We start from the raw sequence: 56,753 nt of genomic DNA, 5'->3' as shown, positions 1-56,753 counted from the left end.
CACCACCGACGCGATCGTCGTCGGCGACGCCTTGCAGGCGCTGGCGCTGCGGCTGCTGGCCGAGGACCGCCATCCGGTCGCGTCGCGGGCCGCCGTGCGGCTCACCGGCTGTGTCATCGAGCTGTGCGCCGGACAGCAGACGGACTGCGCGCTGGAGCTGCGCGGGCCGAACGATGTCTCGCTGGACGAGTGCTTGACGATGGCGATGGCCAAGACCGGTGCGCTGCTGGGTACTTCATGTGCTCTCGGCGCGCTCTACGCGGACGCGGGCGACGAGGCGGTGGTGGCGCTGGACGCTTTCGGGCGGGAGGCGGGGCTGGCCTTCCAGCTGATCGACGATCTCATCGGGATCTGGGGCGACCCGGACCGTACGGGCAAGCCGGCCGGCGCCGATCTGGCCGCCCACAAGAAGTCGCTGCCGGTCGTCGCCGCCCTGGTGTCGGGGCACCCGGCCGCCGAGGAACTGGCCGATCTCTACCGGCGGCCGATGGACGAGGCCGCCGTCGCGCGGGCGGCGTCGGCGGTCGAGCGGGCCGGCGGGCGCGCCTGGGCGCAGGCCCAGGCGGCGGACCGGATGTCCCGCGCGGTTCACCAACTCTCCCTGGCGGTACCGGATCTGGCGAAGGCGGGTGATCTGCTGGCCCTGGCCGAATACGTCACACGCCGCACTCGCTAGAGCGGGTCCGGCGGTCAGGGCGTGGGTGGGAAAGACGCTTGCGTAACCACTACGTGTGAAGCACTATGGGTGAAGTGGTCATGTGCCGCGCCCCTGGACGGGTTCCGGGTTCCGGGGTGCGCGGTCGTCGTAACGTGACACCTTCTGTCGCCCATCGCAAAAGAGGACCGGCTTGCGCAAGCTCAGCTATTTCATCGCCGTATCGATCGACGGTTACATTGGCGATCCCAGCGGTGAGGCGGAGTTCTTCACCCGCTTCGTCGACGAGGAGTTCTTCGGATTCCTGAAGGAGGAGTATCCGGAGACGCTGCCGACCCCCGGCCGCCGGCCGCTCGGCATCGACCACCTGGAGAACAAGCAGTTCGACACCATCATCCAGGGCAGGCGCTCCTACGGGGTGGCCCTGGACGCGGGTATCACCAGTCCGTACGCGCATATGCGCCAGCTCGTGGCGTCGCGCACGCTCACGAGCACCGACCCGGCCGTGGAGATCGTCTCGGGGGACGTCGCCGCGAAGATCAGGGAGCTGAAGCGGGAGGACGGTCTCGGGATCTACCTCTGCGGCGGCGCGAATCTCGCCTCCGAGCTGGTCGACGAGGTGGACGAGCTGGTCATCAAGACCTATCCGCTCATCCTCGGCTCCGGAATGCCCATGTTCGGGTCGGCTTACGCCCAGACCGAGTTCGCGCTGGAGTCCCACCGCGTCTTCGGCAACGGAGTGGTCGTCAGGACGTACAGCCGCAAGCGGTGAAGCCGTGAAGTGGTGAAGCGGTGACCCACGCGGCGGTGGAGCGTCCCGTACCGCTACAGTCCGCGCCATGACAGCGGAGTCGACGGAGTCATGGGCGGGTTGGTATCGGGACCGCCGCGGTGCGGAACCCATCGCGATCATCGCGGACGGGCGGCAAGTCCGCACCCATATCAGGGGAGTTGCTTACGAGGGGGCCGATTTCTCCGGGCTCGAGCCCACGGACGCGGGCGGGGTGCTGTCCTCCTGCGTACTGGAGTGGGACATACCCGTGCCCGTCACCGCGGCCGGTACGGTCCAACAGGCCACTCTCAGCTGCCTGTTGACGCTCGGTGAGCGCCCCTCGGGCGCGCCGTCCGGGCGCGCGGAGCTGAGCCTCACTCTGCGCTGCGGCGGCGCGGCCTACGAGTCGGGGATCGTCGGGGCGGGGTTCCGGGACGCCCTCGACCGCATCAAGCGGCAGTTGCCGGACGACACGGAACTCGAAGGCAGGATCCCGGTCAGCGCCTGACCCTCTCGCGAAGGCTCGAACCGCCCCGGCAGGTGCACGACGCCTGCCGGGGCGGTTGCTTTCTGCCTCCATCATTGTTCTAGTAGTATGCGAACAAGGGAGGTTTTATGAACCAGGCTCGTATCCGTCTCGCGTCCGTCACCGTCGCGCCGTTCGTGCTGGCGCTCGCTGTCCAGCTGGCCGTTCTTCTTGCCGTCGGGGACCGGCTGCCCGACTCGCTCGCCACCCACTTCGACCTCTCCGGTGACGCCGACCGCGACCCCATGTCCCGCACGGCGGCCCTCATCGGCACCGTCCTGCTCTTCGCCGGAATCGGCGCCCTGTGGGCCGTGTCGGCATTCGGCAGCCCCCTCACCGCGCGCGGCATGCGCTGGCTGACGGCGGGCGGCTGGGCGCTCAACGGGTTCCTGGGCTACGGGCTCACCGCGACACTCCTCGCCAACCTCGACGCGACCGACAGCTCCGCCGTCCACTTCCCGCCGTGGCAGCTCGGCGTCGCCACGGCCGTCGCCCTGGCGGCGGGCGGCGTGGGCCTGCTGCTCACCCGCTTCGTACCGGACCCCCGCACCGAACCCACCGGGGACGACGGCGTGAGCCGGATCGACCTGGCCGACGGTGAACTGGCCGGCTGGTCCCGGCGTACGGGCTCGGGCGCGCTGCTCGCGGTGGGTCTGCTGACGCTGCTCGCCGGGGTGTTCGTCGCGGTCACCGTCAGCTGGCGGTACGGTCCTTTCGTGTTCGTCATCGGCCTGCTGGCCCTGGTCTTCGCCTCCGCGCGCGTGTCGGTCGACCGGCACGGACTCACCGTCGACATGGGCGCGCTGTCCTGGCCGCGGGTCCGCGTGCCGCTGGACGGCGTCGATACGGCGAGCAGCCGCCGGATCAACGCGGTGGCCGACTTCGGCGGCTGGGGCTACCGGATCCGGCACAACCGCACCGGATTCATCATGCGCTCGGGGGAGGCGATCGTGGTGCGCCGGACCGACGGCCGCGAGTTCGCCGTCACGGTCGGCGATTCCGCGACGGCCGCCGCGCTGCTCAACACCCTCGTCGACCGGCGGAAGAGGAGCTGACGTGCTCTTCCGGGTGGACCCGGCGTCCTCGGTGCCGCTCGGCGACCAGATCGCGGGATCCGTGCGCGGCGCCATCGCCGACGGCACGGTGAATCCGGGCGATCGTCTCCCGGCGGCGCGGGCCCTCGCCGACTCCCTCGGCGTCAACGTCCATACGGTGCTCCGCGGTTACCAGCGGCTGCGCGAGGAGGGCCTGATCGAACTCCGCAGGGGCCGGGGCGCTGTGGTCGTACCCGGTCCGGTCTCGCCCGGCCGGGCCAGGATGCTGGAGCGGGTACGCGAACTGTGCGCCGAGGCACGCGAGTTGGGGATGTCCGATGAGGAGCTGCTGTCCATGGTGCGGCTGAGCCTGACGAACTGACGAACTGACGCAGGACGGCGAGGCGAAAGCACTCCGGGCGTGCCAGTACTCGACAGCGAGTACCGGCACGCCCGGTAGGTGCCTGATCCGGTGGGGGGTGGGTGCGATCCGCTGAGCAGCGGCGGATCAGCGACGGATCAGGAAGCCTTGGCGAGCGCGGCGGCGAAGCCGTTCGCCCACAGGGAGTTGACCTGGTTGCGCTCGGCCTGGTCGGGCTGCGAGTTGGTGCAGGACGGGCCGGGGCCGCCGCCCGACATCAGCTTGCTGCACGGGGCCGTGTAGTTGTCCGGCAGGCCGAGCACGTGCCCGGTCTCGTGGGCGGTCACGCGGAGGGAGTCGTACACCTGGTTCTGCGCGTAGTCCAGGAAGATGTAGCCGCGGCCGTGCCCGTCGGTGCTCGCGTAAGAGCCGCGCGGGTCGTTGCCCTCGTGGTAGGTGAAGTCGGCGTTGCCGCCCTGCTGGAGCTTCACGTTGGCGACCGCGTTGTTCCAGATCGAGGTGCTGCTGGCTATCTGGCCCGCGAACGACGGGGCGCCGGAGGCGTCGTACACGACCGTGACGGCGCGGGCGCCGGGGTTCGCGGCACGCTTCTCGGCCACCGACTTCATGACCGCCTCGTAGAAGGCCTTGGTCGCGGCGGCGTCTTCCGGCGAACCCTCGTACGCGGCGTACGAGTTGGTGGCGGGCGCGGCGCTGGTGGGGTCAGCGGCGGCGGCCGGGGCGGCGGTGAGGGCGGTCGCGAAGGCGAGAGAGATTCCGGCGATCGCGGAAACGGCCGTCTTGGGGTATCTCATGTGGGGGGCTCCTACTCGTCCGTCGAACGGATTCGGTAGGGAGAGTGTCGTGCCTCACAGCGCCGTCGCGGATGATGCCGAAGGGCGATAACACCAGAGCATCACCCCCCGCGTCGGCGCGCCCAATTTTCAACGAAGGAAAGCCAATTACCGCCTTTTGGGTCCCTGGCGTGACGCAAAGGGCAGGCCTACTCTTCGGTACATGGAGCTGGAGGTCAGGCATTTGCGCGCGCTGTGCGCCATAGCCGACGCGGGGAGCCTGCACAAAGCGGCCCGGCAACTCGGCATGAGCCAGCCGTCCCTGACGACGCAGCTGCGGCGGATCGAGAACTCCCTCGGCGCCGAGCTGTTCTTCCGTGAACGCACCGGCTGCCGCCCGACGTTGCTCGGACACTCCGTACTCAGCCGCGCGCGTCCGCTCGTCGCCGGGATGGCCGTCCTCGTCAGCGAGGCGCGAGCGGCGGCCGACCGGTCGGCAGGGCCCCGGCTGCGTATCGGCTCCACGGCCAGCCGCGCACTGGCGGGCTGGCTGCGCCGGCTGCGCGAGCGGCTGCCGGGCACGGACATCTCGCTCCAGATGGACGTCTCGGCGAACGCGCTGCTGCACCAGGTCGCCGGCGGCGGGCTCGACGTGGCGTTCGTGCATGAAGTGGAGGGCTGTCCGCTGCGGGTGCCGCCGGGGCTCGACCGGCGCGTACTGGTCGAGCGGGAGCCGCAGTTCATCTCGCTGGCGCGGGACCACCCGGCGGCGGGCAGCCAGATCGTCGAGCTGGCCGACCTGGCGGCCGACCGGTGGATGATCGACCCGACCGTGGACGGTGAATGGGACGGTCTGCGGCGCGTGCTGGGCGCGGCCGGGCTCAACCCGCCTGTCCTGCACGGGGATTACCTGACCGCCTCGTCGCTGATCGCGGTCGGCGAGGCGATAGCGCCCTGCCAGCCGACCTCGGTCCCGCGCGAGGACATGGTCGTACGGCCGCTGCGGGACGACCCGTTGGCGGTGCGGCTGCTGCTGTTCTCGCGGCCGGGGGCGTACGAGGGCGCGGGCGTCGCGGGTGCGGGTGCTGTCCCCGGCGCGGACGGTCCCGGCGGCGCCGAGGTGTACGCGGACCTGGAGGCGGCCTACCGCGAGGCGGCGTTGCAGGCCGTCGTCTACCGCCAGTGGCTCATGCGCAACAAGAGCCCCCTGCTGCACGCGCCCGCGGCCTGAGCCGCCAACTGTCGCGCGACGTCCGCCTCTTGGCCATGGGGTTAGTAATCCGCGCAGGCACCTGCTAACTTTTCTTTGCATGTGCAGGAGGCCGCTATGAGCTCACCCGTGCCCACTGGCGACGACCTGGTGCGCGTACTGGCGACGCTGTCCAATCCCCACCGGCTGCGCGTCGTCGCGGCACTCGCCGGGGGACGCAACTACGTCAGCCGGCTGGCCAGGGAGCTGGACATCAGCAGGGCGCTGCTCCAGGTCCATCTCAAGAAGCTCGAAGCGGCGGGTCTGGTGACCTCGCGGCTGGAGCTGTCGGAGGACGGGAAAGCCATGAAGTTCTACGAGGTGAACGCGTTCGCGGTCCATTTGACGCCGCAGGACATCGTCACCGCCGTACAGACGCTGACGCTGACGAATCAGAAGGACGAGAGAGACGGGAAAGGAGCCGCCCGATGAACGATCACGAGTGGCAGGAAGTCATCGGAGCCGTAGGACTGTTCGCGCTCCTGTTGATCGTGGTGACGCTGACCCTGTGGCACTTCACCGTGGGCCGCCGGGCCCGCGAGGCCAGGGCGGAAGGGAACGAGTACCGCCGGCTGGCCACCCAGGCCGTAGAGGGCCAGCAGCGTACGGAGAAGCAGCTCGCCGACCTCGGCCGGCAGCTCACCGATCTGCAGAGCCGCACCGGATCGCTGGAACGGATCCTGAAGGACGTGGAATAGCCGGCCGGCTCCACTCACGAAAACGCCGGGCCGTCGAGCGGCAACTCGACGACCCGGCCACAGAAGGACGCTCCACCTCGCCGAACGGCGAGCTCCACGGATACGACCCTCCGGATGAAGGAGAGCAGCTCATGCTGCGCCGAATCAAGTCAGAGCACGACCCCGCCGACCAACCCGCCGACGCCGCCGACCCCGCCGGCCCCGCCGGCCCCGCAGACCAACCCGTACGCCCCGGACTCGTGGAGTCCGTCGCCGGCTGGTCCGCCAGGAACCGTACGGCGGCCATCGCCGGCTGGCTGCTGCTGGTCGTGGTCGCCGTCATGTCCAGCTCCTTCCTCCCCGGCGACCAGGTCAGCGCCACCGACCCCGGCGAGGCCGGCCGCGGTCAGCGGATGGTCGCCGCGCAGGACGCGGGCGGCTCGATACGTGAGAACGTGATGATCCGTCCCGCCGCGGGCGCGAGCCCCGGGGCCGGGCGCGCCGCCACCGAGGACCTGGTCGCGGCCCTGCGCGAAACCCCCGACGCCGTACGGGACATCGGCTCGCCGCTCGGCGCGCACGGTGGACGCTGGGTCTCCGAGGACGGCACGGCCGACCTCGTCACCTTCGAAATCGCCGGTCCCGACGCCCAGTTGGGCGCCCACTACGACACCGCGAGCGCAGCCGTCCGGAAGGTGGCGCGGCAGCACCCCGAGGCGCGCGTCGACCAGGCCGGTGACTCCAGCCTCTCCTCGGCCGTCGACGACGGCATCAAGGACGACATGAAGCGTGCCGAGACCACCTCCCTGCCGCTCACCGTCGTCATCCTGCTCGTGGTGTTCGGCTCGCTGGTCGCCGCAGGGATCCCGCTGCTGCTGTCGGCGACCGCCGTCGCCGCCGCGTTCGGACTGCTGGACACGCTCGGCCGGTGGGTGCCGTTCAACAGCGCCGCCTCCGCGATCGTGCTGCTCATCGGCATGGCCGTGGGCATCGACTACTCGCTGTTCCATCTGCGCCGTGTCCGTGAGGAACGCGCCGCCGGGCGCTCGGTCCAGGAGGCGCTGCGCATCGCGGCCCGCACCTCGGGCCATGCCGTCGTGGTGTCGGGGCTGACCGTGATGGTGTGCATGACCGGTCTGCTGTTCACCGGCGTCGACGTGTTCAAAGGGCTCACCCTCGGCACCGTCCTGGTGGTCGGTCTGGCGGTGCTCGGCTCGGTGACGGTGCTGCCCGCGCTCGTGGCCGCGCTGGGGGACCGCGTCGACCTCGGCAGAATCCCGTGGCTGGGGCGGCGGCGTACGGCGGCGGGCCGGTCGCGGATCTGGACGGCCGTGGCGGGCAGGGTCGTACGGCGACCGCTGCTCACCGGAGGTACGGCGGCTCTCCTGCTGGCCGTCATGGCCCTGCCGGCGTTCGGGATGCACCTCCAGGACGCCACACAGATCCAGAGCCTGCCGCGCGGTGTCTCCGCGGCGGCCGACGCGGGCGCCCGTATGCAGCAGATGTTCCCCGGAGCGGCCACGGCCGCGCGCGTCGTGGTGTCGGCGGACACTCCCGGCGTACGGGAGGCGGCCGACGCGCTGCACGAGCAGGCCGCGCGGAGCGAGGGGGCGCTGCGCGAGCCGATCACGACGGTGCCGGCCGGCGACGCGCTGGTGGTACGGGTGCCGCTGGCCGGGGCCGGTACGGATCCGGAGTCGACACGCGCCCTGGAATTCCTGCGGGAGCGTGCGGTCCCGGCGACGGTGGGGGCGGTGGAGGGCGTGGAGGTCGCCGTCGCGGGCCGGACCGCCATGCCGTACGACTTCGCGCGGCAGGTGAACGCGCGGACGCCGATGGTCTTCGCCTTCGTCCTCGTCCTGGCCTTCGTCCTGCTGGCCGTCGCCTTCCGCTCGCTCGCCCTGCCGCTCGTGTCGATCGCGCTGAACCTGCTGTCGATCGGGGCGGCGTACGGGGTGCTCGTCGCGGTCTTCCAGGGAGGCCGGCTGGAGTCGCTGCTCGACTTCAACGCCTATGGCGGCGTGGTGAGTTGGCTGCCGCTGTTCATGTTCATCATTCTGTTCGGGCTGAGCATGGACTACCACATCTTCATCCTCAGCCGGATCCGTGAGCGGTGGTCGGGCTCGCCGGGTGGCCCGGACGGCACCCGCGAGGCGATCGTCGGCGGCATCGCGGCCAGCGCGGGGGTCGTGACCAGCGCCGCCGCCATCATGGTGGGGGTCTTCTCGGTCTTCACGACGCTGTCCGCGATCGAGTACAAGATGCTCGGTACGGGGATGGCGGTGGCGATCCTCATCGACGCGACGGTCGTGCGGGGCGTACTGCTGCCGGCGTCGCTCGCGCTGCTCGGGGACCGGGCGTGGACGCTGCCGGGGCGGCGGGCGGGGCGTACGGCGCGGGCGGGGCGGGCGGGGCGGACTGCGGGCGCGCGTCGCGCCGAGGAGTCAGCCGGTCATGAGTACGCGCCGAGCACGACCCGTGCCTGATCGCGGGCGAGCCCGAGCGCGTCGGGGAAGACGCCCAGCCCGTGGGCGACGAGCGCGCCCTCGTGCAGGAGCATGAGCGTGCGGGCGAGGCGGTCGGCCGTCCGGGACGCGGTCGCCTCGCCCGGCGCCGTGATCTCCCGCGCGAGGGAGGCGAACAGCCCCAGCATCCACGCCTTCTGACCGGTGATCACCGCGTACGCCGGATGCTCGGGGTCGTCGATCTCGGCGTGGGCGTTGACCATGCTGCACCCGCGTGCGCCGTTCGCCTCCGCCCAGGCGCGCGAGGCGTCGAAGACCGCGAGGACGTGTTCGGCGGGTGACGGGGGCGCGGCGGCCAGCCGCTCGTCCAGGAAGGCGCGCCAGCGCTCGTCGCGGCCGGCCAGATACTCGACGACGATCTGCTCCTTCGAGCCGAACCGGTCGTAGAGCGTCTTCTTGGTGACCCCGGCCTCGGCGGCGATGCGGTCGACACCGACGGCGTGGATGCCGTGTTCGTAGAACAGCCGCGACGCGGCGTCCAGGGCCCGGCGCGCGCCGGGGGTCACGACGATCCGGTGGGGCGGGCGGCGAGGCGGTGCCGACCGTTTCGGAGTGCTGTTCTTGCCCATGGAAAAAAGTATACCGCTCTGTATAGTGAAGGAGATGAGTAAACAGATCGGTCTACCTGTCTCTCCGGCCACCGGCGGTGTCCTGCCGTGAACCTCCTTCTCTCCGCCGCCTTCGTCGTCTGCTGGAGTTCGGGCTTCATCGGCGCCAAGCTCGGCGCGGGCAGCGCCGACGCCGTCACGATCCTGATGTGGCGCTTCCTGCCCCTGGCGCTGGTCCTCGGGGCGGTGGCCGTCGTCCGCGCCCGCGCGGCCTGGCGCGGGCTGACCGTGCGCGATCTGCTGCGCCAGTGCCTGATCGGCGCGCTGTCGCAGAGCGGCTACCTCCTCACCGTCTACTACGCGATCCAGCTCGGCGTCTCCAGCGGCACGACCGCCCTGATCGACGGGACACAGCCGCTCGTCGCGGGAGCGCTGGCCGGGCCCCTGCTGCGCAGTCACGTCTCCGGGCGCCAGTGGCTGGGACTGTGCCTCGGCGTGACGGGAGTGCTCGTGGTGACGTCGGCGGACGCGGCGGCGGTGGAGGGTGTGGCGCCGTGGGCGTACGCCGTGCCGTTCCTCGGCATGCTGTCGCTGGTCGCCGCCACGTTCCTGGAGAGCCGCACCCGCAGGACGGTCGCGCCGTCCGTGGCGATGACGATCCACTGCGGCACGAGCGCCGTCGTCTTCACCGCCCTCGCCGCCGTCGCGGGCGCGGCGGTGCCGCCCGCCGAGACGTCGTTCTGGCTGGCGGTCGGCTGGCTGGTGCTGCTGGCGACGTTCGGTGGATACGGCCTGTACTGGCTGGTCCTGCGCCGGTCCGGGGTGCTGCGGGTGAACACTCTGATGTTCCTCATGGCGCCGGTCACGGCCGTCTGGGGCGCGGTCATGTTCGGTGAGCCCTTCGGGCCGCAGACGGCCGCCGGCCTCGCCGTCGCGCTGATCGCGGTGGCGGTGGTACGGGGCGGGGTGACCGGGCGAAACTCCGGTGACGTCCCGGCCCGTCGCGCCGACAATGGCACGCGGGTGTGACCGCGAGAGCTGTCGCCCCCCGATGACCCACAACTGGCAAGGAGTGACCCCATGGTGCGGCGCACGACCGTCCCCAGCCTCTTCCCGCCGCCCGGCTATGCGCACGCGGCCGTCGTCGAGACCGACACGCGCCTGGCGTTCATGGCCGGATCCGTACCGCTCGACAAGGACGGCACGCTCGTCGGGCCGGGCGACTTCGCCGCGCAGACCGAGCAGGTACTCGCCAACCTGGAGACGGCGCTGCACGCCATCGGCAGCGATCTGAGCCGGGTGATATCCACCGACGTGTACGTGGTCGCCACGGACCCGGCGGACCTGAGCCGGGTCTGGGACGTCGTCCACGCGTCGGGCCTCACCACGGGGCCGCACACCTCCACACTGCTCGGGGTCGCCTGCCTCGGCTACACGGGCCAGTTGGTGGAGATCACGGCGGTGGCCGAGGCCGGCGCGGCGACGGATTCGGATTCGGATTCGGGGGAGTGAGGACCGCCGCCTTCGCCGCCGCCGTGGTCCTGGTGACCCTTGCCGGCTGTTCCGCCGCCGACGAAGCGCCCGACACCTCCGCGTACACCGACGGCACCCGCGTGCCGAAGGTCGAGCAGGAGGAAGACATCCCCGAACTTCCCCTCGCCCGCTACGAGTTCGGCGACAGCGAGACCCAGCGCATGACGCGGGCCCAGGCACGCACCGCACAGCGCTGCATGGCCGACTTCGGCTTCGCGGACTTCCCACTCGACCCCGCCCTGCCCGACGCGATGAACATCGCCGGGGGCCGGCTGGTGGCCGTGGCGATGGCGACCCCGTTCGGCGAACTCGACCTCGACGAGGCCCGGCGCTGGGGCTACGGCTGGGACCCGAAGCCGTCCGACGACGGTAACGGGAAGAAGGACCGCGCGATGACCGACGCGGAGTACCGGGTGTTCCACAACGTCGACCGCGCCACCGGTCGCACCCTCAACGGCCGCGAGGTCCCCGAGCACGGCTGCTCCGGCCAGGCCGCCGCCCGGCTCACCGAAGGGGTCGAGGACACCACCCGGATGTGGACCTACGCGTCGAGCCGGTCCGAGAAACTGGCCGGGACGGTGCGGAAGGATCCCGACGTGAGCGGGGCCCTGCGCACCTGGGCGGCCTGCGTCGAGGACAAGGGCTTCAAGCGGTACGAGGGCCGCGAGGAGGCCTTCCGCGACAAGGCGTGGCACCGGGACGACGACGGCAACACCCGCCGTACGCAACGGGAACGCGACACGGCCGTCGCCGACATCGAATGCGCCCGCGAGCACAACACGGTCGGGGTGTGGTGGGCCGGCGAGGCACGGGCCCAGTCGGCCGACGTCGAGACCCACCGGGCGGCGTACGAGGCGGTGCGGCGCGACCAGGACGTCGTACGGGCCAACGTCCGTGACATGTTGGGGAATTGAGCCCTCGCCGAGGGTGTGGGGCGGTGCCTGAGAAGGCGGAATGGTAGGGGAAACCCGACCGGTAAGTCTCGACTTGACCGTGCTGACCCCGATGCCGCCCGACGGCTGCAATGTCGAGGTGATTACTTGGCGAGTCGAACGAGAGAACAGCAGTCGGGCGGCCCCCTGGTGGTGGCCGGCGGGATGGCTGCTCGCCGCCGTGTGGGCGGCGGCCTTCCCCCTCTTCTCCGGTGTGGGGACGCACCGCGTGTGGGGCGTCTGCGCGGCGGGGGGTTACACGGCCGCCGCCGTCGCCGCGCGGGTGCTGCCCCGGCCGCTTGCCCTGAGGATCCCGGTCGCGGTCGCCCTGACCGGAGCGGTCGTACTGCCGCTGCTGCTCCTGCTCCTCACCGGCCAGGCGCAGTCCGAGGTCGATGTCATCGAGCGGTCCGGCCGGCTGCTCTACGAGCGGGGAACGCCGTATCTGGAGGCGCCCCGGCGGGTCGAGGAGTACACGCCGTATCTGCCGGGGATGGCGCTCCTCGGGATCCCGCGCGCTCTGCTCGGTGAACACGGGTGGGCGGCACGGTACTTCGGCGACGCGCGGGTGTGGTGCGCTGCGGTCTTCCTGGCGTGTCTGGTGGCGAGCCGGGGCGTCGTACGGCAGCCCTGTCTCGTACGGGGCGGCGGGGACGCGCGGTTCACCGCCGTGACGGCCGTGCTCACCGCCTCGCCCGTGGTGGCACTGCCCCTGTGCGTCAGCGGAGTCGATCTGCCGCTGGCCGGGCTGTGCGTGCTGGCCATCGCTTTCGCCGTACGCGGGCGGCCGGTGGCGGCCGGCCTGGTGCTCGCCGCCGCGTGCTCGCTCAAGTGGACGGCCTGGCCCGCGATTCCGGTCGTCGTGGCGCTGCTCGGCTGCGCGTGGGGTGCGCGGCAGGCGCTGCGGTGCGCGGGCACGGCGGTCGCCGGTACGGCCCTGCTCGTCCTGCCGAGCGCGCTGCTGTCGCCGGGGCCGATGGTCCAGCAGGTGCTCGCCTTTCCCACCGGGCGGGGCGAGTTGGCGACACCTGCGGCCAGCTCGCTGCCCGGCCGACTGCTCGCCGAGCAGGGCGCGATGGGGTGGGCGGCGGCGATGGCGCTGCTCGTGTGCGGTGCGATCGGCGTCGGTGTCTCGCTCCTCGTGCGACCGCCCACGGACGCCGCGGCCGCCGCCGACCGGCTGGCCATCGGGCTCGCGATCGCGTCTCTGCTCGCCCCGGCGGGGCGGTTCGGCTATCTCGCGCTGCCCGTGCTGCTGGTGGTGTGGGCGCGGTCGGTGGACACGCCGGGGGCGCCGCCGGACGCTCCGCCCACTCCAATCCGCACGGACACCAGCAGCGTGCCGGTCGGCGGCGTCGGCAGCGTCGGCGGAGGGCGACCGTCATGACTTCAACTCTCGTCATCACCAACGACTTTCCACCCCGCCAAGGCGGCATCGAGACCTTCGTGCACGCGCTGACCACCCGAATGCCCGCCGACCGCGTCGTCGTCTACACGTCGGGCGAGCCCGGCGCCGCCGCGTACGACGCCACGCTGCCCTTCCCCGTCGTCCGGGACCGTGCCCACACCCTGCTGCCGACCCGGCGCGTCAGCCGGACCGCGAGCGAGATCGCGCGGAGCCACGGCTGCGACCGGGTCTGGTTCGGGGCGGCGGCCCCACTCGCTCACATGGCACCGGAGTTGCGGCGCGGCGGGATACGGCGCATGGTCGCCACCACCCACGGTCATGAGATCTGGTGGGCCCGTACGCCCGGCGCGCGGCAGGTCCTGCGGAGGGTGGGCGGGCAGGTGGACGTCGTCACCTACCTCGGTGAGTACACCCGCTCGCGTATCGCCCCCGCCCTGGGTCCCGGCGCGCGGATGAGCCGCCTCGTACCGGGCGTGGACCCGGCGGCGTTCCGGCCGGACCGGGCCGCCGGTCGCGCCCGCGACGTCCCCGACGTCCGGGACCGGCACGGGATCAGAGGGAAGAAGATCATCCTCTGTGTCTCACGGCTGGTCGCCCGCAAGGGCCAGGACGTCCTCGTACGAGCGCTGCCGCTCATCCGGCGGGCCGTACCGGAAGCGGCGCTGGTGCTCGTCGGCCAGGGCCCGGACGAACGGCGCCTGCGCGCACTCGCGCGCCGGCACGCCGACGGCGCCGTCGTCTTCGCCGGCGGCAAGAGCCATGCGCAGACGCCGGGTTACTACGCGGCGGCCGACGTCTTCGCGATGCCGTGCCGTACGCGCAAGGGCGGCCTGGAGGCCGAAGGGCTCGGCATCGTCTTCCTGGAGGCGGCGGCGAGCGGCCTCCCAGTGGTCGTCGGCGACTCCGGGGGAGCGCCGGACGCCGTGCTGGACGGCCGTACGGGGCGGGTGGTCGACGGCCGGGACGTGACATCGGTGGCGGAGACGCTGACCGAGCTGCTGCTCGCACCGGAGCGGGCGGGCGCGCTGGGGGAGGCGGGGCGGCGCTGGGTGACGGAGCAGTGGTCGTGGGAGGCATCGGCGCGGCATCTGACGCGCCTGCTCACGCCCGAGACACCCTGAGCGCACCCTGACAACCGCCGGTGCCGGCAACCCGTACCTCCCTGTCCGGGTCTCTCCTCGCGGACGGTCAACCCCGGTGATGAGGAGCTGACATGACAACACGACGACACAGGGCGGCGCGTACGAGTGTGGTGGGGCTGGCGGTGGCGGCGACCGCCGCCACCGTCCTCACGGCGCCAACCGCCCAGGCGTCGACGGGCCGCACCGGACACGAGGAGACCCGGCGGGCGCTGGAGGACGTCGTACGGGACGGCATCCCCGGCGTCGCGAGCCAGGCCCGCACCGGGAACCGCGTCTGGAAGGGGGCGGCGGGCGTCGGCAACCTCGGAACCGGCGCGCCGCGCGGCGCCGACGACCGGTTCCGGATCGCCGGCATCACCAAGACGTTCGTGGCGACCGTCATGCTCCAACTGGAGTCGGAGGGACGGCTCGACCGCCGACGACGCCAAGATCTACGACATCACCCAGCAGAACGCCTCTCAGACCTGGGCCGAGGGCGACATGATCTCCAGCGCGGGCGATCCGAACCGGTTGCTCACCGCGCTGATGCGCGGTGAGCTGCTGCGGCCCGGGCAGTTGAAGGCGATGAAGACGACGGTCTTCGACTCCGACTACGGCCTGGGCATCGAAAAGCCTGCGGCCAGCTGCGGAACCGAGATATGGGGCCACGGCGGCGGCTGGATCGGCTCGCTCTCGTACGCCGCGACGACGGAGGACGGGTCCCACTCGTTCGCCCTCAACCTCAACGGGGACTGGGAGTCAGCCGGCGTCGGGGCGGTGATGCAGGCCGAGTTCTGCGGCACGGCCGGCTCGTGGCGTACTCAGACCGTATCGCCGCGCAGATGCGCCAGCACGGCCAGCACCCGCCGGTTGCCCTCCGTGGGGTCGAGGTCCAGCTTCATGAAGATGTTCCCGGCGTGCTTGACCACCGACGCCTCGGTGACCGTCAACCGCTGGGCGATCGTCTGGTTGTTGAGACCTTCCGCCATCAGCCCCAGGACCTCCCGCTCGCGCGGCGTGAGCCGGCGCAGCGGGCGGCTCCGGGCGTGCTGGACGAGCAACACCCGTACGACCTCCGGGTCGATGACCGTCTGTCCGGCGGCGACCCGCCGCATCGCGTCCAGGAACTCGGAGACCTCGCCGACCCGGTCCTTCAGCAGATAGCCGAGCCCGGCGGTCTCCGATTCGCTGCCACCGCCGAACAGTTGGGTGGCGTACGCGGTCGCGACGTACTGCGACAGCACGAGCACCGGCAGCCCGGCGTGCCGGGCCCGTAGCTCCAGCGCGGCCCGCAGCCCCTCGTCGTGCTGCCCCGGCGGCATACGGACATCGGTGACCACCAGGTCGGGGAGGCCGGGGCGGGCGCCGTCCACGGCGCGCGCCAGCGCGTCCGCGTCACCGACGGCGGCGATCACCTCGTGCCCGCCACGGGTCAGCAGCTCCGTGAGCCCCGCCCGCAGCAGTACGGAGTCTTCCGCCAGCACTACGCGGAGCACGGCACCTCCATATGGATCCGGGTCGGGCCGCCCACCGGGCTGGACACCACAAGCCTGCCTTTCAGGATCGCCGCACGGTCCGCCAGCCCTTGCAGGCCCGCGCCCGCGGAGGGGACCGCCCCGCCGTTGCCATTGTCGGTGATCACGAGCGTCAGTCTGCCGCGCTTGAGCCTGCCGACGACGCTCAGTTCGGTGGCACCGCTGTGCTTGGCCGCGTTCGTCAGCGCCTCGGTGACCGTGAAGTACGCGACCGTCTCCACCGCGTCAGGCAGCCGGCGCGGCAGATCGATGTCGACACCGACCGGGATCGGACTGCGGAGCGCGATCTCCGCGACGGCGGCGTCCAGGCCGTGGTCGGTCAGCACCTGCGGGTAGATGCCGCGCACCAGGTCGCGCAGTTGCGTCAGCGCGAGCCGTGCCTCGCCGCGGGCGCGCGAGACCAGCTCCGTGGTCGGCGACCCGCTCTCCCGCAGCTCCATCTCGGCCAGCCCCAACGTCATGGTGAGCGCGACCAGTTGCTGCTGCGCCCCGTCGTGCAGATCCCGCTCGATACGGCGCCGCTCGGCCTCGAACGCGTCGGCCAGCCGGGCGCGTGACCGGGTCAGCTCGACGACCTGGCGCTCCTCGTCGCGGGGCGACAGCACGAACACCGCCATCTTGACCTGCGCCCCCGCGAGCAGGCCGGCCGCGTACGCGCACAGGGCGAGCGCGAGGAGTCCGGCGGCGGTGGCGGGCAGCGCGTGCAGCGGGCTCGCCACCGGCCGGCCAGGGATGATCATTACGCTGTCGGGTGCCGCGTTCCAGACGATGACCGGTGCCGCCGTCAGGACGAGGGCGAACGTCATCCCGACCGCGAGAGCGAGTCCCGCGCACACCTGGACGGGCGCGAACACGACGACGTAACCCAGTTCGCGCCAGGTCGCCCGCTCCCGCAGCCGGGTGCGCAGCCGTCCCCGGCGGCCGGCCCCGACCAGCGAACGGTGCGGATTCGGCACCGGCACCGGCTCCACCAGCCGCATCCGGCGCCGTTCGAGGGCGGCGACCGGGACGCCGAACGTGGCGGCCAGCAGCAGCACGAGGTCCACACCGATGACGGAAAGCAGCAGCCCGGAGGCGGCCAGGACCGCGAGAACGGCCACGGAGGCGAGGCCGGTGAGCGCCCCGCCGAGCAGATGCGCCCATACGCGCCAGGGCCAGCTCGACAGGAGGAAACGCTGCGGGGGCTGCCTCATGGCACGCCACACGGTGATACCGGGTACGGCGGCTGTTTCTGTCTCGGAAGTTTCTGTTTCGGATATTCCCGGTCGCGGCACCTGGCCAGCGTACGGAACGGGGCGCCGCGGGTCCCGTGCCGGAGTGCGCCGCTCAGCGCCCAGCCGGGCGGGGCCACCAGCCCCGTCTCGTACGCCAGGATGACGAGCTGGACCCGGTCGCGGGCGTCGAGCTTGGCCAGCAGGCGGGTCAGACAGGTCTTGGCGGTGGCGACGCTGATGGAAAGCTTCGCCGCGATCAGACCGTCCCCGCTCGCGACGACCCGGATCGCGGCGAGGATGTCGTCCAGCGCCATGTCCTTGACGAGGAAACCGGCGGCACGGCGGAGCGGCGACGGTCGCGGTGTTCGCGATGCACCGCCGGGACCAGTGACGGTGTGTCGGCGGCCCGGCCCGGCCCCTACTCGACGCCCGACGACCGGGCCGGCTCAGACGCCGTCAGCCGTCAGCGGGGACCGTCGTACAGACCATCTGGATCTCCACCGGGCTGTTGCTCGGCAGCCCGGCGACTCCGATCGCCGTACGGGCGTGCTGTCCGTTGTCACCGAGGACATCGAGGAGCAAGGCACTCGCGGCGTCGGCCACCTTCCACTGCTCCCCGAACTCGGGCGTGCTCGCCACGAAGACCATCATCTGCACGACCCGCAGGCGCTCAAGATCACCTACAGCCGACGCGGCCACGGCGAGTGCGTTCAACGCGGCCAGCCTGGCCAGTTCTTCAGCCTGCTCCATGCCGACGTCCCGGCCGAGGATGCCCTGCGCCGGGAGCTTTCCGTCGACGTAGGGCAGTTGGCCGGAGACATGAAAGCCGGCGCCGACCCATTGGCAGGGGGCGTACTTCTCCTTGCCCGGGTTCTGCGGCGGCAGCGTGTAGCCCAGCCAGTGCAGCCTCGTGAGGGCAGTGGCGCCGTGTGCTTGGGAAGTCATTGCTGGTGTCCTTTGGCTGGGCCGTGTTCGACGGACAGACGAAAACCTCGGCAGGGCAACGGCTTTCAGCTCAGACCGCCCCTGGCGGCGACGGCCCAGCGCTCGATCTTGCCGCCGCGGCTGTCCGTGACGACCAACTCGTCGAAGTTGTTCACCACAGGGCAGACATGGTTCGGCGCGATCGCGAGGACGCCGCCGACCCGAGGTCTGGTGGCGGTGTCCGGGGTCGAGAGGAACCCGTGGTACTCGTTCAGCCTCAGCAGCCGGCCGTCCTCGACGCCCAGTGCGCGCCCGTACCCCTTCCGCGGTGACCCCTCGCGTCCCAGCGCCTTGGTGCCCACGTCCACGATCGCCTGCCCCGGAACGTTGTCGCTCACGACCGTCGACGGGACGAAGAGGGCGATCTGCTCCTCTCCGCATGCGCCGAGCCCGAGGTTGTCGAGGTCGCAGAAGACGTACTCACCCGGACGGATCTCGGTGATCGGAGAGCCGTCGACGTACTGGACCGTGGGTGTCGAGCCCGCACTCACGACAGAGGACTCGATGCCCACGGACTCCAGAGCCCGCACGGACGTCACCAGCGCGTCGAGCTGGTCCCGTGCCGCCGCCGCGCGTGCGTCACGGGCGCTGCCGCCGTGTCCGGGATAGGTGTAGACACCGACCGGATCGAGGCCCGTGGCCGCCGCGTAGCGCGCGAGATCACCGGCGCGGTCCGGGCTGATACCCGACCGATGGGCGCCGCAGTCCACCTCGACCACCACCTGGAGGCGCCGCGTGGAGCCGTGCGTGGCCACCGCGAGCCGGTCGATCGCCGGCCGGTTGTCGACACCGACCTTGAGGTCGACGGTCTCCGCCAGATGGCGGATGCGGGCCGCTTTGGTGCCCGCGGCCCAGACCGGATAGGCGAGGAAGATGTCGTCGAACCCGTGAGCGGCGAACACCTCCGCTTCCGCGACGTTCCCGGCCGTTATGCCGGCGGCACCCGCGTCACGCTGAAGGCGGCCTATCTCGATGCATTTGTGCGTCTTGACGTGCGGGCGGAGAGCCAGGCCGCGAGCGCCCGCGAAGGACTGCATCCGCTCGATGTTGTTCCGCATGGTGTCCAGTACGACGACCGGCTCCGGGGTGTCGATACGTCCGTGAAGCCCCATGAGCGCCTCGGAGAGATGGTGCACCGGCTGTTCCCCTCACTGTGTGGTGGTGGTCGGCCCCCCTGATCGGACTCCGCTGCTCAGTAGGCGGTGTAACCGCCGTCGACCGGAAGGACCGCTCCGGTGATGTACGCCGACTCCTTCGACGCCATGAAGAGCACGGCGTCCGCCACCTCCTGAGGAGTGGCCAGACGCCGCATCGGGATGGCCGACTCCCGCATACGGCGATGGGCTTCCGGGTCGGGACGGCGCTGGAAGGAGGCCTCGATGCTGTCCGTCGCGGTCAGCCCCGGGGCCACGACGTTCACCCGGATGTTCTGGCCCGCCAGCTCGACGGCGGCCCCCCGCGCCAGCATGATCAGTCCGCCCTTGGCCGCTGAGTACAGGGTTTCGTCGGGCTTGCCGACCATGCCCAGACGAGAGCTGACGCAGGTGATCGATCCACCGTTCGCCGTGAGCCGGGGGATGAAGTGCTTCATCACCAGGAACGCACTGAGCAGATTGCTGTGCAGAACCTCCCTGGCGTCGGCCAGCTCCATGTCGATGAGCCTCGCGCCGCGCTGCAGACCGTGCCCGAGCACCAGGGCATCCAGCGGTCCGCCATGCGCCTCGGCCCGGTCGGCCAGATCGCGGACGAAGTCCTCGTCGTTGAGATCGCCCGGCACATACAGGTCTCCCCCTGCGATTCCGGGCAGCGTTTCACGGCGCCCCGTCAGCACCTGTCGGGCGCCCTCGCGGTGGAAGGTGGCGACCACGGCCTCCCCGATCCCACTCGTCGCGCCCGTCACCAACACGTTCATTCCTGCGAGACGCATCCGGTTCTCCTCCACGGCCGGCCGATGGGGGACAACTTAGAAAAGATGACGTCTATTGTCAACAATCTATTGGTGAATGTAGTCACGCCGGACTGGGCTCGATTCGGCGGTCGCCGTGGCCAAGACCCCGGGACCCGGTGGCATCGAGGTGTCTCAACTCACCGCCGGGGCCGGGGCATTCCGGTGCGCTTCATGCGATTCCCGCGCGATGCACGGAACTTGCGGGCCGGAAGGGGTGAAAAAAGGTCCGCACCCGCTCCGTCGTGGACGCCGTTCTCGGCGGCCACGCGGACCGGGTGCGGACCGGTGGGCGATCTGCCCCGTGCAGACACGGAGGGGACAGCCTCTTTGAAGATCAGGCCTTCTTGGTCTCCCAGAAGATCTTGTCGATCTGGGCGATGTAGTCCAGCGCCTTCTGGCCCGTCTTCGGGTCCGTCGAGCCCTTCGCGGCCGACAGCGCCTTCAGGGCGTCGTTGACCAACTGGTGCAGCTCCGGGTACTTCTCGAAGTGCGGGGGCTTGAAGTAGTCGCTCCACAGCACCGAGACGTGGTGCTTGGCGAGCTCGGCGCGCTGTTCCTTGATGACCGTGGCGCGGGCCTGGAAGTGCGCGTCGTCGTTACCCGCCATCTTCTCCTGGACGGCCTTGACCGACTCGGCTTCGATGCGGGCCTGGGCGGGGTCGTACACGCCGCAGGGGAGGTCGCAGTGGGCGCTGACCTTCACCTTGGCGGCAAACAGGCGGGAGAGCATTGAGCTGTCCTTCCTCGTGATCGTCTTCTCAGGTGGGACATTACTCGGTGAGAAGCCAGATTTCGCGAGTGCCCCCTAGGGCTTAGGACAAAAGTCCGGGGTCGAAATGGGACGGGCGGATGAACGTACCGTGGGACCGGGAGGTGCCGGATGACCGAGCACGGGCGCGAGCTGAGAGCGCTGTTGGGGATCGCCGAGGTGTCGGGGCCGTCCATGTATCCCACCCTCAGGCAGGGTGATCAGCTGCTGGTGCACTATCACGCGCCGGTGAGAGTCGGGGACATCGCCGTACTGAAACATCCGCTCCAGCAGGATCTGCTCATCGTGAAGCGGTTGGTCGAGCGGCGCGACGGCGGTTGGTGGGTGCTCGGGGACAATCCCGGTGCCGAGGGCGACAGCCGGGTGTTCGGCGCCGTCCCCGGCGAGTTGGTGCTCGGCCGGGTCCGGGCCCGCTACCGGCCGCGCCCCGAGGATCAGCGGTCGGTGGCCGGGGCGCTCGCGTGGGCCTTCGCCGCGCTGCGGCCCGTGCTGTCCGACCGCTCCGTCTCCAGGCGTTTGCGGGCCCGGTAGGCGGCGACGTTTGCGCGGGTCGCGCAGCGGTCCGAGCAGTAGCGGCGTGAGCGGTTGGTGGAGGTGTCGAGGTAGGCGTTACGGCACGGCGCGGCCTGACACAGGCCCAGCCGGTCCACCCCGTACTCGGTCAGATGGAACGCCAGACCCATCGCGGCGATCGCGGCGAACCCGGCCGTCGCGTTCGACGAGTGCTCCGCCAGGTGCATGTGCCAGCGCGGGTGCCCCTCGTCGTCGAGGAAGTCGTGGCCCGAGATCTGCGGGCTGACGGGGAATTCCAGCAGCAGCGAGTTGAGCAGGTCGACGGCGTGCGTCGCCTCGCCCTCGTCGGCCGCCGTGAAGATCGCGCGGAGCCGGCCGCGTACGGAGCGGAAGCGGGTGACGTCCGCGTCGGTGGCGCGGCGTGAGGCCTGGGTGGACTCGCCGAAGAGGGCGCGGACGGCTTCGACCGAGGTCAGCGTGTCCGTGCCGCGGGCCGGCTCCTCGGTGTTGACCAGGCGCACGGCGTAGTCCGAGTAAGAGGCCAGTTCCACTTGTAGTCCTTACGGCAGCGGTCTATGGTCGGTGTAATAGCTGGTCTTGCGTACAGGGTATTACGGAGCGGAGGGTTTCGATGGTGGACACGGGGACGGGGACTGCGCTGGGTGCGGGCGGGGCGCCCGTGCCGGGGCGGGCCGACTGGCGGGCCTGGCAGGACAGCTGGGACCGCCAGCAGGAGTGGTACATGCCCGACCGCGAGGAGCGGTTCCGGGTGATGCTCGACATGGTCGAGGCACTGGTGGGCCGTGAACCGCGGGTGCTCGACCTCGCGTGCGGTACGGGAAGTATCACCGACCGGCTGTTCCAGCGGTTCCCGGCGGCCACCAGCACCGGCGTCGACCTCGACCCCGCGCTGCTCGCCATCGCCGGCGGCTACTTCGCCGACGACAGGCGCCTGACGCTGGTGCGGGCCGATCTCAAGGACCCCGAGTGGACGGCGAAGCTCCCGTACGACTCGTACGACGCCGTCCTCACCGCCACCGCGCTGCACTGGCTGCACAGCGAACCGCTGGCCACGCTGTACGGGCAGCTCGCCGGACTCGTCAGGCCCGGCGGCGTCTTCATGAACGCCGACCACATGAGGGACGACAGCACCCCCCGTATCAACGAGGCCGAACGCGCCCACCGGCACCGGGAGATGGACCGCGCCAAGGCCGAGGGCGCCCTCGACTGGGCCGACTGGTGGGACCTCGCCGCCAAGGACCCGGTGCTCGCGGGGCCGACCGCCGAGCGGTTCGCGATCTACGGCGAGCACGCGGACGGCGACACCCCCTCCGCCGCGTGGCACGCCAAGACGCTCACCGACGCGGGCTTCGGCGAGGCCCGCGCGGTGTGGTCCTCCCCTTCGGACTCGCTGATGCTGGCCCTGAAGTGAGTGAGTAGGGGAACGAGGAGGGGCGTGCCGGACTCCGCAGTCCGGCACGCCCCTTTCACGAGCGGTGGCTACAGCACCTTCGACAGGAACGACTTCGTCCGATCGTGCTGCGGATTCGTCAGGACCTCGCGCGGATGGCCCGACTCCACGACCATCCCGTCGTCCATGAACACCAGCGCGTCGCCCACCTCGCGGGCGAAACCCATCTCGTGCGTCACGACGATCATCGTCATGCCGTCCTCGGCGAGACCGCGCATCACGTCCAGGACGTCACCCACCAGCTCCGGGTCGAGCGCCGACGTCGGCTCGTCGAAGAGCATCAGCTTCGGCTCCATCGCCAGCGCGCGGGCGATGGCCACACGCTGCTGCTGGCCGCCGGAGAGCTGGGACGGATAGCCGTCGGCCTTGTCCGCGAGCCCCACCCGGTCCAGCAGCTTCTCGGCCCGTGCGCGGGCGACCGCCTTCGGCTCACGGCGCACCTGCATCGGTGCCTCCATGATGTTCTCGATGGCCGTCATGTGCGGGAAGAGGTTGAAGCGCTGGAAGACCATGCCGATGTCCCGGCGCTTCAGGGCGACTTCGGCGTCCCGCAGCTCGTACAGCTTGTCGCCCTTCTGGCGGTAGCCGACCAACTCGCCGTCGACGTACAGCCGTCCGGCGTTGACCTGCTCCAGATGGTTGATGCAGCGCAGGAAGGTCGACTTGCCGGAGCCGGAGGGCCCGATCAGACAGAAGACCTCGCGCGGCGCGACCTCCAGGTCGATGCCCTTCAGCACGTGGGCCGCACCGAAGGACTTGTGCACGCCCTCGGCCTTCACCATCGCGGTCCCGGTCGTGCCGTTCGTCGTCTTCGCGGGGGCGGTCATGCGGTGCCTCCGTTCGGGCGGCCGAGGGACAGCAGATTGGCCTTGATCTTCTGCAACGGCGTCTGCGGCAGGGTGCGCAGCGAGCCGCGCGCGTAATACCGCTCCAGGTAGTACTGGCCGACGCTGAGGACCGAGGTCATGAGCAGATACCAGGCGGCGGCGAGGAACAGCATCTCGACCGGGGCGCCGGACGTCTGCCCGATGTCCTGCGCGTATCTCAGCAACTCGTAGAACTGCACGGTCGCCACCAGAGACGTCGTCTTCAGCATGTTGATGACTTCGTTGCCGGTCGGCGGCACGATCACCCGCATCGCCTGCGGGATCACGATGCGGCGCAGCGTCTTGGCGTGGCTCATGCCCAGCGCGTGCGACGCCTCCGTCTGGCCCTCGTCCACCGAGAGCAGACCGGCGCGGCAGATCTCCGCCATGTACGCGGCCTCGTTGAGGCCGAGGCCGAGCAGCGCCGTCAGGAACGGCGTCATGAAGCTGGCCCAGTAGTCCTTGTAGATCGGCCCGAGGTTGATGTACTCGAAGACCAGACCCAGGTTGAACCAGACCATCAGCTGGACGAGGACCGGCGTACCGCGGAAGAACCAGATGTAGGACCAGGCGATGGACGACATCACCGGGTTCTTCGACAGCCGCATCACCGCCAGGACGATGCCGCCGACCACGCCGATGGCCATCGACAGGACCGTCAGCAGCATCGTCTGGCCGACACCCTTGAGGATGCGGTCGTCGAAGAAGTAGTCCGGTACGGCGCCCCAGTTGATCTTTCCCTGGGAGAACGCGTAGATGATCGTCGCGAGCAGCGCGAGCGCGACGACCGCGCTCACGTACCGCCCGTAGTGCCGGACCGGAATGGCCTTGATGGCCTCCGGTCCGGCGGACCCCGCGAACCCCGGTGGTGGTGCGTCGGAGGGGCCGTCCGACTTCGATATGTCAACAGACACGGATGCTGCCTTTCGGAGCGGACGCGGATCAGGTGCCGGCGTTGATCGTGGCTTCCTTGACCGCGCCGGCGTCGACGCCCCACTTCGCGATGATCTTGTCGTACTCGCCGTTCTCGATGATCGCGTCGAGCGCGGCCTTCAGCGCCGCGCTCAGCTCGTCGTTGCCCTTGGCGACCGCGATGCCGTACGGGGCAGCCTCGATCTGCTCGCCGACGAGCTGGAAGTCGTTGCCGCCGCCCGAGGTCTTCACCGCGTACGCCGCGACCGGGAAGTCCGACGAACCGGCGTCGGCGCCACCGGCGCGCAGCCGCGTCTGGGCGAGCTGGTCGTTGTCGAACGCCTGGATGCCGATGGCCTTCCCGCCGCCGTCCGTGCACTTCTTCGACTCGGCCTTGGCCAGGTCGTGCGAGACGGTGCCGCGCTGGACGACCATCTTCTTCCCGCACAGGTCGGACCAGCTCGCGATGCCCTTGTCGTCACCCTTCTTGGTGTAGATCGAGACGCCGGCGGTGAAGTAGTCGACGAAGTCGACGCCCTCGCCGACCTTCTTGCCGGTCTCGGAGTCCACGCCGTCCTGGCGGGCCTTGGTGTCGGTCATGGCCGACATGGCTATGTCGTAGCGCTTGGAGCGCAGACCGGTCAGCAGCGTGTCGAAGGTGCCGTTCTCGAACTCGAACGTCACGCCGAGCTGCTTGCCGAGCGCGTCGGCGATGTCCGGGTCGATACCGACCGTCTTGCCGGCGTCGTCCTTGAACTCGACCGGCGGGTACGCGATGTCGGAGCCCACCTTGATGACGCCCTTGTCCGCGATCGCCTTCGGCAGCTTGTCGGCCAGCGGCGCACTCTTCGTGGTCGCGGGGGAGTCCTTCTTCCCGCTGTCGGTCTGGTCGCCGCAGGCGGTCAGCAGCAGAGAGCCGGCGACCGCGATCGCGCCGACCGCGGCGATCCGGGACTTCCCGGCGGTGGTACGACTGGTGAAGCTGGCGGTCATGATGAGGATCCTCCGGCGGACGAGGGAGTTACCACGCGGTGGGCACGCGCCATCGAGTGTCGCGACCGTGTGTGATTGATTAGGGCATCTTGCCATTCGGACTGGTCCGTTCAGGGGGCTCGTCATGTCAAAATCGGATAACGGGTGACCCCCGTGTCCCAGCGGACCGGCACACCAACACCGGACCATCTGCTGGTGATCCTTCATCCGGCCGGACAATCTCCGGTCCGTCCCACCGATGCGAGTGGTTTCGTGTCGTGCCGCGGAAGTGTCCCGTAACTCCGCTATGAGTCATGTCACCGCTTGTAGAAGGTTGCATGGACGACCCGCCGACGTGGCCCGTCCGGTATGAAGGACAGCTACACCCCTCATCCGGGGCTCAGGGCGCGTGTGCGGCGCGCCCGCGCGTAGGTTCCTCCTCCTGTTCGGCGCTCCAACCGCCGATAACAGGTCACGTACGCGGTGCCCGCCCACCCCTCCGTAACCCAGGAGTGGACACCCTCAACTGATGAAGAGACTTAAGGGGTCAAAAACATGGCAGCGGAGATCGTGAATCCTCGCAGCGAGAGCGACAGCGAAAGCGCGACGGACGAGCCCTTCGATCCGGCCTTCGCGCTCCACCGCGGCGGGAAGATGGCCATCCAGGCCACCGTGCCCGTCCGGGACAAGGACGACTTGTCCCTCGCCTACACGCCCGGTGTCGCCAAGGTGTGCACGGCGATCGCCGAGAACCCGGCACTGGTCCACGACTACACCTGGAAGTCGCAGGTCGTCGCCGTCGTGACGGACGGGACCGCCGTCCTCGGCCTCGGCGACATCGGCCCGGAGGCGTCGCTCCCCGTGATGGAGGGCAAGGCGATCCTCTTCAAGCAGTTCGGCGGAGTCGACGCGGTGCCGCTGGCGCTGGCCACGACCGACACCGACGAGATCATCGACACGGTCGTGCGGCTCGCGCCGTCCTTCGGCGGGGTCAACCTGGAGGACATCTCGGCGCCCCGCTGCTTCGAGATCGAGCGCAGGCTCCAGGAGAGCCTCGACATCCCCGTCTTCCACGACGACCAGCACGGCACCGCCGTCGTGACGCTCGCCGCCCTGCGCAACGCGGCGAAGCTCACCGGGCGCACGCTGGGCGATCTGCGCGCCGTGATCTCCGGGGCGGGCGCGGCTGGGGTCGCCATCGCGAAGTTCCTGCTGGCGGCGGGGATCGGCGACGTGTCGGTCGCGGACCGCAAGGGCCTCGTCAGCCCGGACCGCGACGACCTGACGGACGTCAAGCGCGAGCTGGCCGAGATCACGAACCGCGCGGGCCTCTCCGGCTCCCTGGAGGCCGCGCTCGCCGGCGCGGACGTCTTCATCGGCGTCTCCGGCGGTACGGTCCCGGAGCCGGCGATCGCGTCGATGGCCCCGGAGGCGTTCGTCTTCGCCATGGCCAACCCGAACCCGGAGGTCCACCCGGACATCGCGCACCAGTACGCCGCGGTCGTGGCGACGGGGCGCAGCGACTACCCGAACCAGATCAACAACGTGCTGGCCTTTCCGGGGATCTTCGCGGGTGCGCTTCAGGTGCGGGCGTCGCGCATCACGGAGGGCATGAAGATCGCGGCGGCGAACGCGTTGGCTGACGTGGTCGGTGACGAGTTGTCGGCGGACTATGTGATCCCGTCGCCGTTCGACGAGCGGGTGGCTCCGGCGGTGACGGCGGCGGTGGCGGCGGCGGCGCGGGCGGAGGGGGTTGCGCGGCGCTGAGTTGTCTGCGGGCCGGTGGTCTGTGGGTCTGCGGGTCTGCGGGTCTGTGGGGTCGCCTTGCCTCGGCGGGAGGCGGCCCTGCGGGCCGGGGCGGTTCGCGCCTGCGGCGCGCTGGTTGGGTTGCGGTGGTTGCCGGGTGCCGCTCCGGGGTCATGGCCGGACGGCATGATTTACGGTGCGTGCAGGGCTCGTTGGACCCCCTGACCCGGCTTGTTCACGCGCCACAAATCAGCCTGAGTGTCCGGCCACGACCCCCGCGCGGCCCCCTTCCGCAGCGCGGGCAAGCCCGTGGCGTGACACCCTTGGCGAAGGGTCGTCGCCCAACTCCGGTTGGTGGGGAGTCAGTTCGCCGAGGGGCAGGTGTCGTACATGAGTGAAGAGCAGTATCTGATGGGGCGGCCCACGGAGTTCGGTGACCTCAGTCCTTTCACTCTTGAGCAGACCGAGTACCGGAGTCGTACGGAGACGGCAGTCCACTGTTATCCGGTGTCTCTCGGGGGGCAGGTCATCGGCTACCTCTGGGCCTCCGACACGGAGGACGCCGCCGACTTCTGGCCCCGGAGAGGCATGGGCGCCGTCGGCTTCGACGCCGGCGGGCCGTGGAGGAAGCGGCTGAAGGAGGCGCGGGACGCCGGATTCACCGCGTGGGAGGCCGTTCAACTCTGGCTGGGCGAGCCGGAGGACCCCAGAGGCGGCTGTGTACTTCCCGGTGCCGAGGGGCTGTTCCTGCCGAACTTCCGAGCGGTCCAACTCCTCGCGAGGCAGCCGCTCGACGAGTGACGGGGGGGAGCCGCAACCCAACCGTCCCCGCCCATTCACCCGCACCTGGTGGGATCCTCGCGCTACACATCCCACCCAGGAGGCGCTTGTGAATCTGCTTGTCAACGGTGACGCCGAGCAGGGGTCCGGAGGCACCCCCGAGCCCGTGGAGCGGGTTGTCGGGTGGGGTGTACGGCAGGGGGCGCCCGCGCTCGTCGGGTACGACGTCGGCGAGGGCTATCCGACGCCCGGCGATCCCGGACCGGGCGCCGCGGCCGGGGCGCGGTTCTTCTCCGGGGGGAACAGCCCCGTCACCACTCTGGTCCAGGAGGTGGCCCTTCCCGCCTCCGGCCCCACCGGTCACGGGCCCGTGGACGCCGGGCGTGTCCGGTACGCGCTGCGCGGCTGGCTCGGCGGGTACGCCGGCCAGGAGGACGGGGTCAGGCTGTCCGTCGAGTTCCGGGACCGGGCCGGGACGCCCCTCGCGCTCTCGGTCCTGGGACCGGTCACCGCCGCCGAACGGGGCGGCGCCACCGCCCTGTTGGAGCGCCGCGCGGAGGCCGCCGTACCGCCGGGGGCCCGCACCGCCCACGTACAGCTCTCGTTCACGCGCACCGGCGGCGGCACGTCCAACGACGGCTACGCCGACGCGATATCACTCAGCCTCACGGCATCGGGAAGGCAGTCGTGACCCTCAACAGACGTGATCTGCTCAAGGCGGCCGGTGCCGCGGGCGCGCTCAACGTGGTCTGGCCCCTGACCGCCGGACTCTCGCCCGCGCAGGCCCGCGAGGCCGCCGAGGCGCTCGGTTCGACATACGACGAGGCGCCGTTCACCCTCGGCGTCGGGTCCGGCGACCCGCAGCCCACCAGTGTCGTGCTCTGGACGCGCCTCGCGCCCGAGCCGTTCGCCGAGCCGGGCGAGCAGCCGCTCGCCGAGGTCGTCGACGTCCGCTGGGTCGTCGCCGAGGACCGCGCCCTGCGCCGTGTCGTCGCCCGCGGCACCGTCCCCGCGTCCGCGACCCTCGCGCACAGCGTCCATGTGCCGGTGGGCGGGCTGCGCCCCGGCCGTACGTACTGGTACGCCTTCACCGCGCTCGGCAGGACCAGCCGCCTGGGCCGGACCCGTACGGCACCCGCGGGCCCCGTCCGCAGCGCGCGCTTCGCCACGGCCAACTGCCAGAACTACCCGCAGGGCCACTACGCCGCGCTCGCCGGGATCGCCCGTGAGGACCTGGACTTCGTCATCCACCTCGGCGACTACATCTACGAGCACGGCCCTGAGGGCAGCGACATCCGGGACCACAACGGCCCGTCGATCCACACGCTGCACGACTACCGGATGCGCCACGCCCTCTACAAGGGCGACCCGTCGCTGCGTGCCGCGCACGCCGCGCACCCGTGGTTCCTGACCTGGGACGACCACGAGGTGGTGAACGACTACAGCGGTACGGGCGGCGGCGCCCCGTTCGTGCGGCGCCGGGCCGCCGCGTACCAGGCGTGGTACGAGCATCTGCCGCACCGCGGCGCCGGCGACTCCGTTCTGCCGGACATCGACATCCACCGGGTGCGCCGCTGGGGCGACCTGCTGGAGCTGGCCGTGCTCGACCTGCGCCAGTACCGCTCCGCGCAGAACCTCCCCGACGGCACCATCCTGGGCGCCGACCAGAAGGCCTGGCTGAAGAAGACGGTCGACCGCGCGCCGGACAGCTGGCACATCTGGGCCAACTCGATCATGCTCAGCCAGCTGCGTGGCCGCCCCGGTGGCGGCTACATGTTCACCGACCAGTGGGACGGCTTCCTCGGCGAGCGCAAGGAGGTGCTGGAGCATGTGCGTACCAGCGGCCTCGAAGACCTCGTCGTCCTCACCGGCGACTGGCACTCCGCGTTCGTCGACGACATCCGGCCGGACTACGACGACACCGAATCGCCGGTCGTCGGAACGGAGTTCACCGCGCACTCGGTCAGCTCCAGCGCGTACGACGCGCGGTGGAACGCCACCAACGGCCCGCTGATGGGCGCGGCCAATCCCCACCTCCAGTACTTCGAGGGGAATCGTTACGGCTACGACGTGTACGAGGTCACGCCGGAACGGTTCAGCACCCATATGCGGGTCATCGAGGACCGCCGCGACCCGGCCTCGCCCGTCTCCACCCTGACCACCTTCCATGTGGACCGGGGCAGGGTGGGCGCGTACGAGGACCCGGCGACGAAGTCGTCACCCGCGCAGTACCGCAGGGACTGAGACCGAGCGGGGGCGGGACTCGCCTCACACCCCCGTGAGGTTCCGTGCGTCCCGCCTCCGCTCTAGGGTCAAGGTCATGTTCGCCGCCTACGCAGCCCGCATCGACCGTGACCAGCCCCTCAACGGCCTGGAGTTGGGTGAACGCCCGGCTCCCGAGCCACGCCCCGGCTGGTCCACCGTGACCGTCAAGGCCGCCTCACTCAACCACCACGACCTCTGGACCCTGCGCGGGGTCGGCTTCAAGGAGGAGCAGCTGCCGATGATCCTCGGCTGCGACGCCGCCGGGATCGACCAGGACGGCAACGAGGTCGTCATCCACTCCGTCATCGGCCAGACCGGCCACGGTGTCGGTCCCCGCGAACCCCGCTCGCTCCTCACCGAGGTCTACCAGGGCACCTTCGCCGAGCAGGTCTCCGTCCCCACCTGGAACCTGCTCCCCAAGCCCGCCGGGCTCACCTTCGAGCAGGCCACCTGCCTGCCGACCGCCTGGCTGACCGCGTACCGGATGCTGTTCACCAACGCCGGTGTACGGCCCGGGGACTCGGTCCTCGTCCAGGGCGCGGGCGGCGGTGTCGCGACCGCCGCGATCGTCCTCGGCAAGGCCGCGGGGCTGCGGGTCTACGCGACCAGCCGCGACGAGGCGAAGCGCAAGCGCGCCGTCGAACTGGGCGCCACCGACGCGTTCGAGCCCGGCGCGCGGCTGCCGCACCGCGTGGACGCCGTCATGGAGACGGTCGGCGCCGCGACCTGGTCGCACTCGATCAAGTCCCTGCGGCCGGGCGGCACATTGGTGATCTCCGGTGCCACCAGCGGCGACCGGCCCTCGCACGCCGAGCTGACCCGTGTCTTCTTCCTGGAGCTGAAGATCGTCGGCTCGACGATGGGCACCAAGGACGAACTGGAGGATCTGCTGTCCTTCTGTACGACGACGGGCATCCGCCCGGTGATCGACGACGTCCTGCCGCTGGACCGGGCACGCGAGGGCTTCGAGCGGATGGCCGCGGGTGATCTGTTCGGCAAGATCGTGCTGACCGGCTGAGGGGGCTTTCGTCATGGACACACTGCTGCCGCTGCTGATGGTCGTCGGCTGCCTGGCGCTGGTCATGGGTTTCTTCGGGTGGCTCGCGCTGCTCGTCCGGCGCCGGGGCACCGCGGGCGCGGGGATCACCGCCGCGATGGCCTCGTACGACGAGGCGTTCCGGGTGACCGCGCACGAGGCGCACTACGAGATCCAGGCGCAGGCCGAGCGGCAGATCCCACTGCCGTCGCCGGACGATCCGGAGGGCCGTGACCTGGCCGGCGGACCGGGACCGTACGGGCGTACGGGGACCCGTCCCGCTGCCCGCCGCCGGTCCGTACTGCGGCGCTGGGTGCGGCGCCTGCGCGGCTGACTGTCAATTTTGGTTGACATAGCTTACGTGTCAACGTAGATTGACAGTCATGACCGATGCAACGGATCTCGCCGAACGGGCGGGCGACCGCGACCCCCGCGTCGGGCTGAGAGCGGTCGCCGCGCTGCGGCGGCTGCTCGAACAGCTCGAAGCCGTACAGGTGCGCAGCGCCCGGAACCAGGGCTGGTCGTGGCAGGAGATCGCGGCCCAGCTCGGTGTCAGCAGGCAGGCGGTACACAAGAAGTACGGGAGGCAGTGATGTTCGAACGGTTTACGAAGGGCGCGCGTGCTGTCGTGACGGGCGCCGTCGTCCAGGCCGAACGCACGGCGTCGCCACGGGTCACCGACGAGCACATGCTGCTCGCGCTGCTCGACTCGGAGGGGACACGGTCGGCGTTCGCCCTCACCTCACTCGGCATCCTGGACCGGCGTGCCTCGGTGGAGGCGGGGCTGGCGGACGCGCGCCGGCGGGGCGGCATGTCGCACGCCGACACGGCGGCGCTCGCCGAGATCGGGATCGATGTCGCACAGATCGTCTCGAAGGTCGAGGAGACGCACGGTGCGGGCGCGATGGGGGTGGGCGGGGCGGTGAAGCGGCGGCGGACGTCCCACAAGAAGTTCACGCCCGAGGCGAAGAAGACGCTCGAGCAGTCGCTGCGGGTCGCGCTGGGCCGCGGCGACAAGGAGATCAGCGACGCCCACATCCTGCTGGCCCTGACGGCGCGGCCGGGGGTGGTGTCGGACGTGCTGGCGGATCACGGAGGGACGTACGGGGCGGTGGAGCGGGTGCTGTTCGGGGAGGGCGCCGGCGCTTCGCGCGAGTAGCCGGGTTGCTGTTTCGTTGGCCGGGGGCGGGGTGCGGGATCCGTCAGCGCCAGTCTCCCGTCACCCACGCCACCAGGCGGGGCTTGGGAGTCCCGTCGCAACTCACGAACGTGGCGGTGTCGACAACTTCGGCGGTGGCGAACGTCCGAACGGTCTGCTGGAGCCCTTTGGTGAACTGGCCAGGCTCGGGGATCGTGTTCGGGCCCTCGGCCACGTACGCCGGCTCAGGGGTGTCACAGCCGACGGAGGGGAGCGGCTGTCCGAGATACCAGCCGCCGACGAAGACGGCGTACAGGACGGCGGTGGCGCCCAGACGGCGCGAGGTTATCCAGTTGGGCACGCACGGAGTCTTGCACGGCCTGCGGCTGAAGGGAGACGCGCAGGGGTCGTGGTCGGACACTCAGGCTGATGTGTGGCGCGTGGGAATGCCGGTTCCCTCGGGGCCAACGAGCCGTGCACGCGCCGTAAATCATGCCGTCCGGCCAGGACCCCGGAGCGGCACTCGGACACCACCGCAACCACCCGGCGCGCCGCAGGCGCACCCGTACCCCCTACGCCGGAGGTCGCCGCAGCAGCGCCCCGATGTGGGCCGCCGCCGTCGACAAGTGGCGGCGGGCCTCCGACAGCTGGGCCTCCGTCACGCCGTGGTCCCGCGCCGCGTCGCGGACTTCGTCGCGGAAGCGGTCCAGCAGGCGGTCCAGGTCACGGGACGGGTCGCCCGTCGTGGGGGTGTCGTCCGCCCACGTGGGGTCCGTGTCCGCCGCGTCCGGTTTGACGTACGGCGGCCACGCCGAGCCCTTCGCCAACCCGCCGAGCTGCGTGGACAGTTCGGACAGGCCCTCCCGTACCCCCGTCGGCCAGTCGCCGCGCGAGAAGTGGCCCTGGACCTGGTCCTGGACCTGCTTGGCGATACGCAGCATCTCCTCGCGCGCCGTCTCCTGCGCCTCCTTGGCCGCACGGCGCGCCTGCTGTGCGTCCTCACGCGCCCGGCGCGACTCGTCCCTCGCCCGGCGGGCCTGCTCCTTCCACTCCTGCTTCGCGCGGCGCAGCTCCTCCTCCGCCGCGCGCCAGGACTCCCCGTCCACGGGGCCGAAGTCCCGGTCCGGGCCCTCGCCGGCCGAGGTGCCGGCCCGGGTGCCGGCCCCCGCGGATGCCGCCGCCGCGCGCATCTCGTCGCGCAGCCGGCCCGCCGCGCCCCGTACGTCGTCGCGGATCTCCGCGGCGAGTTCGGAGACGGACTCGCGGATCTCCAGTTCCAGGTCGGCCAGTTCACCGGTACGGCCCGCCAACTCCTCGCGGCCCGCCTCGGTGATCGAGTAGACCTTGCGGCCCCCCTCGGTGGCGTGCGTGACCAGGCCCTCGGCCTCCAGCTTGGACAGCCGCGGGTAGACCGTGCCGGCGGAGGGCGCGTACAGGCCCTGGAAGCGCTCCTCCAGCAGCCGGATCACCTCGTAGCCGTGGCGTGGTGCCTCGTCGAGCAGCTTGAGCAGGTAGAGGCGGAGGCGGCCGTGGGCGAAGACCGGGGGCATGTCAGAACTCCTTGTTGTCGGCGGGCGCCGCGTCCGCGGGTGTCGGCTGGGCCGCTTCGTACGGTTCTTCCGCCGGTGGCCTGCGGAGCAGGGCGATCGAGCCGGACACCGTCATCGCCTTGAGCTGCCCCGTACCCGCCCCGAGCGTGCCGGTGATCTTCTTCGCGCCCCACTGTCCGCCGACCCGCAGATCGTCGAACGCGTTGGAGACCGACCCGCTCGCCGTGTTCGCGTCGACCTTCGCGTCCGCCGGGTGCGGCAGCCGGATGGCCACCTCGCCCGAGACCGTGTTGACCTTGATGTCGGTGGGTCCGCCGGCGGGTTCGAGGTCGATGGCCATGTCGCCGCTGACGGTGTCCGCCCGTACGGAGGACCCCCCGCAGTCGACGACGGTCAGATCGCCGGAGACGGAGTTGAAGCGCAGGTCGCCGGTGACGGCCTGGGCCTCCACGTTCCCGGCGACGGTCTCCGCGCTGACCCGGCCGGCCAGGCCGACGAGGGTGGTGTCACCGTTCACGCCGCGTACGTCCGTACGCCCCTTGATCCCCGAGATCACGGCACCCGCCCCGACGACGCCGACCTCGACGCTCGCCCCCGCCGGGACCGTGAGGGAGACGACGGCGCGGCGCCGGCGGCCCTTGCTGTCGAGCCACTTGAGGAAGTTGTGCCAGGGCAGGTCCTGGTAGGCGATGGTGAGGGTGGTGCCCTCGCGCGTCACGATCAGGGGCGGGCCGTGGATCTCGGAGATCTCCAGGCGCGCGCCGCCCTGATCGGCCAGCACGGTCTCGTCGATGCCGACGACGTTGACGGTGCCGTTCACGATGCGCACACTGAGCGCCGTCACCGGGTCGTCGAAAGTGAGCCTCTTCGGCTCGCTGACTTCCCACGTCGACTCTGCCATGGTGCTGACTCCCTGCGGCCGGCCACGACGCAACATATCGCGTCTCTTGTTCAACACGATATATCGCGGGTGGGGGAAGTCAAGACCTATCGCGATGGTTACTCGTCAGCGGCGTCGTCATCGTCATCGAGACGCGCGAGCCAGGTGGCCAGGCGTTCCACCGGAACCTCGAAGTCCGGGTTGAGATCGACGAACGTACGCAGCTGCTCGGCCAGCCACTCGAAGGTGACCTCCTCCTCGCCCCGCCGCTTCTCCAGCTCCTCGATCCCGCGATCAGTGAAATACATGCGAACAGCGTAACTACCTGGTGGGGAGGGGAGGTATCGCACACCGGATCGATCTGGAGCGAGGGGGAGCGGTGGCGATGGAGCATGACGTACAGGAGGTGGTCCTGCCCGGTGGGCAGGTCATTCTCGCCAGGGTCGGCGTGCTGCGGCCGGACGAGTCGGAGTTCGACGACGTCGGAGCCGTCGACCGGCTCCGCTCGGGCGTCACCCGCGTCAACGAGGTGATCGCCGCCGTCGGCGCGACCGTGATGGACGCCGCGCGGGCGGCGGGGCCGAGCGAGGTCAGTGCCACGTTCGGGATCGAGCTGGCGATGAAACCGGGCGCCGCGGTGGCCGCCGTCCTGGCCGGTGGGGAGGCCAAGGCGTCCATCTCCGTCACTCTCACCTGGCAGCCGGGCAGGGACGCGCCGACGGACCCACCGGGACCGGAACCACTCCCCACTTCGGGATCATCCGGTTAGCCTCGTCCCACTTGCCTCAACTTCGGGGGAACGGGGTGCGGATGAAAGACGCTCGGATCGTTGGCGGATCGCTCGGCGGGAGGAGGCGCGCCGTCACGGCCTGCGCCGTGCGAACGGGCGCGGTTGCGGTGCGCGCCGTTCCAACGCCCTCGTACTCCCCGTGTGTTGACGCATGAGCTCCCTCGAAGACCCCGTGAGCCGGGGAGTCGTCCGCATCGGCCCCGCCGCCGACGGGTATGACGCTGACAGTGCCGGATTCTGGGGCAGTGGCTTCTTCGTCGCCCCCGAATGGGTCGTGACCTGCGCACATGTCGTGGACAAGAGGGTGGGTGCGATGGAGCGGGAGCCAGGGGGCCCAGTCACGGTCACCACCTATGACGACGAGCGGTTCGACGGCGAGATCGCCCATGTCCTGGCCGGTCACGACCTCGCGCTCGTCCGTGTGCCGGGCGCCGACTTCCCCGACTGCCTCTGGCTCAGCGACCGTTCGGCGGCCACCCCCGCCGAGGTCGAGCTGTACGGCTGGACGCAGACGTCGGGGGCGCACGGCGCCGAGGAGTTCGTCTCCGCGACGGCGATGGCCACCGGAGGGCGCCGCAGGAACCCGATGTGGCTCCAGAGCGGCCTTGTGCTGCACGGCTGTTCGGGCGGCCCCGTCATCGACACCCGGCGCGGATCGGTCATCGGCGTCATCAAGGGCAAGAAGCAGGGCGACGTCACCATCGGCCGCGCCGAGTCCGTCACCGCGCTGCGCACGCTCTGCGACCAGGGCGCCGAATCCCTCTGGGCCGAGGTCATCGGCGCCCACGACCGGCACCACCTGCGGCGCTTCGAGGGCTCCGGCGACTGCTGGCCCCGGCTGCACACCCGCCTCGCGCTGGCGCAGGGCCAGCCGCACAGCTTCACACCGCAGTCACGCACCCAGCTGTACGGGCTGTTCTCCGACATCGAACCGCCCTCGGGCCCCGGCCAGGTGCTGCATCTGGTCAACAACACCAGCCGCCGCCTGCTGCGCAGCCCGCAGCGCATCGAGTCCAACGACCCGCGCACCTGGCGCGAGGGCTCCGGCCTGCTCTACGACCCGCGCGAGCACACCGAAGCGACGCTGGCGGGACGGGATCTCGAACAGGAAGCCGTCGTCCTGTACGCCGCGATGGTGTACGGCGCCCTCCGCACGCCCCGCGACACCCCCGGCGCCAAGAAACTCCGCGACTGGGTCGAGACAGCGGCCAACGCCCTGGAGACCGAGGTGATCCGCGAGGAGAGCCTGGCCCTCCTCGCCGGTGACGACCGCCCGGCCGACGCCGCCACTGCCACCGCCGGCGGCCGGCGCGCCGGATCCGGCGAAGCGGCCCACGACGACGTGCTCGTTGTCATCGAGCCCGAGGTCTACGGCACCCACCCCTGGCGCGTGCAGCTGCTGGACTCCGACGGCGGCACGACCACCGTCCGGTACGACGAGGAGGGCGTCCCGCGGGGCGGACTTGAGGCCGCCGTACGCCAGGGGCTGAGCGAGGCACTGGCCCGCGCCGACGCCGGGCAGTATGTCGCGGCCGTCGACTTCCTGCTGCCACGCGCGCTGTTCGACGAGCCCGTCGACGAATGGCGCGCCCGGCTGCCGCGCGCCGACGAACCGCCCAGCGTGCACACCCTCCCGATCGGACTGCGCCGAGTGGTCGCCCTGCGCGACCAGTTGCGCAGGCGCGACGGCGTGACCCCGGAGTGGAACCGCGGCAGACGCGCCACCGACCGCGGGCCGCTGGAAGCCGTACCGCTCTGTTTGGACGTGCCGGACCGGGGGCACACGGCGGAGGTGCCCGAGGGCGAGGAGGCGGCGTACGCGCGGCTGTCGGTGAGCACGGCGGGCGTCGCGGGCGCGTCCCTGCCGGTGTACTGCGCCAGTACGGCCACCGGGCGCGGCTCGCGCGTCCTCACCCGCGCCTTCCACGCCGGCCATGTCGCCGTGCTGTGCCGCCGTACGGCAGAGGACGGGCACGACGACTGCGCCGAGTTCCATCGCAAGGCCGCCCAGTTGGTGCGCGAGGCGCCCACCGGCAGTGAACTGCGCGAGCGCGTACGGGTGTTGCGCAACCTCAGCGCCGACCCCCACAAGTCCGGCCAGGCCGGCCGATCCGACCCGGACACGGCCTGGGCACGGCACATCGTCCTCATCTACGATCCGCCACACAGGCCGACGCTTCTCGACGAACCTCTGCACGCACCGCAGCCATGACAGACAGATGCCCCCAAGTGACCTGCTGCGGACGGGGTAAGGACGACCAGGCGGGGTACGGACGTCCACGATGCCGGGCGCACGCCGGGCTGACATCGATGAGGAGCCTACTGTGAGCGACTGGCGCATCTACCGGGGAGCGGGGCTGCCGCACGACGGTGCGCGGCACTTACCCGATCCGCCCCCCTGGCGGGAGTTCACCGCGCGAAGCCCCGACGGCGCGACAGGCCCCGACAGCCTCGACGGCCCCGACGATCCCGACGGCATGGTCGGTACGCCGGCCGGTTCACCGGGCGCGCCGGACTCCGAAGAGGTGGACAACGCCCGCCGGCTGGGCGTCAAACGCCGCCTCGTGGAGTCCTTCCACCCGCGCCCCGACGAGGTCGAGGCCGTCAACGCCGCGCTCCAGCTGCGCCGTCCGCTGCTGGTCACCGGCAATCCCGGCACCGGCAAGTCGACCCTCGCGCACGCCGTCGCCCACGAACTGCGCCTCGGCCGCGTGCTGCGCTGGCCCATCGTCAGCCGTACCACCCTTCAGGACGGCCTCTATCACTACGACGCGATCGGCCGCCTCCAGGACGTGCAGCTCGACCGGGCGGTGTCCGGCGACGCGGTACGGCAGCCGCCCATCGGGTCGTACATCCGGCTCGGCCCGCTCGGTACGGCACTGCTGCCGTCGGCCGACGGACTGCCCCGCGTGCTGCTCATCGACGAGTTCGACAAGAGCGACATCGACCTGCCGAACGACCTCCTGAACGTCCTGGAGGAGGGCGAGTTCACGATCCGTGAGCTGGAGCGGCGCGTCGAGCGCGAGCCGGCGACCGACGTCCTCACCGACGACGGGACACCGGTGACCGTGACGGGCGGCCGGGTACGGTGCACCGCCTTCCCGTTCATCATCCTCACCTCCAACGGCGAACGGGACTTCCCCGCCGCCCTGTTGCGCCGCTGCATCCAGCTCGACCTCAAACCGCCCGGCGAGAAACAGCTCGCCGCGATGGTCGCGGCGCATCTGGGCGAGGAGGCCCTGGAGGAGGGCGCCGAGCTGATCGAGCGGTTCCTGCAACGCGAGCCCGGCGAGGTCGTGGCCACCGACCAGCTGCTCAACGCGCTCTACGTGACGCAGCGGGCGGCCAACGCCGAGCCGGTCACCCGCAACAGGCTCGCCGAGATGCTGCTCCGCCCTCTCGACCGTCCGAGGTGATGGCGTGACCACCCCCGGCCCGCCCCCCGGCGACGCCGCCGATCCGCCGTCCGGCCCGCACCCCGCCGGGCCGTCCGCAGGAGCGCCCACCGGGCCGGACGGGCTGGCCGAGCTGGTCGGCCGGCTGCGCGCGGCGGGCCGCGACGTGTCGGCCAGAGAGCTGGCCGAGGCCGTCTGGCTGGCGCGTCTGACGGCTCCGCAGCCGCGCACAGGGGATCGTCCGGAGCATCATGAACCTCCGCCCGCCCGGCACACCGGGCCCGACGAGGCCGCCCGGCCGGCCGGCGACGAACCGGAACCCCGGCCCGAGCCGCCGCCCCGCAGCGCCGAACACACCGCGCCGCTGTCCCTCTACGCACCGTCGGGCGGCGACGCCGTCCCGACCAGGTCCTTCCCGATACGGGCCCCCGCCACCGGCGCCGTCTCCGGCCTCCTCGAGCTGCAACGCGCGCTGCGCCCCCTGCGCGGCTACCGCCCGCCCGTCCCCCCGGTCCTCGGCGCGGAACTGGACGAGGAGGCGACCGCCGAGCGCAGCGCCGCCGACGGCTTCCTGCGCCCCGTACGCCGCCCGGCCGCGCACCGGGAGGCCGAGATCCAGCTCCTGATGGACGCCTCCCCGACCGCTTCCGTGTGGCAACTGACCCTGGAACGGCTCCGGCAGGCCTGCGAACGGCTCGGCGCCTTCCGCGACGTGCAGGTGCACTATCTGCACCAGGGACCGGACGGTTCGGCGATGGCCGGCACCGGACCCGACTCGCACCACACCCGGCTGCGCCCCGCCGACCAGCACCGCGACGTCACCGGCCGCAGGCTCACGCTCGTCATCAGCGACTGCGTGGGGCCGCTGTGGCAGTCCGGCGGCGCCCAGCGGCTGCTGCACCGCTGGGCCGAGGTCTCCCAGATCGCCGTCGTGCAGCCGCTGCCGCCGCGCCTGTGGGACCGTACGGCGCTGCCCGCCGATCCGGGGATGCTCGTGCACGAGCCGGGCGTGGGGCGCGGCATGCGGTTCGTCGCCGACGAGCGACACGGCCGCGCCGAGCCGCCCGCCGGCGCGCTCCCGGTGCCCGTCCTGCTGCCGACCGCCCGGGTCCTCGGCGGCTGGGCCGGGCTGCTCGGCGGCACCGGCACCCGTACGATGCGCGGCGCGGCGGGCTGGGTGCTGCCGCGGCACCCGGCGCAGCCCGCGTCGGGCCCGTACGGCGGGGCGCGCACCCCGCAGGCCCGGCTGCGCGACTTCCGCTCCGGCGCGTCGCCCGGCGCGCTCGAACTGGCCGTGCATCTGGCGGCCGTACCGCTCTATCTGCCGGTCATGCAGCTCGTACAGGAGGCGCTGCTCCCCGACACCGGCCCCATGCAACTGGCCGAAGTGCTCCTCGGCGGGCTGCTGGAGCGGCTGCCCGACACCGCCGGTGTGCCCGGACCCCGGTACGACTTCGCGCCCGGCGTACGCGAACTGCTGCTGGAGATGCTCGACCGGGGCGCCGCCGAGCTGGTCCTCAAGTACCTGTCGGAGTACGTCACCCGGCGCTTCGGCAAGGGCATGCGCAACTTCCCGGCGCTGGCCGTCGCCCGCCTCCAGGGACTGGACGCCGGTGAGCCGACGGTGCCGGAGGACCCCGACGGCGGGCCGCAGGCCGACGAGGAGCTGTTCGCGCAGGTCCCCGCGCGGGTGGTGCGCTGGTACCAGCCCGTACGGCCGGTGCCCGGCAGGCTGGACGAGGTGGAGCGGCTGCTCGGCCTGTGGCGCGACCGGCGCGACCGGCAGATGCTCTTCGACGCGCAGGCGCTCGCCGAGGCGGCGCTCGCCGCCGACGGCGACGGGCGCTCCCGCCATCTGCTGGGGCGGGTGCTGTTCGCCCGCGCCAACACGGCGGAGGCGCGCCGCGATCCGGCGGAGGCGCACCGGCTGCTGGTACGCGCCGAGGGGCTGCTCACCGGACACGAGGCGGCGACGGCGGTCGCCCGCGCGGACGTCCGGCACGAGCTGTGGCGCCAGGACGGCGACGTGCGGTGGCTGCGCGCGGCGGTGGCCGGGCTGGCCGAGATGCCCGACGGGGGCGACCTCGCCACGCAGACCGCACGCCGGCTGCGGATGGGCCGGGTCCTGCTCGACCTCGCCAGGACGGAGCCCGAAGGGGAGGACTCCGCCACCGCCACCGCCACTGCCACCGCCGCCGCAGGCGAACTGCGAGGCGCGCTCGCCCTGTTGGACGACCTGGAGGCGCCGCCGCACCGCCGCGCGGGAGCGCTCCTCGACCTCGTGGCCGCGCTGCGGCTGACACGCGAGCACGACACGGCGGAACTGCTGGCCCTCACCGACGCGGCCGAGTCGGCGGCCGAGGACAGCGCCCCACTGCTGCTTCGGACCTGCCGTGAGCGGGCCCGGATCCACCGCGAGATACGGGACTGGGAAGCGGCGGCGACCGCGTACCGGCAGGCCGAGCGCAGCGCGCCGCGCGACAGCCAGGTCATCCGGTGCGAACTCCTCGCCGAATGGGGCGAGATGCTGCTCACCGAGACCCGCCGCCCCGACCGCGCGGAGGGCATCCTGCGCGAAGCCCTCACCAACGTCTCCTCCGACGCACCGCTGCGCTGGCGCCTCCATCTGCTGCTCGGTACGGCCCTGCTGGACCGCTACCGCGGCGACCGCGCGGACAGCGGCTTCCTGCCCGACGTGTACGAGGGCTGCCACAACCTGGAGCTGTCGGCCCGCCGCGCCGCCGACCCGGACACGCGGGCCCGCTCCTGGCTGCAGCTGGCGGGCGCCCGGCTGGAGCTGCCGGAGCCGGAGTCGCACTTCGCCTCGGCGGAGTCGGCCTACGGCCGGGCACTGCGCGAGAACACCGAATCGCCCTCGCTCACGGAGGCCCGCGCGCTGCACGGCCGCGGCGAACTGTACGAGCGGATGGCCCGCCCCTTCGCGGCCCTGTCCGACTTCCGCGCGGCGGACGCCCACTGGCGCCGCCTGGCGGAACAGGGCACGCCGATCCCCCTGGACGAGGCACGGGCGACCCGTGAGCGGGTGGAGGCGTCGCGGCAGGGAGGGGCCGGGGAGCGGGGAACGGGGAGGGCGTGAGCGAACCGACCCGGTCTCACGGGCCGTGTGCGTGCGCGACCGGCACATGCTTCCGCGCGCCCGGCATGCGCTCCCGCCGTGTGTCCCCGAAGTTACGTCCTACGGCCGGAACACCAACTCCCTGTGTGGGGAACGGGTTTCCGAATCGTGGGCCTCGGGAAGAAGAACCCTCACGGCAGCGCTCCCACGGGCGTGCCGTGAACGCAGCGCCGTCCGCCCCGCAGAGCGGTGCTCACGGCGTCTGGTGTGTGCGAGCGCAAGGCGGGACTTTCACCACACGCCCTCGGGGGCATCGGGGAGGAGCAAGAGTGCTGGAGCAACGTGTGGCCGGATCCGCGGGGCAGGTCAGTGGGATTCCCGGCAGCCCTGTGCTCCCCGATCTCACCGGGGTCGATCTGCGCACCCTTCAGGATCTGGACGACGCAGCGCTGACGGCGGCCGTCGAGGACGTGCTCCGCTGTCCCGACTCGCTGACCGATCTGTGGAAAGACGGGCAGTGAAACAGCCCGGTCGGCGTCGGGTTTCGGCCAGTCTCTGCGCGGAGCGGAGGTAATGGCTGCGGCACCGGGGACCCTCGCGGTCCCGCCCGGTGCCCTCGTGCGGCTCGCCGCCACCCGCCAGCGGACACCCGACGTCGACCTGCTGCAGGCCGCCCTGCACAGCCGTCGGCTGGTCCTGCTGAAAGCGCTTCTCACCAGGGTCGAGCGTGCCGGCGTGGCCGCGGACGCCCGAGCCGCGTTCGACCGGGACTGGCGCCTCCTGGAGCGGGCCGAGTCACCCGCGCCCGCCGCCGCCCGCAGGCTCCTCGACTACCCCGCCGTCGGCGGCTGGGTCGTGGACGCCCTCAACGCGCCCGGACCCGACGGCCTCGCCGCCGCCCTCCACCCCCTCGGCGGGATCGCCGTCGCCACGGCACTGCGCACCGGAGCCCGGCTCGACACGGTGCTCCCCACGGCCGACGGGCGTCTCGTCCTGCCCGGCATCGGCGTCCAGGACGCCCGCACACCCCGCGTACGGATCCGCTCCGGCCCGCGCGGTGTGCTGCTCACCCCCGTGGGGTGCTCCGCCCGGTCCGTACTGCTGCGGGCCGACGGCAAAGGGGCGGGGGCCGGTTGGACGTCCCTCGCGGCGCTGCCCGGCAGCGCCGCGCGGCTCGACGACCTCGGCACCGGACACACCCCCGCCGTGGACGTACGGCGGCGGCCCGACCGCGCCGTCTGGCTCAACCGCTGGCGCGCCGCCATCTCCTTACTGGAGTCCGCGGACCCGTGGCGCGCCGCCGAAGTCACCGGTCTCGTACGGTCCGTGGTCCCCATGGCGCCGGTCGACAAAGGCGCCGAGGGCGCGTCCAGCGGAACTCTCAGGGCGACGCCGTGGGCGGTGCACACCGCGCTGCCCGACACCGCCCGGCGATTCGCCGAGGTGCTCGTGCATGAACTGGCCCACAGCAAACTCGCCGTCCTCGCGGACCTCGTGGCGCTGCACCACGCGGACGGCGCGGCCGTCCACCGGGTCGCCTGGCGCGCGGATCCGCGCCCCCTCGACGGTGTACTCCAGGGGACGTACGCGCACCTCGCCCTCGCCGACCTGTGGGCGCGCGTCGCCGACCGCCCCGGTGCGGCACCGGCCGCCCGCCGGGCGGCACGCACCCGCCGTGAGGAGTACCGGGCACAGGTCGCCGACGCGCTCCCGGTCCTGCTGCACAGCCACCAACTCACCGAGCAGGGGGCGCGTTTCGTCGTTTCGATGAAACAGCACCTGACGTCGCTCGGGCAGGTCCCGAATAGCCCGTACGCACTGTCCGATTCCCTGTCCGGTGATGGTGACGTTCGGTAACGTATCTAACGCGCCGTCAGGGAACGGCACAGAACGACAGAGGGATGAGGAGACGCGCGCATGGTCGCTCAGCGGCACCTGGCGGGGGACGGCGGACCCGATCAGGAGTCCCAGCATTTCGTGGTCGCTTTTCCGGGCCATCACCGGCCGTGGGCCACCTGGATCGCGCGCCGGCTCGAAGCCCACGGCCATCGCGTCACGTCCCACCGCTGGGACCCCGATCGCGAACAGCCCCTGGAGGACGCCCTCGGCGACCTCCTGCTGGCAAGAGGCCGGATCCTGCTGGTGCTCAGCGAGTGGTTCTTCCAACTCGGACCGCGCCGTGAGGGCGAGTGGAACGACGTGCTGCGCGGCTTCGTCGCCGACAACGCCGACCGGTTCGCCGCCGTCAATCTGACCAACCGCTCGCTGCTGCCGGCCACCGCAGTCCTGGAACCGGTCGATCTGTGGGGCATCGGCGAACAGGAGGCCGAACGACGCCTGCTGACCCGGCTCTCCCTCGAACCGGCCACGGCCAACGTCGACATGGCCGCCCCCGACTCCCGCTACCCCAGCGACGCACCCGCCGTCTGGGGCGAGGTGCCGCGCCGCAACAACCGCTTCACCGGGCGTGACGAACTGCTCAACCGTGTCCAGGAATCGCTCACCGACGTCGAACCGGGCGCGTCCGTCTGCGCGCTGGTGGGAATGGCGGGCATCGGCAAGACCCAGCTCGCCGCCGAGTACGCCCACCGCTTCAGCCCCGACTACGACGTCGTGTGGTGGGTCAACTCCGACCAGCGCGGCACCCAGCGCGACCGGTTCGGCGAACTGGCACCGGCGCTGGGGCTGCGCAGCGGCTCCGAGCCCGGCGAGCGGATCCGCGCCGTGCGCGACGCGCTGCGCCGCGGCGATCCGCACGGCCGCTGGCTGGTGATCTTCGACGGCTGGGAGGACGTGGAGGAGGCCGCAGCCATGCTGCCCCGCGGCGGCACCGGCCATGTGCTGATCACCTCGCGCAACCACGGCTGGCGCACCGTGGGCGACGTCGTGGAGGTGCCCGTCTTCTCCCGCGCCGAGTCGACCGGCTATCTGATGCGCCGGGCCCCGCACATCACGGCGGCCGAGGCCGACGAGGTCGCCGCCGAGTTCCAGGACCTGCCGCTCCAGATGGCGCACGCGGCGGCACTGCTCGGCGAGTTGCGGATGCCCGTACCGGAATACCTCGACAAGGTCCACAGCGGCGAGATCAACCCTCTCGACGAGGTCTCCGAGCTGGGCGACTACCCCAGCTCCTCCCTCACCTCCTGGTCGATGCTCTTCAACCGGGTCCGTGAGTCCGAGCCGCGCGCCCTCGAACTCCTCAAGCTCTGCGCCTGCTTCGCGCCCGGCCGTATCCCCATCGGACTGGTCCGCAGCGTGAACCCCGCGGACCTGCCCGAGCAGCTGCGCTGGATCGCCGACAACAGCCCGGACTGGCCACGCGCGCTGGACACCCTCGCCAACTACTCGGTCATCATCAAGGATTCACGGAGCGCGTCCGTGTCGGCGGGCCGCGACGCGGGGCCCCGCCAGGAGTCCGTCCACATGCACCGTGTCGTGCACGGCATCGTCAGCCGGCTCACCGCCGGGGACGACCGTGAGATCCACCGCGCCGTGGTCCGCCAGGTCCTCGTCGGCAGCGACCCCGGAGAGCCCTCCGACAGCAGGCAGTGGCCCCGGTACGCCGAGATCCTGCCCCAGCTCGAAACCTCGGGCGCGCTGGAGAGCACCCATCCGCGCACGACCCAGCTCATCCTCAACTGCCTTGAGTACTGCTACAACAGCGGCGAGTACACCGTGGGCATGGACCTGGCCCGGCGGGTCAGGGAGAAGTGGGCCGACCTGTTCGCGCCCGACTCCGAGTACATGCTGGAGCTGACCGCGCAGACCACGGTGATGCTGCGCGCGAGCGGCCGGTTCCACGAGGCGTACGACCGGGACAGCGCGGTCCTCGGTCTCCTGCTGGCCCAGCCGGAGCCCGACCCGGTCAGGCTGATGACGGCCAACAGCGGACTCAGCTCCGACCTGCGGTTCCTGGGCCGCTATCCGGAGTCGTACCGGCTCCAGCGGGACGTCGTCGACGTCGGCCGGGAGCTTCGCGGCGCCGACGAGTGGAACACTCTTCACGCCCAGCACAATCTGGGCGTGGTCCTGCGGCTCCTCGGCCAGTACGAGAAGGCGTACGAGACCGACCTCGACACCCTGCGCAAACGCGAGGCGGTCCTGCGCGCCCGGCACTCCGACACGCTGCACTCCGGCAACGCCTGCGCCCGCGACCTGCGGCTCCTCGGCCGCTACCACGACGCCCTGGCCCGCCAGGAGTTGATCGTGCGGACCCAGATCCAGGTCCTCGGCGAGCGGCACCCGCAGACGTTGTGGGCGCAGCACAACCTCATCCTGTGCAAGCGCAGGGCGGGGTCCCAGGGCGAGGACATCGGTCCGGTGATGGCCGACCTGCTCGCCCGCCACGAGCGGGTGAACGGCAAGGGCCACCACAACAACCTGATGCTCGTCACCGACTACGCCAACTTCCTGCGGGTGCACGGCGATCTGGGCAAGGCCAAGGACCTCCTCGCCGAGGCCGAGGACACCTACCGCACCCTGGTCGGCCAGGCCCACCCCGTACCGACCGGCATGCAGTCCAACGTCGCCCTCCTCATGCAGGCCGAGGGGAACAGGGACGGCGCGCTCGTCCTCTTCGAGCAGGCGCTGACCGGTCTGCGCACCTTGCTCGGCGACGACCACCCGTGGACGCTGGGCTGCGCGCTGAACGCGGCGGGCGGGCGGAATCTGACCGGACGGCTGGAGGAGGCCGCCGAGCTGAGCAGGGAGACGCTGCGGCGCGCCCGTGCCGTGCTGGGCGACGACCATCCGATGACGCTCTCCAGCCAGACGGCGCTCGCCGCCGATCTGCGGGCGCTCCAGCAGCGCGAGGAGGCGGACAAGGTCGAGGAGGACGCGCTCCAGAAGCTGACGCGCACCATGGGCGCGCAGCACCAGCACACGCTGTCGGCGCGCCAGCGGGTGCGGCCCTACTGGGACTTCGAGCCGTATCTGGGCTGAGCGCCCGGCCCCGTACGTACGAGGGCCCGGCACCGCTTCCGCGCGGTGCCGGGCCCTCGTACGTACTGCGTCGGATCAGAGCCGTCAGGCGTCGAACACCTCGGCGCACAGCTGCGCCTGCTCCGCCTGGTGCCGCTTCGCGGAGCCGACCGCCGGCGACGACGACGCGGGCCGCGAGATACGGCGCAGCCGCTCCTCGTGGGGGACGTCGGCGCCGACCGCCAGGTCCAGGTGGTCGATCAGGTTGAGCGCGATGAACGGCCAGGCACCCTGGTTCGCCGGCTCCTCCTGCGCCCACAGGTACTTCTCGGCGTTCGGGTACTTCGCGATCTCCGCCTGGAGCTCCGCGCCCGGCAGCGGGTACAGCCGCTCCAGCCGCACGAGCACGGTGTCCGTCAGACCGCGCTTCTGCCGCTCGGCGTCCAGGTCGTAGTAGACCTTGCCCGCGCAGAAGACGACCTTGCGGACGTCCGCCGGATTGATCGTGCCCGCCTCGGACATCGAGTCGCCGATCACCGGGCGGAAGCCGCCGGTGGTGAACTCCTCGATCTTCGACGTCGCCGCCTTCAGCCGCAGCAGCAGCTTCGGGGTGAAGACGACCAGCGGCTTGTGGTGCGGGTTGTGGACCTGCCAGCGCAGCAGGTGGAAGTAGTTCGACGGCAGGGTCGGCATCGCGACCGTCATGTTGTTCTGCGCGCACACCTGGAGGAAGCGCTCGGGGCGCGCGGACGAGTGGTCCGGGCCCTGGCCCTCGTAGCCGTGCGGCAGCAGCAGGGTGACGCCCGAGGTCTGGCCCCACTTCTGCTCCGCCGAGGAGATGAACTCGTCGACGACGGTCTGCGCCCCGTTGACGAAGTCGCCGAACTGGGCCTCCCACATGACCAGCGACTCCGGGCGGGCCAGCGAGTAGCCGTACTCGAAGCCCATCGCCGCGTACTCGCTCAGCAGCGAGTCGTAGACGTTGTAACGGGCCTGGTCGTCGGCCAGGTAGAGCAGCGGGGTGTAGTCCTCGCCGGTCTCCTGGTCCACCAGCACCGCGTGGCGCTGGCCGAACGTGCCGCGGCGGGTGTCCTGGCCCGACAGCCGGACCGGAGTGCCCTCCATCAGCAGCGAGCCGATGGCCAGGGTCTCGCCGGTGCCCCAGTCGATCGTGCCGTCCTCCACCGACGCCGCGCGGCGCTGCATCTGCGGCATCAGCCGCGGGTGCACCGTGATGTGGTCGGGGATGTTGACCTGGGACTCGGCGATCCGCTTGACGACCTCCTGCGAGATGGCCGTCGTGACCGCGACCGGGAACTCCGCCTGGGCGTCCGGGACATGGGCCGGGACCGGGTGCGACGTGGCCTCGCGGACCTCGGCGAACACCTTCTCCAGCTGGCCCTGGAAGTCCTGGAGCGCCTGCTCGGCCTCTTCCAGCGTGATGTCGCCGCGGCCGATCAGCGACTCGGTGTAGAGCTTGCGCACCGAGCGCTTCTTGTCGATCAGGGTGACCATCTGCGGGTTGGTGAACTGCGGGTTGTCGCCCTCGTTGTGACCGCGGCGGCGGTAGCAGATGAGGTCGATCACGACGTCCTTGTTGAACGTCTGGCGGAACTCGAACGCGAGCCGCGCCACCCGCACGCACGCCTCGGGGTCGTCACCGTTGACGTGGATGATCGGCGCCTCGATCATGCGCGCGACGTCCGTCGCGTACATCGAGGAGCGCGAGGCCTCCGGGGCGGCGGTGAAGCCGACCTGGTTGTTGATCACCACATGCACCGTGCCGCCGGTGCGGTAGCCGCGCAGCTGCGACATGTTGAGCGTCTCGGCGACGACACCCTGGCCCGCGAAGGCCGCGTCACCGTGCAGCGCGACGGGCAGCACGGTGAAGTCCGTGCCCGCCTTGTTGATGATGTCCTGCTTGGCGCGCGCGATGCCTTCGAGGACCGGGTCGACCGCCTCCAGGTGCGAGGGGTTCGCGGCCAGCGAGACCTTGATCTGCTCGCCGTCGAGACCGGTGAACGTGCCCTCGGCGCCCAGGTGGTACTTCACGTCGCCGGAGCCGTGCATCGACTTCGGGTCGAGGTTGCCCTCGAACTCGCGGAAGATCTGCGCGTACGACTTGCCGACGATGTTCGCCAGGACGTTGAGCCGGCCGCGGTGGGCCATGCCGATGACGACCTCGTCGAGCCGCGACTCGGCCGCCGAGTCGATGACCGCGTCGAGCAGCGGGATGACGGACTCGCCGCCCTCCAGCGAGAACCGCTTCTGGCCGACGTACTTGGTCTGGAGGAACGTCTCGAACGCCTCGGCCGCGTTGAGCCTGCGCAGGATCCGCAGCTGCTCCTCGCGCTCCGGCTTGGTGTTGGAGCGCTCGATACGGTCCTGGAGCCACTTGCGCTGCTTCGGGTCCTGGATGTGCATGAACTCGACGCCGGTGGTGCGGCAGTACGAGTTGCGCAGCACGCCCAGGATGTCGCGCAGCTTCATCATCGACTGGCCGGCGAAGCCGCCGACCGCGAACTCCCGCTCCAGGTCCCACAGGGTGAGGCCGTGCTCGGTGATGTCCAGGTCGGGGTGCTTGCGCTGGCGGTACTCCAACGGGTCGGTGTCGGCCATGACATGGCCGCGCACCCGGTAGGAGTGGATCAGCTCGAAGACCCGCGCGGGCTTCGTGACGTCCTCGTCGTGCGAGGCGTCGATGTCCTTGAGCCAGCGGACCGGCTCGTAGGGGATCCGGAGCGCCTGGAAGATCTCGTCGTAGAACTCGTTCTCGCCGAGCAGCAGTTGGCTGACGATCCGCAGGAACTCGCCGGAGGCGGCGCCCTGGATGACGCGGTGGTCGTACGTGGAGGTCAGCGTCATGACCTTGGAGATGCCCAGCTTGTTCAGGGTGTCCTGCGAGGTGCCCTGGAACTCCGCCGGGTAGTCCATCGAGCCGACGCCCATGATGACCGACTGACCGGGCATCAGTCTCGGCACGGAGTGCACCGTGCCGAGACCGCCGGGGTTGGTCAGCGAGACGGTGACGCCGGTGAAGTCGTCCATCGTCAGCTTGTTGTTGCGGGCGCGGCGGACGATGTCCTCGTACGCCTGCCAGAACTCGAAGAAGTTGAGCGTCTCGGCCTTCTTGATGCCCGCGACGACGAGCTGCCGGTCGCCGTTCGGCTTCACCAGGTCGATGGCCAGACCGAAGTTGATGTGCTCCGGCTTGACCAGGGTGGGCTTGCCGTCCCTCTCGGCGAAGGAGTAATTCATCGACGGCATGGCCTTGATGGCCTGCACCATCGCGTACCCGATGAGGTGCGTGAAGGAGATCTTGCCGCCGCGCGCCCGCTTCAGGTGGTTGTTGATGACGATGCGGTTGTCGAAGAGGAGCTTCACCGGGACGGCGCGCACGGACGTGGCCGTGGGCAGTTCCAGCGACGCGTTCATGTTCTTCGCGACAGCGGCCGACGGGCCGCGCAGCGTCACGTACTCGGGTCCCGTGGGCTTCTCGGCAGGCTCTTCCACCGGCTTGGCCGCGGTCTTGGCGGCGGTCTTGGCGGCGGGAGCGGCCTTCGCCGGCGCGGGGGCAGCGGCGGCGGGCCTCGCCGGAGCGGCGGGGGCGGCGGCGGGCGCCTGGGTCTCGGCCTTGGGGGCCTGGGCCTGCGCGGGCGCGGCTGCCACAGGCTTCGCCGGGGCGGCGGGAGCCGTGGTGGTGGCGGTGGTCGTGGCGGTCGGTGCGGCGCTCACAGCAGCCCCCGCGGCTGCGGTGGATGTCGCGGCCGGCTCCGGGGATTTGTCCGCCGCACCGGTCGTGCCCGGCTTGTAGTCGGCGAAGAAGTCCCACCAGGCACGGTCGACCGAATTCGGGTCCTGGAGGTACTGCTGGTAGATCTCGTCGACGAGCCACTCATTGGGCCCGAAGGCGGCGGCAGGATTCTGGTCCTGCCCCGTCCGGTCGGTCGAGACGCTTGAGTTACTGGGGGACTGAGACGACACGGCGGCAACCGCCCTCTTCCGCTTCACAAGGTGATGGACAGCGGGAATCAAGGCTACGCCTACCGGACCGAGAGGAGCAGACCGGGCGGGGGAACGTCATGCAAGTCACACCGGAAGGCGGGTTTCGGCGCAGGAATTGGCGGGAAACAAGCCAGGTTTCCTAGAGCTGTCCTCGGAACTGTGGACGCACCATGCCGGTGATACCGCCTTTTCGGCCCCTGAACAGGGTCCGCGTCGGCGTCGCCCGAGCGAATACCTCATGGAACGAGGTCTTCCGGTGCCTCCGGTTCGAACCCTACGTCAACCCCGCGCCCGAGGGATTCCCGGAAGTGTCACCTGGATGAGACACCCGCGCATGGATTCGGCCACCCCGATGCGCCCGCCGTGCAGATCCACCGCCCAACTCGCGATCGCCAGCCCCAGCCCCGTACCGCCGTCACTGCCCGGCCCGTGCGGCGACGGTGAGCTGCCCCGGTTGAAGCGCTCGAAGACCCGGTGCCGCTCCGGCTCCGGGATACCCGGCCCCTCGTCCTGGATCTCCAGATCCAGCGACTCCGGCCCGTGCCCGCGCCGCGCCCGCACCGTCACCCGGCCGTGCGGCGGGCTGTGCTTGACCGCGTTGTCGATCAGATTCGCCACCACCTGGTGCAGCCGCTCCGCGTCCGCGTGCGCCGTCAGCTCCGGCGGCGACACATCCAGATGCAGATGGACGTCCGTACGGGTGTGGTTGCCCGACCCCGAACTGAGACCGCGCTGCGACGCCGCGAGATTGGCCTCCTTCAGCACCCCGGACAGATACGGCCACACCTCGAAACGCCGCGCCTTGAGCGGCAGCACGCCGTTGTCGAGCCGGGAGAGGTCCAGCAGCGTCTCGACCAGCCTGCCCAGACGCTCGGTCTGCTTCAGCGCCGTACGCATCGTCTCGGGGTCCGCGGCGGACACCCCGTCCACCACGTTCTCCAGCACGGCGCGCAGCGCGGCGATCGGGGTGCGCAGCTCGTGCGAGACGTTGGCGACCAGCTCCTTGCGGTGCCGGTCCACGGCCTCCAGGTCGTCCGCCATGCGGTTGATGGTGGAGGCGAGGTCGCCCAGCTCGTCACGGCGGTCGGCGCCGCTGACACGCCGGGTGTAGTCGCCGTGCGAGATGCCCTTCGCGACGGTGTTCATCTCGTCCAGCGGGGCCGTCAGACCGTGCGCCACGAACTGCGTTATCAGCAGCGTCGCGATCATGGAGAAGACCGTGATGAAGCGCAGCTCGGTCTCGGTGCGCAGCGCCACCATCAGCAGGCCCGTGGTGATCAGTACGGAGACCACGACGAGCATGCCGAGCTTGGTCTTGATGGAGAACGGCCGCAGACCGCCGTCGTCCGGCCCGCCGAGCGCCCCGTGGCCGGCCCTGATCCGGGCCGGGCCCTTGCGCGCGGGACGCGGGACGCGGCCCGCACGCAAGGGGCCCTCGTCCTGTTCGCCGCGCCCGCCCGGCGACCGGCTCATGGTGCCGGTGTCTCCAGCGCGTAGCCCACACCGTGCACCGTACGGATCCGCTCGGCGCCGATCTTGCGGCGCAGCGCCTTGATGTGGCTGTCGACCGTGCGGGTGCCCGAGGCGTCCGCCCAGTCCCACACCTCGGCCAGCAGCTGCTCGCGCGAGAGCACGGCGCGCGGCGTGTTCGCCAGGCAGACCAGCAGGTCGAACTCGGTGGGTGTCAGATGGACGTCCTCGGCGCGCACCCGCACCCGGCGCTGCGCGTGGTCGATCTCCAGCTCGCCCAGGCGCAGGATGCCGCTGCGCGGCGTCACGGCGGCCAGCGCCGCGCGCTCCACGCGGCGCAGCAGCACATGCACCCGCGCCGCCAGCTCCCGCATCGAGAACGGCTTGGTCATGTAGTCGTCGGCCCCGACACCGAGCCCCACGAGCATGTCGGTCTCGTCGTCGCGCGCCGTCAGCATGAGCACCGGCACCGGACGCTGCGCCTGGACGCGGCGGCAGACCTCCAGCCCGTCGAAGCCCGGCAGCATCACGTCGAGCACCATCAGATCCGGCTGCCACGCCTCGGCGGCGTCCACCGCGGCCGGGCCGTCGACGGCGGTCTGGACGACGAAGCCCTCGGCGCGCAGCCGGGCCGCGATGGCGTCCACGATCGTCGCGTCGTCCTCGACAACGAGCACCCGGCGCTGCGCTCCGGGTGTGGCCGCGACCCCGTTCTGGCTGGTGTGTGTCTGCTCCATCGCCCCGCCCCTGGTACGTTCCGCGATCCGTGTTCCTCGATCTACGTCCCGTATGCAAATGTAGATCCCGTGTGTGGGGAGCAGCGTAGAGGCACCGGAGGGTTCCCGGCTACGCAGGGCGAATGCCGAGATGGACCACGTCAGGCACTCCTCGGGCAACTGTGATCTCTTCGGTCGTTACCGCTCTGAAACCGGCATTCCGCAGCGCATCCTCGAAGGCGGGGGAGGGCTGCGCGGACCACACGGCGAGGACTCCGCCGGGGTTGAGCCGCGCCAGACAGCCGGCCAGTCCGCCGGGTGTGTACAGGCCCGCGTTCTCGTCGGTGACGGTCCAGCCGGGCCCGTTGTCGATGTCGAGGCAGAGGGCGTCGTAACGGTCGAAGTCGTGGCCGGTGGCCTCCGCGACCTCTGTGACCTCGGGCGTCGTACGGATGTACTCGACCAGGTCGGTGTGGAGGATCACAGTGCGCGGGTCGCCGAGCGCGGCGCCGGAGATCCGGGCGAGCGGTCCCTCGTGGTGCCAGTCGATGACGGCCTGCTCGCGTTCGACCACCACGATCCGGCCCCAGCGGTCGTCGGCCGCGGCGTGCGCGAGCGAGAAGCCGACGCCCAGGCCGCCGATGAGGACGGACGGCAGGCCGTCGCGGCGGTCGGGGGCGAGTGCGGTCTGCGCGGCGTCGATCAGCAGTCGCTCGGAGCGGCCGTCGGAGGTGTCCATCAGGAACGTGCCGTTGGCGATGATCTCGTAGATGTCGGCGCCACCGGCGTCGGTGCCCGGCCGCCTCCTCAGGACGACCTCGCCGTACGGGCCGTCACGCCGGTCGAGGGTGACGGGGCGGCCGTCGGTCGCGTCGGGCAGGGGGTCGGGCACGGGCGCGTCTCCTCTGGTTCTGCGGCTGACCGGCGGTTCTGCGTGCCGACCGGTCGGGCGCCATCCTCGCGGGGTGCGCGGGGCGCGGACAAACCGGGGCCGGGATCGCTCAGAGCGAACACCCGCCCCGGGTATCCGGGGAACAACGACGGGCTCATAAGCATTGAGCCCACATAGCTCAACTTTTTACTGCCGAAGGGGAGACCATGGCTGCCACGTCCACACCGCTCACCCTGCCCGTGCTGCCGCTCGACGACGAGGTCGTGCTGCCCGGAATGGTGGTGCCGCTGGACCTGTCCGACACCGAAGTACGCGCCGCCGTCGAAGCCGCCCAGGCAGCCGCCCGCGACGACTCCGACGGGGGGAAGCCGAAGGTGCTGCTCGTGCCGCGCCTCGACGGGGCATACGCGGGGACCGGCGTCCTCGGGACCGTCGAGCAGGTCGGCAGGCTCTCCGACGGCGACCCCGGCGCCCTGATCCGCGGCAGGGGCCGCGTCAGGATCGGCGCCGGTACGACCGGGCCCGGCCGGGCCCTGTGGGTGGAGGGCCTGCATGTCGAGGAGACCGTGCCCGACCCGCTGCCCGGTTCCGTCACCGAACTGATCAAGGAATACAAGGCTCTCGCCACCGACTGGCTGAAGAAGCGCGGCGCCTGGCAGGTCGTGGACCGGGTCCAGCAGATCGACGACGTCTCGCAGCTCGCCGACAACGCCGGCTACTCGCCGTTCCTCAGCACGGCCCAGAAGGTCGAGCTGCTGGAGACCGCCGATCCGGTGACCCGGCTCAAGATGGCGACCGACCAGCTCCGCGAGCACTTCGCCGAGCAGGACGTCGCCGAGTCCATCGCCAAGGACGTCCAGGAGGGCGTCGACAAGCAGCAGCGCGAGTTCCTGCTGCGGCGCCAGCTCGAAGCCGTACGCAAGGAACTGTCCGAGCTGAACGGCGACGCCGCCGACGAGTCCGACGACTACCGCTCCCGCGTGGAGGCAGCCGACCTGCCCGAGCACGTCCGTGAGGCCGCGCTCAAGGAGGTCGACAAGCTGGAGCGGTCGTCCGACCAGAGCCCCGAGGGCTCGTGGATCCGCACCTGGCTGGACACCGTCCTCGAACTGCCGTGGAACGAGCGGTCCAAGGACGCGTACGACATCCGGGGCGCCCAGCGTGTCCTGGACGCCGAGCACGCCGGCCTGGACGACGTGAAGGAACGCATCACGGAGTATCTGGCCGTCCGCAAGCGCCGCGACGACCGCGGTCTCGGTGTGGTCGGAGGCCGCCGGGGCGGCGCCGTCCTCGCCCTTGTCGGCCCGCCCGGCGTCGGCAAGACCTCTCTGGGCGAGTCCGTCGCGCACGCCATGGGACGCTCCTTCGTCCGTGTCGCGCTCGGCGGTGTCCGGGACGAGGCGGAGATCCGGGGCCACCGGCGTACGTACGTGGGCGCCCTTCCGGGCCGTATCGTCCGGGCGATCAAGGAGGCCGGTTCGATGAACCCGGTCGTCCTGCTCGACGAGATCGACAAGGTCGGCTCCGACTACCGGGGCGACCCGGCCGCCGCCCTCCTCGAAGTCCTCGACCCGGCGCAGAACCACACCTTCCGCGACCACTACCTGGAGGTCGAACTCGACCTCTCCGACGTGGTCTTCCTCGCCACCGCGAACGTGCTGGAGGCCATCCCGGAGGCCCTGCTGGACCGGATGGAGCTGGTCCGCCTCGACGGCTACACCGAGGACGAGAAGGTCGTCATCGCACGCGACCACCTGCTGCCCAGGCAGCTGGAGCGGGCCGGTCTGGAGACCGGTGAGGTCACGCTGGAGGACGAGGCGCTGCGCAAGCTGGCGGGCGAGTACACCCGCGAAGCGGGCGTACGTAACCTGGAGCGCTCCATCGCCCGGCTGCTCCGCAAGGTCGCCGCGCAGCACGAGCTGGGCGAGCGCGAACTGCCCTTCTCCGTAGGAGACGGCGATCTGCGCGGCCTCATCGGCCGGCCGCACCATGTGCCCGAGTCCGCCCAGGATCCGGCCGAGCGCCGCACCGCGGTGCCGGGCGTGGCCACGGGGCTGGCCGTCACCGGCGCGGGCGGGGACGTCCTCTTCGTGGAGGCGTCGCTGGCCGACCCGGAGACGGGCGGTTCGGGGCTGACCCTGACCGGCCAGCTGGGTGACGTCATGAAGGAGTCGGCGCAGATCGCACTCTCCTTCCTGCGCTCGCACGGCGCCGAACTGGAGCTGCCGGTCGCCGACCTGAAGGACAGGGGCGTGCACATCCACTTCCCGGCGGGCGCGGTGCCCAAGGACGGCCCGAGCGCGGGCATCACGATGACGACGGCGCTCGCCTCGCTGCTGAGCGGACGTCAGGTCCGTACGGATGTCGCCATGACCGGTGAGGTGTCACTGACCGGGCGTGTGCTGCCCATCGGCGGCCTGAAGCAGAAGCTGCTGGCCGCGCACCGGGCGGGCATCACGACGGTCGTGATCCCGAAGCGCAACGAGGCGGACCTGGACGACGTCCCCGCCGAGATCCTTCAGAAGCTGGAGGTCCACCCGGTGACGGATGTGCGCCAGGTCCTGGAGATCGCGCTCTCGTCGGCGTCCTCGTCCGCGACGGCGCCGGCGGAGATGCCGGTCGCGGCGTAACGGCCAGGCCTCGCACGAGGGGTGGGCCCCCCGCCCCCCGGGGCGGGGGGGCCCCCCCGGGACACCCCCGAATACGCCGGGGGGCCGGCCGCGGCCGCGCCGCCCTGTCCCGGGGGGGGCGCGGGGGGGGGGGGCGGGGGGGCGG

At 71.2% G+C, this 56,753-nt stretch carries 53 protein-coding genes and 1 pseudogene (1 of these 54 running past the window's edge); 33 read left to right on the top strand and 21 right to left on the bottom strand.

Features of this window, described 5'->3' with window-relative positions:
- The 5 genes from ACIBLA_RS33740 to ACIBLA_RS33720 all read left to right on the top strand — a co-directional run.
- A protein-coding gene (locus ACIBLA_RS33740) for a family 2 encapsulin nanocompartment cargo protein polyprenyl transferase (protein ID WP_363241204.1) crosses the window boundary here: on the top strand, positions 1–676 show its 3' portion. Its footprint begins 365 nt before the window's first position; only the last 676 of its 1,041 coding nucleotides appear in the window; the start codon falls outside the window, past its left edge; the stop codon is at positions 674–676.
- A 172-nt stretch (positions 677–848) separates the two neighbouring features.
- A complete protein-coding gene (locus tag ACIBLA_RS33735) occupies positions 849–1,427 on the top strand; it encodes a dihydrofolate reductase family protein (protein WP_399200823.1) in 579 nt (192 codons plus the stop codon).
- A gap of 67 nt (positions 1,428–1,494) precedes the next feature.
- Entirely contained in the window at positions 1,495–1,935 is a 441-nt protein-coding gene (locus ACIBLA_RS33730; RefSeq protein WP_363241206.1) for a DUF6304 family protein, read from the top strand.
- 107 nt (positions 1,936–2,042) lie between these two features.
- The gene (locus ACIBLA_RS33725; protein ID WP_399200822.1) at positions 2,043–3,008 is read left to right on the top strand and encodes a DUF1648 domain-containing protein; all 966 of its coding nucleotides are present in this window, start codon (positions 2,043–2,045) and stop codon (positions 3,006–3,008) included.
- Between the two features lies 1 nt (position 3,009).
- A complete protein-coding gene (locus ACIBLA_RS33720) occupies positions 3,010–3,369 on the top strand; it encodes a GntR family transcriptional regulator (protein WP_363241208.1) in 360 nt (119 codons plus the stop codon).
- Between the two features lie 137 nt (positions 3,370–3,506).
- Here ACIBLA_RS33720 and snpA read toward each other — a convergent pair whose 3' ends face one another.
- On the bottom strand, positions 3,507–4,163 hold the full coding sequence (snpA, locus tag ACIBLA_RS33715; protein ID WP_363241209.1) for a snapalysin: 657 nt from the start codon (positions 4,161–4,163) through the stop codon (positions 3,507–3,509).
- 202 nt (positions 4,164–4,365) lie between these two features.
- On the opposite strand from snpA, the gene ACIBLA_RS33710 reads away from it, so the two are divergent.
- The 4 genes from ACIBLA_RS33710 to ACIBLA_RS33695 all read left to right on the top strand — a co-directional run bounded on the left by ACIBLA_RS33710 (position 4,366) and on the right by ACIBLA_RS33695 (position 8,554).
- On the top strand, positions 4,366–5,373 hold the full coding sequence (locus tag ACIBLA_RS33710) for a LysR family transcriptional regulator (RefSeq protein ID WP_363241210.1): 1,008 nt from the start codon (positions 4,366–4,368) through the stop codon (positions 5,371–5,373).
- A gap of 96 nt (positions 5,374–5,469) precedes the next feature.
- Complete coding sequence (locus tag ACIBLA_RS33705) at positions 5,470–5,823, top strand: helix-turn-helix domain-containing protein (protein ID WP_363241211.1); 354 nt, start codon at positions 5,470–5,472, stop codon at positions 5,821–5,823.
- The gene (locus ACIBLA_RS33700) at positions 5,820–6,089 is read left to right on the top strand and encodes a hypothetical protein (RefSeq protein ID WP_363241212.1); all 270 of its coding nucleotides are present in this window, start codon (positions 5,820–5,822) and stop codon (positions 6,087–6,089) included. The genes ACIBLA_RS33705 and ACIBLA_RS33700 overlap by 4 nt, the downstream gene beginning before the upstream one ends.
- Before the next feature lie 131 nt (positions 6,090–6,220).
- Positions 6,221–8,554, top strand: a complete 2,334-nt coding sequence (locus ACIBLA_RS33695) for an MMPL family transporter (RefSeq protein ID WP_363241213.1) — start codon at positions 6,221–6,223, stop codon at positions 8,552–8,554.
- Here ACIBLA_RS33695 and ACIBLA_RS33690 read toward each other — a convergent pair.
- A complete protein-coding gene (locus ACIBLA_RS33690) occupies positions 8,521–9,162 on the bottom strand; it encodes a TetR/AcrR family transcriptional regulator (protein WP_399200821.1) in 642 nt (213 codons plus the stop codon). The genes ACIBLA_RS33695 and ACIBLA_RS33690 overlap by 34 nt on opposite strands.
- A gap of 87 nt (positions 9,163–9,249) precedes the next feature.
- Between ACIBLA_RS33690 and ACIBLA_RS33685 the strand changes: the two genes are divergently transcribed.
- The 6 genes from ACIBLA_RS33685 to ACIBLA_RS33660 all read left to right on the top strand — a co-directional run bounded on the left by ACIBLA_RS33685 (position 9,250) and on the right by ACIBLA_RS33660 (position 14,692).
- A complete protein-coding gene (locus ACIBLA_RS33685) occupies positions 9,250–10,170 on the top strand; it encodes a DMT family transporter (protein WP_399200820.1) in 921 nt (306 codons plus the stop codon).
- Positions 10,171–10,221: 51 nt separating this feature from the next.
- The gene (locus ACIBLA_RS33680; RefSeq protein ID WP_399200819.1) at positions 10,222–10,653 is read left to right on the top strand and encodes a RidA family protein; all 432 of its coding nucleotides are present in this window, start codon (positions 10,222–10,224) and stop codon (positions 10,651–10,653) included.
- The gene (locus tag ACIBLA_RS33675) at positions 10,650–11,588 is read left to right on the top strand and encodes a hypothetical protein (RefSeq protein ID WP_399200818.1); all 939 of its coding nucleotides are present in this window, start codon (positions 10,650–10,652) and stop codon (positions 11,586–11,588) included. Before ACIBLA_RS33680 ends, ACIBLA_RS33675 begins: the two co-directional genes overlap by 4 nt.
- Positions 11,589–11,667: 79 nt before the next feature.
- Positions 11,668–12,993 carry a glycosyltransferase 87 family protein gene (locus tag ACIBLA_RS33670; protein WP_399200828.1) on the top strand — a complete coding sequence of 442 codons (1,326 nt, stop codon included), beginning with the start codon at positions 11,668–11,670 and terminating at the stop codon, positions 12,991–12,993.
- Complete coding sequence (locus tag ACIBLA_RS33665; protein ID WP_363241219.1) at positions 12,990–14,135, top strand: glycosyltransferase family 4 protein; 1,146 nt, start codon at positions 12,990–12,992, stop codon at positions 14,133–14,135. Before ACIBLA_RS33670 ends, ACIBLA_RS33665 begins: the two co-directional genes overlap by 4 nt.
- Positions 14,136–14,227: 92 nt before the next feature.
- On the top strand, positions 14,228–14,692 hold the full coding sequence (locus ACIBLA_RS33660) for a serine hydrolase (protein ID WP_399200817.1): 465 nt from the start codon (positions 14,228–14,230) through the stop codon (positions 14,690–14,692).
- A gap of 264 nt (positions 14,693–14,956) precedes the next feature.
- On the opposite strand, the gene ACIBLA_RS33655 is transcribed toward ACIBLA_RS33660, so the two are convergent.
- The 7 genes and pseudogenes from ACIBLA_RS33655 to sodN form a co-directional block, all read right to left on the bottom strand.
- Positions 14,957–15,631: a response regulator transcription factor gene (locus ACIBLA_RS33655; RefSeq protein WP_363241221.1), complete on the bottom strand. Its 675-nt coding sequence runs from the start codon at positions 15,629–15,631 to the stop codon at positions 14,957–14,959.
- The gene (locus ACIBLA_RS33650; protein ID WP_363241222.1) at positions 15,619–16,863 is read right to left on the bottom strand and encodes a sensor domain-containing protein; all 1,245 of its coding nucleotides are present in this window, start codon (positions 16,861–16,863) and stop codon (positions 15,619–15,621) included. Before ACIBLA_RS33650 ends, ACIBLA_RS33655 begins: the two co-directional genes overlap by 13 nt.
- A 152-nt stretch (positions 16,864–17,015) precedes the next feature.
- Positions 17,016–17,222, bottom strand: a pseudogene (locus ACIBLA_RS33645) (LuxR C-terminal-related transcriptional regulator); the annotation flags it as partial.
- Positions 17,223–17,340: 118 nt separating this feature from the next.
- Positions 17,341–17,829: a RidA family protein gene (locus ACIBLA_RS33640; protein WP_399200816.1), complete on the bottom strand. Its 489-nt coding sequence runs from the start codon at positions 17,827–17,829 to the stop codon at positions 17,341–17,343.
- Positions 17,830–17,894: 65 nt separating this feature from the next.
- Positions 17,895–19,004 (bottom strand): alanine racemase, encoded by a 1,110-nt coding sequence (locus tag ACIBLA_RS33635; RefSeq protein WP_399200815.1) that lies wholly within the window; start codon positions 19,002–19,004, stop codon positions 17,895–17,897.
- Positions 19,005–19,060: 56 nt separating this feature from the next.
- Positions 19,061–19,795, bottom strand: a complete 735-nt coding sequence (locus ACIBLA_RS33630) for an SDR family NAD(P)-dependent oxidoreductase (protein ID WP_363241225.1) — start codon at positions 19,793–19,795, stop codon at positions 19,061–19,063.
- 355 nt (positions 19,796–20,150) lie between these two features.
- Positions 20,151–20,546, bottom strand: coding sequence for a superoxide dismutase, Ni (gene sodN, locus ACIBLA_RS33625; protein ID WP_363241226.1), 396 nt, complete (start codon positions 20,544–20,546; stop codon positions 20,151–20,153).
- A gap of 150 nt (positions 20,547–20,696) precedes the next feature.
- Here sodN and sodX point away from each other — a divergent pair, with 150 nt between their 5' ends.
- Positions 20,697–21,116: a nickel-type superoxide dismutase maturation protease gene (gene sodX / locus ACIBLA_RS33620; RefSeq protein ID WP_399200814.1), complete on the top strand. Its 420-nt coding sequence runs from the start codon at positions 20,697–20,699 to the stop codon at positions 21,114–21,116.
- On the opposite strand, the gene ACIBLA_RS33615 is transcribed toward sodX, so the two are convergent.
- Positions 21,020–21,649 carry a CGNR zinc finger domain-containing protein gene (locus tag ACIBLA_RS33615; protein ID WP_363241228.1) on the bottom strand — a complete coding sequence of 210 codons (630 nt, stop codon included), beginning with the start codon at positions 21,647–21,649 and terminating at the stop codon, positions 21,020–21,022. The two genes, sodX and ACIBLA_RS33615, sit on opposite strands and share 97 nt — an antisense overlap.
- Before the next feature lie 80 nt (positions 21,650–21,729).
- On the opposite strand from ACIBLA_RS33615, the gene ACIBLA_RS33610 reads away from it, so the two are divergent.
- Positions 21,730–22,530 (top strand): class I SAM-dependent methyltransferase, encoded by an 801-nt coding sequence (locus ACIBLA_RS33610; RefSeq protein ID WP_363241229.1) that lies wholly within the window; start codon positions 21,730–21,732, stop codon positions 22,528–22,530.
- Between the two features lie 68 nt (positions 22,531–22,598).
- Here the strand turns inward: ACIBLA_RS33610 and ACIBLA_RS33605 are convergent, their stop codons facing one another.
- From ACIBLA_RS33605 to ACIBLA_RS33595, 3 genes are read right to left on the bottom strand one after another with little or no spacing between them, the layout of a single operon-like run.
- Positions 22,599–23,396 carry an amino acid ABC transporter ATP-binding protein gene (locus tag ACIBLA_RS33605; protein WP_399200813.1) on the bottom strand — a complete coding sequence of 266 codons (798 nt, stop codon included), beginning with the start codon at positions 23,394–23,396 and terminating at the stop codon, positions 22,599–22,601.
- Positions 23,393–24,349: an amino acid ABC transporter permease gene (locus tag ACIBLA_RS33600; RefSeq protein WP_363241230.1), complete on the bottom strand. Its 957-nt coding sequence runs from the start codon at positions 24,347–24,349 to the stop codon at positions 23,393–23,395. The genes ACIBLA_RS33605 and ACIBLA_RS33600 overlap by 4 nt, the downstream gene beginning before the upstream one ends.
- A 28-nt stretch (positions 24,350–24,377) precedes the next feature.
- Positions 24,378–25,340 (bottom strand): ABC transporter substrate-binding protein, encoded by a 963-nt coding sequence (locus ACIBLA_RS33595; RefSeq protein WP_363241231.1) that lies wholly within the window; start codon positions 25,338–25,340, stop codon positions 24,378–24,380.
- A gap of 534 nt (positions 25,341–25,874) precedes the next feature.
- Between ACIBLA_RS33595 and ACIBLA_RS33590 the strand changes: the two genes are divergently transcribed.
- The 8 genes from ACIBLA_RS33590 to ACIBLA_RS33555 all read left to right on the top strand — a co-directional run bounded on the left by ACIBLA_RS33590 (position 25,875) and on the right by ACIBLA_RS33555 (position 32,305).
- Positions 25,875–27,086 carry an NADP-dependent malic enzyme gene (locus ACIBLA_RS33590; protein WP_363241232.1) on the top strand — a complete coding sequence of 404 codons (1,212 nt, stop codon included), beginning with the start codon at positions 25,875–25,877 and terminating at the stop codon, positions 27,084–27,086.
- Positions 27,087–27,455: 369 nt separating this feature from the next.
- Positions 27,456–27,866 carry a hypothetical protein gene (locus ACIBLA_RS33585; protein ID WP_363241233.1) on the top strand — a complete coding sequence of 137 codons (411 nt, stop codon included), beginning with the start codon at positions 27,456–27,458 and terminating at the stop codon, positions 27,864–27,866.
- A gap of 88 nt (positions 27,867–27,954) precedes the next feature.
- A complete protein-coding gene (locus ACIBLA_RS33580) occupies positions 27,955–28,536 on the top strand; it encodes a phosphoesterase (RefSeq protein WP_363241234.1) in 582 nt (193 codons plus the stop codon).
- Complete coding sequence (locus ACIBLA_RS33575) at positions 28,533–30,089, top strand: alkaline phosphatase D family protein (protein WP_399200812.1); 1,557 nt, start codon at positions 28,533–28,535, stop codon at positions 30,087–30,089. The genes ACIBLA_RS33580 and ACIBLA_RS33575 overlap by 4 nt, the downstream gene beginning before the upstream one ends.
- A gap of 76 nt (positions 30,090–30,165) precedes the next feature.
- On the top strand, positions 30,166–31,128 hold the full coding sequence (locus ACIBLA_RS33570) for a zinc-binding dehydrogenase (RefSeq protein WP_363241236.1): 963 nt from the start codon (positions 30,166–30,168) through the stop codon (positions 31,126–31,128).
- Positions 31,129–31,141: 13 nt separating this feature from the next.
- Entirely contained in the window at positions 31,142–31,480 is a 339-nt protein-coding gene (locus ACIBLA_RS33565) for a hypothetical protein (protein WP_399200811.1), read from the top strand.
- Between the two features lie 49 nt (positions 31,481–31,529).
- Positions 31,530–31,739: a helix-turn-helix domain-containing protein gene (locus ACIBLA_RS33560; RefSeq protein WP_069630502.1), complete on the top strand. Its 210-nt coding sequence runs from the start codon at positions 31,530–31,532 to the stop codon at positions 31,737–31,739.
- Complete coding sequence (locus ACIBLA_RS33555; RefSeq protein ID WP_399200810.1) at positions 31,739–32,305, top strand: Clp protease N-terminal domain-containing protein; 567 nt, start codon at positions 31,739–31,741, stop codon at positions 32,303–32,305. Before ACIBLA_RS33560 ends, ACIBLA_RS33555 begins: the two co-directional genes overlap by 1 nt.
- A 43-nt stretch (positions 32,306–32,348) precedes the next feature.
- On the opposite strand, the gene ACIBLA_RS33550 is transcribed toward ACIBLA_RS33555, so the two are convergent.
- From ACIBLA_RS33550 to ACIBLA_RS33535, 4 genes are all read right to left on the bottom strand, one after another.
- The gene (locus ACIBLA_RS33550) at positions 32,349–32,645 is read right to left on the bottom strand and encodes a hypothetical protein (RefSeq protein WP_363241238.1); all 297 of its coding nucleotides are present in this window, start codon (positions 32,643–32,645) and stop codon (positions 32,349–32,351) included.
- Positions 32,646–32,856: 211 nt separating this feature from the next.
- Complete coding sequence (locus ACIBLA_RS33545; protein ID WP_363241239.1) at positions 32,857–33,834, bottom strand: helix-turn-helix transcriptional regulator; 978 nt, start codon at positions 33,832–33,834, stop codon at positions 32,857–32,859.
- Between the two features lies 1 nt (position 33,835).
- On the bottom strand, positions 33,836–34,735 hold the full coding sequence (locus ACIBLA_RS33540; protein ID WP_363241240.1) for a DUF4097 family beta strand repeat-containing protein: 900 nt from the start codon (positions 34,733–34,735) through the stop codon (positions 33,836–33,838).
- 98 nt (positions 34,736–34,833) lie between these two features.
- The gene (locus tag ACIBLA_RS33535) at positions 34,834–35,022 is read right to left on the bottom strand and encodes a DUF6104 family protein (RefSeq protein ID WP_363241241.1); all 189 of its coding nucleotides are present in this window, start codon (positions 35,020–35,022) and stop codon (positions 34,834–34,836) included.
- Between the two features lie 77 nt (positions 35,023–35,099).
- On the opposite strand from ACIBLA_RS33535, the gene ACIBLA_RS33530 reads away from it, so the two are divergent.
- From ACIBLA_RS33530 to fxsT, 7 genes are all read left to right on the top strand, one after another.
- The gene (locus ACIBLA_RS33530; RefSeq protein WP_363241242.1) at positions 35,100–35,483 is read left to right on the top strand and encodes a CU044_2847 family protein; all 384 of its coding nucleotides are present in this window, start codon (positions 35,100–35,102) and stop codon (positions 35,481–35,483) included.
- A 172-nt stretch (positions 35,484–35,655) separates the two neighbouring features.
- Positions 35,656–37,716 (top strand): trypsin-like peptidase domain-containing protein, encoded by a 2,061-nt coding sequence (locus ACIBLA_RS33525; protein ID WP_399200809.1) that lies wholly within the window; start codon positions 35,656–35,658, stop codon positions 37,714–37,716.
- A gap of 112 nt (positions 37,717–37,828) precedes the next feature.
- Positions 37,829–38,920: an AAA family ATPase gene (locus ACIBLA_RS33520; protein ID WP_399200808.1), complete on the top strand. Its 1,092-nt coding sequence runs from the start codon at positions 37,829–37,831 to the stop codon at positions 38,918–38,920.
- Positions 38,921–38,924: 4 nt separating this feature from the next.
- Positions 38,925–41,996, top strand: coding sequence for an SAV_2336 N-terminal domain-related protein (locus ACIBLA_RS33515; protein WP_399200807.1), 3,072 nt, complete (start codon positions 38,925–38,927; stop codon positions 41,994–41,996).
- Positions 41,997–42,304: 308 nt separating this feature from the next.
- Complete coding sequence (locus ACIBLA_RS33510) at positions 42,305–42,496, top strand: hypothetical protein (RefSeq protein WP_363241246.1); 192 nt, start codon at positions 42,305–42,307, stop codon at positions 42,494–42,496.
- Positions 42,497–42,548: 52 nt separating this feature from the next.
- Complete coding sequence (locus ACIBLA_RS33505) at positions 42,549–43,832, top strand: aKG-HExxH-type peptide beta-hydroxylase (RefSeq protein WP_399200806.1); 1,284 nt, start codon at positions 42,549–42,551, stop codon at positions 43,830–43,832.
- A 60-nt stretch (positions 43,833–43,892) separates the two neighbouring features.
- Complete coding sequence (gene fxsT, locus ACIBLA_RS33500; protein ID WP_363241248.1) at positions 43,893–46,916, top strand: FxSxx-COOH system tetratricopeptide repeat protein; 3,024 nt, start codon at positions 43,893–43,895, stop codon at positions 46,914–46,916.
- Between the two features lie 84 nt (positions 46,917–47,000).
- Here the strand turns inward: fxsT and ACIBLA_RS33495 are convergent, their stop codons facing one another.
- The 4 genes from ACIBLA_RS33495 to ACIBLA_RS33480 form a co-directional block, all read right to left on the bottom strand.
- Positions 47,001–50,879 (bottom strand): multifunctional oxoglutarate decarboxylase/oxoglutarate dehydrogenase thiamine pyrophosphate-binding subunit/dihydrolipoyllysine-residue succinyltransferase subunit, encoded by a 3,879-nt coding sequence (locus ACIBLA_RS33495; protein WP_399200805.1) that lies wholly within the window; start codon positions 50,877–50,879, stop codon positions 47,001–47,003.
- Positions 50,880–51,179: 300 nt separating this feature from the next.
- The gene (locus ACIBLA_RS33490) at positions 51,180–52,202 is read right to left on the bottom strand and encodes an ATP-binding protein (protein WP_363241350.1); all 1,023 of its coding nucleotides are present in this window, start codon (positions 52,200–52,202) and stop codon (positions 51,180–51,182) included.
- 167 nt (positions 52,203–52,369) lie between these two features.
- Positions 52,370–53,107 (bottom strand): response regulator transcription factor, encoded by a 738-nt coding sequence (locus ACIBLA_RS33485; RefSeq protein ID WP_078075112.1) that lies wholly within the window; start codon positions 53,105–53,107, stop codon positions 52,370–52,372.
- 109 nt (positions 53,108–53,216) lie between these two features.
- Positions 53,217–53,966, bottom strand: a complete 750-nt coding sequence (locus tag ACIBLA_RS33480; RefSeq protein ID WP_399200827.1) for a spermidine synthase — start codon at positions 53,964–53,966, stop codon at positions 53,217–53,219.
- Between the two features lie 218 nt (positions 53,967–54,184).
- Here ACIBLA_RS33480 and lon point away from each other — a divergent pair, with 218 nt between their 5' ends.
- Positions 54,185–56,608, top strand: coding sequence for an endopeptidase La (gene lon, locus ACIBLA_RS33475; protein WP_363241251.1), 2,424 nt, complete (start codon positions 54,185–54,187; stop codon positions 56,606–56,608).
- Positions 56,609–56,753: the final 145 nt, after the last annotated feature.

The sequence above is a fragment of the Streptomyces sp. NPDC050433 genome (assembly GCF_044458565.1).
GTDB lineage: Bacteria > Actinomycetota > Actinomycetes > Streptomycetales > Streptomycetaceae > Streptomyces.
The sequence above is the reverse complement of the archived record's forward strand: the minus strand, read 5'-3'. Positions and strand labels throughout refer to the sequence as shown.

Coding starts and splice junctions, on each gene's coding strand:
- ACIBLA_RS33730 (WP_363241206.1), top strand. CDS start 1,495: ATGACAGCGGAGTCGACGGAGTCATGGGCGGGTTGGTATCGGGACCGC.
- ACIBLA_RS33725 (WP_399200822.1), top strand. CDS start 2,043: ATGAACCAGGCTCGTATCCGTCTCGCGTCCGTCACCGTCGCGCCGTTC.
- snpA (WP_363241209.1), bottom strand. CDS start 4,163: ATGAGATACCCCAAGACGGCCGTTTCCGCGATCGCCGGAATCTCTCTC.
- ACIBLA_RS33710 (WP_363241210.1), top strand. CDS start 4,366: ATGGAGCTGGAGGTCAGGCATTTGCGCGCGCTGTGCGCCATAGCCGAC.
- ACIBLA_RS33705 (WP_363241211.1), top strand. CDS start 5,470: ATGAGCTCACCCGTGCCCACTGGCGACGACCTGGTGCGCGTACTGGCG.
- ACIBLA_RS33700 (WP_363241212.1), top strand. CDS start 5,820: ATGAACGATCACGAGTGGCAGGAAGTCATCGGAGCCGTAGGACTGTTC.
- ACIBLA_RS33695 (WP_363241213.1), top strand. CDS start 6,221: ATGCTGCGCCGAATCAAGTCAGAGCACGACCCCGCCGACCAACCCGCC.
- ACIBLA_RS33690 (WP_399200821.1), bottom strand. CDS start 9,162: ATGGGCAAGAACAGCACTCCGAAACGGTCGGCACCGCCTCGCCGCCCG.
- ACIBLA_RS33680 (WP_399200819.1), top strand. CDS start 10,222: ATGGTGCGGCGCACGACCGTCCCCAGCCTCTTCCCGCCGCCCGGCTAT.
- ACIBLA_RS33665 (WP_363241219.1), top strand. CDS start 12,990: ATGACTTCAACTCTCGTCATCACCAACGACTTTCCACCCCGCCAAGGC.
- ACIBLA_RS33660 (WP_399200817.1), top strand. CDS start 14,228: ATGACAACACGACGACACAGGGCGGCGCGTACGAGTGTGGTGGGGCTG.
- ACIBLA_RS33650 (WP_363241222.1), bottom strand. CDS start 16,863: ATGAGGCAGCCCCCGCAGCGTTTCCTCCTGTCGAGCTGGCCCTGGCGC.
- ACIBLA_RS33640 (WP_399200816.1), bottom strand. CDS start 17,829: ATGACTTCCCAAGCACACGGCGCCACTGCCCTCACGAGGCTGCACTGG.
- ACIBLA_RS33630 (WP_363241225.1), bottom strand. CDS start 19,795: ATGCGTCTCGCAGGAATGAACGTGTTGGTGACGGGCGCGACGAGTGGG.
- sodN (WP_363241226.1), bottom strand. CDS start 20,546: ATGCTCTCCCGCCTGTTTGCCGCCAAGGTGAAGGTCAGCGCCCACTGC.
- sodX (WP_399200814.1), top strand. CDS start 20,697: ATGACCGAGCACGGGCGCGAGCTGAGAGCGCTGTTGGGGATCGCCGAG.
- ACIBLA_RS33610 (WP_363241229.1), top strand. CDS start 21,730: ATGGTGGACACGGGGACGGGGACTGCGCTGGGTGCGGGCGGGGCGCCC.
- ACIBLA_RS33605 (WP_399200813.1), bottom strand. CDS start 23,396: ATGACCGCCCCCGCGAAGACGACGAACGGCACGACCGGGACCGCGATG.
- ACIBLA_RS33595 (WP_363241231.1), bottom strand. CDS start 25,340: ATGACCGCCAGCTTCACCAGTCGTACCACCGCCGGGAAGTCCCGGATC.
- ACIBLA_RS33590 (WP_363241232.1), top strand. CDS start 25,875: ATGGCAGCGGAGATCGTGAATCCTCGCAGCGAGAGCGACAGCGAAAGC.
- ACIBLA_RS33585 (WP_363241233.1), top strand. CDS start 27,456: ATGAGTGAAGAGCAGTATCTGATGGGGCGGCCCACGGAGTTCGGTGAC.
- ACIBLA_RS33570 (WP_363241236.1), top strand. CDS start 30,166: ATGTTCGCCGCCTACGCAGCCCGCATCGACCGTGACCAGCCCCTCAAC.
- ACIBLA_RS33565 (WP_399200811.1), top strand. CDS start 31,142: ATGGACACACTGCTGCCGCTGCTGATGGTCGTCGGCTGCCTGGCGCTG.
- ACIBLA_RS33560 (WP_069630502.1), top strand. CDS start 31,530: ATGACCGATGCAACGGATCTCGCCGAACGGGCGGGCGACCGCGACCCC.
- ACIBLA_RS33555 (WP_399200810.1), top strand. CDS start 31,739: ATGTTCGAACGGTTTACGAAGGGCGCGCGTGCTGTCGTGACGGGCGCC.
- ACIBLA_RS33545 (WP_363241239.1), bottom strand. CDS start 33,834: ATGCCCCCGGTCTTCGCCCACGGCCGCCTCCGCCTCTACCTGCTCAAG.
- ACIBLA_RS33540 (WP_363241240.1), bottom strand. CDS start 34,735: ATGGCAGAGTCGACGTGGGAAGTCAGCGAGCCGAAGAGGCTCACTTTC.
- ACIBLA_RS33535 (WP_363241241.1), bottom strand. CDS start 35,022: ATGTATTTCACTGATCGCGGGATCGAGGAGCTGGAGAAGCGGCGGGGC.
- ACIBLA_RS33530 (WP_363241242.1), top strand. CDS start 35,100: ATGGAGCATGACGTACAGGAGGTGGTCCTGCCCGGTGGGCAGGTCATT.
- ACIBLA_RS33525 (WP_399200809.1), top strand. CDS start 35,656: ATGAGCTCCCTCGAAGACCCCGTGAGCCGGGGAGTCGTCCGCATCGGC.
- ACIBLA_RS33505 (WP_399200806.1), top strand. CDS start 42,549: ATGGCTGCGGCACCGGGGACCCTCGCGGTCCCGCCCGGTGCCCTCGTG.
- fxsT (WP_363241248.1), top strand. CDS start 43,893: ATGGTCGCTCAGCGGCACCTGGCGGGGGACGGCGGACCCGATCAGGAG.
- ACIBLA_RS33490 (WP_363241350.1), bottom strand. CDS start 52,202: ATGCTCGTCGTGGTCTCCGTACTGATCACCACGGGCCTGCTGATGGTG.
- ACIBLA_RS33485 (WP_078075112.1), bottom strand. CDS start 53,107: ATGGAGCAGACACACACCAGCCAGAACGGGGTCGCGGCCACACCCGGA.
- lon (WP_363241251.1), top strand. CDS start 54,185: ATGGCTGCCACGTCCACACCGCTCACCCTGCCCGTGCTGCCGCTCGAC.